Source organism: Pseudomonas sp. Root329, assembly GCF_001424925.1.
GTDB classification, from domain to species: Bacteria; Pseudomonadota; Gammaproteobacteria; order Pseudomonadales; family Pseudomonadaceae; genus Aquipseudomonas; species Aquipseudomonas arabinosi.
On the sequence record NZ_LMCV01000032.1, the window covers coordinates 1 to 49,478 of the forward strand.

General features: G+C 59.6%; 38 protein-coding genes and 2 pseudogenes. 22 read left to right on the forward strand and 18 right to left on the reverse strand.

What is annotated here, in order from left to right:
* Positions 1-190: 190 nt before the first annotated feature.
* Entirely contained in the window at positions 191-1,564 is a 1,374-nt protein-coding gene (locus tag ASC74_RS21400; RefSeq protein WP_056743856.1) for an IS1182 family transposase, read from the forward strand.
* 280 nt (positions 1,565-1,844) lie between these two features.
* On the opposite strand, the gene ASC74_RS21405 is transcribed toward ASC74_RS21400, so the two are convergent.
* Entirely contained in the window at positions 1,845-2,801 is a 957-nt protein-coding gene (locus ASC74_RS21405) for an AraC family transcriptional regulator (RefSeq protein WP_056743859.1), read from the reverse strand.
* Between the two features lie 199 nt (positions 2,802-3,000).
* Between ASC74_RS21405 and ASC74_RS21410 the strand changes: the two are divergent.
* Positions 3,001-3,954, forward strand: a pseudogene (locus ASC74_RS21410) (diiron oxygenase).
* Positions 3,955-4,035: 81 nt separating this feature from the next.
* Entirely contained in the window at positions 4,036-4,458 is a 423-nt protein-coding gene (locus ASC74_RS21415; RefSeq protein WP_056743861.1) for an MAPEG family protein, read from the forward strand.
* A gap of 45 nt (positions 4,459-4,503) precedes the next feature.
* On the opposite strand, the gene ASC74_RS21420 is transcribed toward ASC74_RS21415, so the two are convergent.
* From ASC74_RS21420 to ASC74_RS21430, 3 genes are all read right to left on the reverse strand, one after another.
* Positions 4,504-5,199, reverse strand: a complete 696-nt coding sequence (locus tag ASC74_RS21420) for a tRNA (adenine(22)-N(1))-methyltransferase (protein WP_330219787.1) — start codon at positions 5,197-5,199, stop codon at positions 4,504-4,506.
* A 528-nt stretch (positions 5,200-5,727) separates the two neighbouring features.
* Positions 5,728-7,194 carry an ArnT family glycosyltransferase gene (locus ASC74_RS21425; RefSeq protein ID WP_236713319.1) on the reverse strand — a complete coding sequence of 489 codons (1,467 nt, stop codon included), beginning with the start codon at positions 7,192-7,194 and terminating at the stop codon, positions 5,728-5,730.
* Between the two features lie 373 nt (positions 7,195-7,567).
* Positions 7,568-18,313, reverse strand: a complete 10,746-nt coding sequence (locus tag ASC74_RS21430) for a peroxidase family protein (protein WP_056743864.1) — start codon at positions 18,311-18,313, stop codon at positions 7,568-7,570.
* 683 nt (positions 18,314-18,996) lie between these two features.
* On the opposite strand from ASC74_RS21430, the gene ASC74_RS21435 reads away from it, so the two are divergent.
* The 4 genes from ASC74_RS21435 to ASC74_RS21450 all read left to right on the forward strand — a co-directional run bounded on the left by ASC74_RS21435 (position 18,997) and on the right by ASC74_RS21450 (position 25,222).
* A complete protein-coding gene (locus ASC74_RS21435) occupies positions 18,997-20,733 on the forward strand; it encodes a type I secretion system permease/ATPase (RefSeq protein ID WP_056743866.1) in 1,737 nt (578 codons plus the stop codon).
* Positions 20,734-20,739: 6 nt separating this feature from the next.
* The gene (locus ASC74_RS21440; protein ID WP_056743868.1) at positions 20,740-22,080 is read left to right on the forward strand and encodes an HlyD family type I secretion periplasmic adaptor subunit; all 1,341 of its coding nucleotides are present in this window, start codon (positions 20,740-20,742) and stop codon (positions 22,078-22,080) included.
* 1 nt (position 22,081) lies between these two features.
* Positions 22,082-23,410: a TolC family outer membrane protein gene (locus tag ASC74_RS21445; protein ID WP_056743870.1), complete on the forward strand. Its 1,329-nt coding sequence runs from the start codon at positions 22,082-22,084 to the stop codon at positions 23,408-23,410.
* A gap of 282 nt (positions 23,411-23,692) precedes the next feature.
* Entirely contained in the window at positions 23,693-25,222 is a 1,530-nt protein-coding gene (locus ASC74_RS21450) for a multiheme c-type cytochrome (protein WP_236713321.1), read from the forward strand.
* A gap of 71 nt (positions 25,223-25,293) precedes the next feature.
* On the opposite strand, the gene ASC74_RS21455 is transcribed toward ASC74_RS21450, so the two are convergent.
* Together ASC74_RS21455 and ggt are read right to left on the reverse strand one after the other, a co-directional pair.
* Positions 25,294-25,827 carry a cysteine hydrolase family protein gene (locus ASC74_RS21455; protein WP_056743872.1) on the reverse strand — a complete coding sequence of 178 codons (534 nt, stop codon included), beginning with the start codon at positions 25,825-25,827 and terminating at the stop codon, positions 25,294-25,296.
* Positions 25,828-26,072: 245 nt separating this feature from the next.
* Positions 26,073-27,800 carry a gamma-glutamyltransferase gene (gene ggt, locus ASC74_RS21460; RefSeq protein WP_056743874.1) on the reverse strand — a complete coding sequence of 576 codons (1,728 nt, stop codon included), beginning with the start codon at positions 27,798-27,800 and terminating at the stop codon, positions 26,073-26,075.
* Between the two features lie 150 nt (positions 27,801-27,950).
* On the opposite strand from ggt, the gene ASC74_RS21465 reads away from it, so the two are divergent.
* On the forward strand, positions 27,951-28,466 hold the full coding sequence (locus ASC74_RS21465) for a methylated-DNA--[protein]-cysteine S-methyltransferase (protein WP_056743876.1): 516 nt from the start codon (positions 27,951-27,953) through the stop codon (positions 28,464-28,466).
* 168 nt (positions 28,467-28,634) lie between these two features.
* Here the strand turns inward: ASC74_RS21465 and ASC74_RS21470 are convergent, their stop codons facing one another.
* Both ASC74_RS21470 and ASC74_RS21475 read right to left on the reverse strand, forming a co-directional pair.
* Positions 28,635-29,228: an NUDIX domain-containing protein gene (locus ASC74_RS21470; RefSeq protein WP_056743878.1), complete on the reverse strand. Its 594-nt coding sequence runs from the start codon at positions 29,226-29,228 to the stop codon at positions 28,635-28,637.
* A gap of 61 nt (positions 29,229-29,289) precedes the next feature.
* The gene (locus ASC74_RS21475; protein ID WP_046049422.1) at positions 29,290-29,727 is read right to left on the reverse strand and encodes a hemerythrin domain-containing protein; all 438 of its coding nucleotides are present in this window, start codon (positions 29,725-29,727) and stop codon (positions 29,290-29,292) included.
* 150 nt (positions 29,728-29,877) lie between these two features.
* Here ASC74_RS21475 and ASC74_RS21480 point away from each other — a divergent pair, with 150 nt between their 5' ends.
* Complete coding sequence (locus tag ASC74_RS21480; RefSeq protein ID WP_056743880.1) at positions 29,878-30,306, forward strand: GNAT family N-acetyltransferase; 429 nt, start codon at positions 29,878-29,880, stop codon at positions 30,304-30,306.
* 100 nt (positions 30,307-30,406) lie between these two features.
* On the opposite strand, the gene ASC74_RS21485 is transcribed toward ASC74_RS21480, so the two are convergent.
* A complete protein-coding gene (locus tag ASC74_RS21485) occupies positions 30,407-30,757 on the reverse strand; it encodes a hypothetical protein (RefSeq protein WP_056743882.1) in 351 nt (116 codons plus the stop codon).
* Between the two features lie 161 nt (positions 30,758-30,918).
* Between ASC74_RS21485 and ASC74_RS21490 the strand changes: the two genes are divergently transcribed.
* The 9 genes from ASC74_RS21490 (at position 30,919) to ASC74_RS21530 (ending at position 35,947) form a co-directional block, all read left to right on the forward strand.
* Positions 30,919-31,167 (forward strand): hypothetical protein, encoded by a 249-nt coding sequence (locus tag ASC74_RS21490; protein ID WP_008154823.1) that lies wholly within the window; start codon positions 30,919-30,921, stop codon positions 31,165-31,167.
* A 20-nt stretch (positions 31,168-31,187) separates the two neighbouring features.
* A complete protein-coding gene (locus ASC74_RS21495; protein ID WP_046049419.1) occupies positions 31,188-31,517 on the forward strand; it encodes a DUF6388 family protein in 330 nt (109 codons plus the stop codon).
* A 35-nt stretch (positions 31,518-31,552) separates the two neighbouring features.
* Complete coding sequence (locus ASC74_RS21500) at positions 31,553-32,257, forward strand: YoaK family protein (RefSeq protein ID WP_056743884.1); 705 nt, start codon at positions 31,553-31,555, stop codon at positions 32,255-32,257.
* Between the two features lie 212 nt (positions 32,258-32,469).
* On the forward strand, positions 32,470-32,862 hold the full coding sequence (gene tusD, locus ASC74_RS21505; protein WP_008154829.1) for a sulfurtransferase complex subunit TusD: 393 nt from the start codon (positions 32,470-32,472) through the stop codon (positions 32,860-32,862).
* Between the two features lies 1 nt (position 32,863).
* Positions 32,864-33,226: a sulfurtransferase complex subunit TusC gene (gene tusC / locus ASC74_RS21510; protein WP_056743893.1), complete on the forward strand. Its 363-nt coding sequence runs from the start codon at positions 32,864-32,866 to the stop codon at positions 33,224-33,226.
* Positions 33,226-33,519, forward strand: a complete 294-nt coding sequence (gene tusB, locus ASC74_RS21515; protein ID WP_056743895.1) for a sulfurtransferase complex subunit TusB — start codon at positions 33,226-33,228, stop codon at positions 33,517-33,519. The genes tusC and tusB overlap by 1 nt, the downstream gene beginning before the upstream one ends.
* Entirely contained in the window at positions 33,516-33,851 is a 336-nt protein-coding gene (locus ASC74_RS21520; RefSeq protein WP_056743897.1) for a TusE/DsrC/DsvC family sulfur relay protein, read from the forward strand. Before tusB ends, ASC74_RS21520 begins: the two co-directional genes overlap by 4 nt.
* On the forward strand, positions 33,848-34,849 hold the full coding sequence (locus ASC74_RS21525; RefSeq protein ID WP_056743899.1) for a glycosyl transferase family protein: 1,002 nt from the start codon (positions 33,848-33,850) through the stop codon (positions 34,847-34,849). The genes ASC74_RS21520 and ASC74_RS21525 overlap by 4 nt, the downstream gene beginning before the upstream one ends.
* Positions 34,850-34,939: 90 nt before the next feature.
* The gene (locus ASC74_RS21530) at positions 34,940-35,947 is read left to right on the forward strand and encodes a glutathione S-transferase family protein (RefSeq protein WP_056743901.1); all 1,008 of its coding nucleotides are present in this window, start codon (positions 34,940-34,942) and stop codon (positions 35,945-35,947) included.
* Positions 35,948-36,075: 128 nt separating this feature from the next.
* Here ASC74_RS21530 and cysG read toward each other — a convergent pair whose 3' ends face one another.
* From cysG to ASC74_RS31660, 7 genes are all read right to left on the reverse strand, one after another.
* Positions 36,076-37,470, reverse strand: a complete 1,395-nt coding sequence (gene cysG, locus ASC74_RS21535; RefSeq protein WP_056743903.1) for a siroheme synthase CysG — start codon at positions 37,468-37,470, stop codon at positions 36,076-36,078.
* Positions 37,471-38,751 (reverse strand): serine--tRNA ligase, encoded by a 1,281-nt coding sequence (serS, locus tag ASC74_RS21540; protein ID WP_046049411.1) that lies wholly within the window; start codon positions 38,749-38,751, stop codon positions 37,471-37,473.
* A 15-nt stretch (positions 38,752-38,766) separates the two neighbouring features.
* Positions 38,767-39,141, reverse strand: coding sequence for a fluoride efflux transporter CrcB (crcB, locus tag ASC74_RS21545; RefSeq protein WP_046049410.1), 375 nt, complete (start codon positions 39,139-39,141; stop codon positions 38,767-38,769).
* On the reverse strand, positions 39,141-40,463 hold the full coding sequence (locus ASC74_RS21550; protein WP_056743905.1) for a replication-associated recombination protein A: 1,323 nt from the start codon (positions 40,461-40,463) through the stop codon (positions 39,141-39,143). The genes crcB and ASC74_RS21550 overlap by 1 nt, the downstream gene beginning before the upstream one ends.
* Positions 40,464-40,624: 161 nt before the next feature.
* Positions 40,625-41,248, reverse strand: coding sequence for an outer membrane lipoprotein chaperone LolA (lolA, locus tag ASC74_RS21555; protein WP_046049408.1), 624 nt, complete (start codon positions 41,246-41,248; stop codon positions 40,625-40,627).
* 65 nt (positions 41,249-41,313) lie between these two features.
* On the reverse strand, positions 41,314-43,716 hold the full coding sequence (locus ASC74_RS21560; protein WP_056743907.1) for a DNA translocase FtsK: 2,403 nt from the start codon (positions 43,714-43,716) through the stop codon (positions 41,314-41,316).
* Positions 43,713-43,985 carry a hypothetical protein gene (locus tag ASC74_RS31660; protein WP_156400837.1) on the reverse strand — a complete coding sequence of 91 codons (273 nt, stop codon included), beginning with the start codon at positions 43,983-43,985 and terminating at the stop codon, positions 43,713-43,715. The genes ASC74_RS21560 and ASC74_RS31660 overlap by 4 nt, the downstream gene beginning before the upstream one ends.
* Positions 43,986-44,023: 38 nt before the next feature.
* On the opposite strand from ASC74_RS31660, the gene trxB reads away from it, so the two are divergent.
* From trxB to infA, 4 genes are all read left to right on the forward strand, one after another.
* Complete coding sequence (gene trxB / locus ASC74_RS21565) at positions 44,024-44,983, forward strand: thioredoxin-disulfide reductase (RefSeq protein WP_056743909.1); 960 nt, start codon at positions 44,024-44,026, stop codon at positions 44,981-44,983.
* A gap of 64 nt (positions 44,984-45,047) precedes the next feature.
* Positions 45,048-45,728 (forward strand): leucyl/phenylalanyl-tRNA--protein transferase, encoded by a 681-nt coding sequence (gene aat / locus ASC74_RS21570; RefSeq protein WP_056743911.1) that lies wholly within the window; start codon positions 45,048-45,050, stop codon positions 45,726-45,728.
* Positions 45,729-45,785: 57 nt separating this feature from the next.
* Positions 45,786-46,493: an arginyltransferase gene (locus ASC74_RS21575; RefSeq protein WP_046049404.1), complete on the forward strand. Its 708-nt coding sequence runs from the start codon at positions 45,786-45,788 to the stop codon at positions 46,491-46,493.
* 111 nt (positions 46,494-46,604) lie between these two features.
* Positions 46,605-46,823 (forward strand): translation initiation factor IF-1, encoded by a 219-nt coding sequence (infA, locus tag ASC74_RS21580; protein ID WP_002553999.1) that lies wholly within the window; start codon positions 46,605-46,607, stop codon positions 46,821-46,823.
* Between the two features lie 522 nt (positions 46,824-47,345).
* On the opposite strand, the pseudogene ASC74_RS21585 reads toward infA, so the two are convergent.
* Both ASC74_RS21585 and ASC74_RS32725 read right to left on the reverse strand, forming a co-directional pair.
* Positions 47,346-48,433 (reverse strand): annotated as a pseudogene (locus ASC74_RS21585) (IS110 family transposase).
* Entirely contained in the window at positions 48,363-48,554 is a 192-nt protein-coding gene (locus tag ASC74_RS32725) for a hypothetical protein (RefSeq protein ID WP_442965798.1), read from the reverse strand. The pseudogene ASC74_RS21585 and the gene ASC74_RS32725 overlap by 71 nt, the downstream one beginning before the upstream one ends.
* Positions 48,555-49,478 lie beyond the last annotated feature (924 nt).

Below are 49,478 nucleotides of genomic sequence, written 5' to 3' on the forward strand. Positions count from 1 at the left end.
CGTAGTCTACAGGTGCATGCGTAGTCTACAGGTGCATGTTCCACCCTCGCTGACAGCTACCTGCCAACCGTTACCAGTATCGGTGAAGGCGGGACGGACTATCTATAATGGGTCGATTCTGTTGAAAAAGTAGCTCCCCTATCTGGCCTGCGGCAAAATATCTGCATTGGCCAGCAGGGAAGCACGCAGCATGATGGGACAGTTATCGAGTGGGCAGGAGCGGCTGTTTTACTCGTTCAACCTTGAAGATCACATTCCAGCCAATCACCTTCTGCGCAGCATTGATCGGTGTCTCGATCTGAGCGACCTGCGCCACTACCTCGCCGATTTCTATAGCCCGATTGGGCGTCCGTCGATTGATCCTGAACTGATGATCCGCATGCTGATCGTGGGCTATTGCTACGGCATTCGCTCCGAGCGGCGGTTGTGCGAAGAAGCTCATCTGAACCTGGCCTATCGCTGGTTCTGCCGGTTGAGCCTTGAAGACGAAGTGCCCAATCACTCGACGTTTTCCAAAAATCGACATGGCCGTTTCCGGGACAGTGATCTGTTTCGCTGGCTGTTCAATGAAGTGCTGCGTCGTTGCATGGAGGCAGGCTTGGTCAAAGGTGAAGGCTTTGCCGTGGACGCCAGCATCATCAAAGCGGATGCCAGCCGGCAGCGCGGTGTACCGGGTGATGAACCGGTCAACTGGAGCGATCCGACCCTGAGCACCCGCGCCGTGCGTGAGTATCTTGAGGCACTCGATGAAGAGGCTCTGGCCGAAACGCTACCGAAGCGTCTATCGCTGACTGATCCTCAAGCCCGCTGGACCGCAGCTCCAGGTGGCCCAGCGTTCTACGCTTACTCCACGAATTATCTGATCGATACCGAGCACGGCGTGATCATGGATGTGGAACCCACACCGGCTCATCGAACCGCAGAAGTCGAGAGCACCAAGACGATGATCGATCGCGTTGAGGCGCAGTTCGACATCAAGCCGGAACGCCTCATTGGCGACACCGCTTACGGTACCGCGCCGATGCTGGCCTGGATGGTGGAGGAAAAAGACATCGAGCCGCATGTGCCGGTGTGGGACAAAACCGAGCGCAAGAACGACAGCTTCTCGAGCAACGATTTTCAATGGAATGAAGAGACGGAGGAGTATCGCTGCCCGGCCGGCAACCCATTGCGCAGCGAGTGGCGAGCCTTCAAGAATGAGCGTTCGCACGTCACCAAAGCCAACACCATCATCTTCCGATCCAGGCAGAGCGACTGCGTAGCGTGTCCGATGAAAGCCAAGTGCTGCCCGAACACTGCGTTCCGCAAAATCGCTCGCAGCGTCCATGAAGCCGCTCGTGATGTGGCTCGGCGCATTGCAGCAACGCCAGCGTATCAGCGCTCTCGCCACGAACGTAAAAAGGTCGAAATGTTGTTCGCCCACCTCAAGCGCATCCTGAAACTGGATCGCTTGCGACTACGTGGCATGAGTGGCGCGACCGATGAGTTCACGCTGGCGGCTGCGGTACAGAACCTGCGTCGACTGGCCAAACTGACATCTCAGGGGCCACCTGCCACGGGATAGGTGCGCCTGCACGAAGCAAAAAACCTCAAATTAACCCAATAACTGAGCAGCAAAGGTCAACGAAGGGCCGAGAAACCACTCAATGTGGTGAGTAGGTTCTCCGGTGGTAGCCGTGCCTGAGTTCAGTCGAAATGAAAAACCGACTTTTTCAACAGAATCGGTCGATTACAGCCCTTCGCGACAGGCAGCAATCGACCCAAGCTGCCGTTGACCAAAGGCAGAATTCGGCCATGAGGAGACACTTGCTGCCTGGCTTGATCAGAATCTCCATCGGCCCCTCTCATGCTGATTGCCTGCGCCAGGTGCCGGGTGATGTGCCGAACTGGCGTTTGAATGCGCGACTGAACGCAGCTTCGGATTCGTAGCCAACTGCAAAGCCGATTTGCGCCACATTACCGCGACCTTCGCGCAGGTGTTGAGCCGCCACGTGCATACGCCAGAGCGTCAGGTATTGCATCGGTGGCTGTCCGACCAATGCCGTGAATCGCTCCGCGAATACCGAGCGCGACATGCCCACTTCAAGCGCCAGGGCTTCTGCCGTCCAGCCTTCGGTTGGACGGGCATGGAGCAGCGCCAGTGCGCGCCCGATATGCGGATCCCGCAAACCCGCCAGCCACCCGCGCCGTTCAGCGGGGAGGTTCGCGACATACTGGCTGACGGCTTCGACGAACAGCAATTCGGATAGCTTGGCGATGACCGTTGTCGAGCCGACGCGCCCCGCCGCGATCTCACTGACAGCGAAACGGAATGAGCTTTCAATCCAGGCTCCCGAAGCCGTCGCGCGCACGTCTAACTTCAATAAGGATGGCAGCGACGAAAGCAACGGACTGAACGGTGTTTCAGAGCCGAGGAATCCGCACAATAACTGTGTGGCCTCGCCGTCCCCGCCGTACTTTATTCGTGAAATGCCGCCGACTTCCGGCGGCTGAATAACCTCGCGCGCCGACATGGGCGCAATGCTTAGATCACTGCCAAAAGTGTGAACGTCATTGCGAGGAAGCAGAATGAGTTCGCCTGCCCGTACGTCGAGGGTGGCGCCATCGTCGATTCGCAATTGCATGTGCCCCGCCGCGACAAAATGCGACGCAATGATATGTCGAGGTGCCGCCAGGAACGGTTTGCAATCGTCCGCTGAGATTCTTCCACTGACGCACCAGGGCGCAGTGAACTCCGCCTCGAGGAAGACCCCTCCAGACAGCCGAATCACACGCAAGACATCAGAAAGCGCATCCAACAATTGCCAGCCCTCCTTTCCGGAGTCCGGAGCATGTAATCAGGCGCACTGGTCATTCACTGCCTGAACTGCGAGGCCCAGATTAGCACCAACGCGGACACTGTGATCGAGGCGATCCCCAGATGCTTCACCACTGGTCATTGACTCCCGCGTTAACCGTAATTGACCCACTCCAACTCGACCACGGAAGCCGGAGATCAATATGAACACCGCAGCGACCCTACCCAGCTCAGATTCGGGCAACGCCGCCCGTTATGCTCAACTTGTCAGATCATCGAAGAAAGCGGAATGGCAGATCGATCGCGATTTGCTACAGGACCGCAGCTTCGACTTCTCGCGCAAATTCTTGCCCGATGGACTATCGCGGATCGACCGCCTGACCTTTCTCGCCGCGGACGAGGCGCGCCTGCTCAGCCAGATTCAGGGTCGAACCTATGCGTATATCTTTGGCCTGGTCGAGCGTTTTATCAGTGCCAAAATGCTCGATCAAGGTCGGGCCCACGTATTTGACGATCAGCTCGCACTCGAAGCGCTGGTGCGTTTTTCCAACGACGAGATCAAGCATCAGGAGCTGTTCCGACGCATTGAGACGATGATGGGTACGCAATTGCCAGCGGGATATCGTCAAGTTGCCGATCCAAGCGATGTGGCGCGCGCGGTACTGGCGGCCAGCACCTGGTCGGTGTTGGCGCTGACCTGTCATATCGAGCTGTTTGTTCAGACGCACTACGTGCAAAGCATCGCCCCGCGCGAGGAGTTGTGCCCACTCTTCAAGGATGTCTTCAAATTTCACTGGAAGGATGAAAGCCGGCACGTCGTACTCGATGAACTCGAGTGGGAGGCGGAGCACGCGAAACTCTCGCCGACCGAGCGCGACCAGGCAGTGAACGATCTGATTGCGCTGGTGGCGGCCGTCGACGCAATCCTGCAGGCACAATCGGCATCCGATGCCGACTACTTCATTCGAAATGTTTCACGATCGTTCAGTGTCGATGAGACAGCGTAAATCAAAGCCTCCGTGCTGAGCGCCTACCGCTGGCAATACATTATCTCGGGCGTGCAGCATCCACACTTTGGCCGGCTGCTGACGCGCATGACAACTCCTGCACAGCTGTCCAGGATTCAGACCGCACTGGCACCCATCATGAGCAATTGATCGACAGGGGGCGACCGACCGCGCGTCGGTCGCGCTACGGTGCGATGACGTGCTGAAAATGATTGATTGAGGAAGGCAGCCATGACGATTCCGATGTGGATGCTGCTTGGATTTGCGACCTGGACTTTGCTGCTGTTGATGGCAACCGTCGGGGTGTATCGCTGGGTCAGAATCCTGTTCTCGAATGTTCCGATTGCTTCTTTCCGAAGCGATCAGCTCGAAGGCGAGGATTGGTATCGGCGCGGGACAAGAGCACACGCGAACTGTGTGGAAAACCTGCCTGTCTTTGGCGTCATCGTGTTGGTGATTTCAGCCCTTGGGGTCGGCGGCCCTGCAGTGAACTACTTGTCGATAATCATCCTGATCGCTCGCGTGTGTCAGTCTCTGGTTCACGTATCGCATGTGCAAACCGATACGTTCGTGGCGGTTCGGTTTACCTTCTTTTGCGTGCAGTTGGTCTGTTTTCTCGCGCTCATCGTTATAGCCGCTTGTTACGGCGCATGAATACTCAAATAGAGGCGATTTTTTCGTACAAACCCTGGACCGTGCTCACGCCAGCAGCTCGGTGATCCACCGGGCCTGTCGGGCTATGTCTTGCACCTTCTCCTCGGGCACGGCCTGCCGTGCACGGGCGAAGTGGGTCAGGGTCTTCTGCTTCTCGCGCAGTATGCGCTGCCACTTGATCAGGAACGCCGGGCTGCGTGCCTGCAACTGCAGCGGGCCGAAGTACAGCTCCTCGGCGGTGTACATCACCGGCCCGGCGCGCTCGGCGACGATGATTTCGTAGTCGAAGCGGTTTTCCCGCAGCAGTTCCTCGCAGAGGATGCGGTAGCCATTTTCCATCAGCCATTGGCGCAGTGGCTGCTCGCCGCCGTTGGGCTGCAGAATCAGGCGCTCCTGGCCGCTCAGGCGCGTCTTGCCGCTGTCGAGGATGTCGCGGATCGTCTCGCCGCCCATGCCGCAGATGCTGATCGCCGTGATCCCGTCTCCCGGCTCGATCGCCGCCAGACCATTGGCCAGGCGCACGGTGATCCGCTGGTCCAGGTCGTTCTCGCGCACGGTGCGTTCGGCCGAGCAGAACGGCGTCAATGCCACCTCGCCGGCCACCGCCGCCACGATGGCGCCACGGCGCATCAACGCCACCGGCAGGTAGCCGTGATCCGAGCCGATATCGGCCAGGCGCGCATCTGCTGGCACATGCGCCGCCACGCGCTCCAGGCGCTGGGACAATGTCTGTTCGTTCAACCGCCGTTCCTTTTTCAGTGTCCGCATCAGGTCGATATCAGCAGGTAGCGAAAGGCGCAGGCACCTGTGGTATTGCCATACCCACGTTGAGAGAAATTCCCCATAAATGGGCTGTATTACCCGCATCCAGTTTCAACTTTTTCGATGGAGAACTGACCACAGAATCAGGCTGCCCCGCCGGCGGGGGATTATAGGCTGTTAATTTTTTTGGCACAGAGAATGCTGTGTGTTCACTAGTTGCCTTGAAAAACACCTGCGCCGCAGATCAGGCGAGCAATGCCAGCCCTTCCGAGGAGTCACTTTCATGCGCATCGAGCCGCTAATCCTCACGCTGGTACTCATTCTTTTCATTTTTACGATAGGAACAGCCTGGAGTCTTATCAACTTATTCAGCAGTTAAGAGTCAGTGGGAAGCATTCATGGACAGGCGGGGGACAGAAACGACAAGCCCCGCAATGTGCAGGGCCCGTTGAGCACAAGATCACGCCGGACCAACATCCAGTCATGCAGAGCTTCAATGACGCAGTTTCAAGGCTTGATCTGGCCCTGATTGGCGCACAAAGAGCCCAGCCCGAGCAGCAGGGCCGAACGCTTGGGTTTCAGGTACGACTCGATCCGTGTCAGGGTGCAAGGCGCCAGGGCTTGTAATGCCGCTGGAAGCGGTTCCTGGACAAACAGCAGGCCCGGCGTATCGGCTACGCTGCCGGCCTGCGACTCGGTGATCGAACTGACGGGCCGCCCCATGTAATAGACCAGGCGAATGTCAGCAGCTCCCAAGCTATAGGTCGGGAAGTTTGGGTACGCGTCGGTGGCGGCCTTTATCTGCGCAAATCCGTCGATCCGATGGGCGAACACCCGCCCTTCAAGACCCAAGTAGAACAGCGTGTATCCCGCCAGTACCACGGCCGGAACAATGCGCAGACTCCAGCGCTGCCAAGGGTGCCGGGCCTGGGTCAGCAGTTGGCTCCAGTGCCAGGCCAACAGCAGGGCGATGGCCGGGTAGATAGGCAACAGGTACTTGGCGTGCTTTTCGGTGAACAGCGAGAACAGCAGCAGAGGCACCAGAATGCAGCACAGCAACAGGGTCAGCTGCGGGCTCAGGCGGATGGCGTGCCAGAGTTGCCGCGGCCGTACCAGTAATATCAGCCAGAAGGGAAAGAAATCCCCAGCCAGATACAACAGATAGGCATACCAGGCTTCTGCCCCCTGGCCATTGATTTTCTTGACGATGTCTTCGTTGAGGATGGCCGACCAGACGCCCCAGCCCTCCTGCATCGACACCGCCAGATACCAGGAAATCCCGACCAGCACCGCAAGCATCCAGCCCCAGCCGTCACACAGAAAAGCTCGAGCCAGACGATCGCGGCTGATCAACGCATAGACCAGTATCGGTGCGGTCACCCACAACAGACAGACCGGCCCCTTGGTCAGCAAGGCACAGCCGAGCAGCCCGTAGCTGAGCCAGACCCAGCTGCGACCGCCTTGCGCGAACAGAAAGCGCCCTGCACAAAACAGCGCCAGCAGACACAGGCTGGTCAAAGGCATTTCGATTTCTGCCCGGCGGGCAAACAGGCTGAACCCGGCATTCGCCGCCAGGAACACCACAGCCAGCAGCGCCACTTGTCGCCCGGCGAATGCACTTGCCTGGCGATACAAGGTCAGACAACACAGCGTCGCAAACAGCGCCGAAGGCAGGCGCACGCTCCATTCGGAGAGGCTGCCCAACAGTGACGTGCTGACCAGGGCCAGCCAATAGAACAGCGGCGGTTTGGACAGGTACAGCTCGCCGTTCATGTACGGCAACAGCCATTGGCCAGCCTCGTGCATTTCCCGTGTCGTAACGGCGCGCCGGGCTTCATTGACGCTCATGAACGGCAAACTCCCCAGCCCCCAATAAAACAGCAGCAGGAGCAACACCGCCACACCCAGGGTTGGCCAGTCCAGCGCGCGCCGCGCGGTTTGCATCGGCAGGAATGCCACGCCTTCTCTACTCATACACGCCTTACTCCTTCCCCAAGATGCACGAAAATACGTGAGTCTGCCCAACAGGTCAGCTCATCGTGCTTTCGTGAACTAATAACAACGTATTGCGCCTTCACGTAAGTTCCCGCTGGTTTCCAACGGGACACGAAGTGTAGCCAAGGCTGTAGAAAAGTTAGCGTGCGCTAATCACACTTTGCAAACTTGGGTTTCGCCGACTAATGCCCACTTAAATTTAAGCGCCCCCCCTCTCTTGGCTTTGCGGGGCTGGGTAGGTGACTTGGCCGGACGGATACAAAAACAGCCAGTTTTATTAAAAAGAAAAAGGGAGGGCATCCATGCCCTCCCCTCCGCTTTTCACGCGTCTGCGACAGTACTGATCAGGACCTCAAGTGGCGAGAATGAAGTCTGCGGCAGTGACGGTTGTTGCATCGGCCACACCGACCAGGCGGATGGAGTCAGCTATTCCTGCGGAGCTGATCAAGGTATCCGCACCGAGATCGGTGATGATGACGAGGCCGGCAAAGGTCGCAGCAGTGACGCCGAACGCGGAAATATCGAGCAGGTCCTGGCCGCCCACCGCGTTGGCATCGAAGCCGATGATCTGATCGACCCCGAAGCCCGATGCGAACATGAAGATATCGTTGCCACTGCTGGCATCCATCACGTCGTTGCCGGCACCGCCAGTGACCGTATCGTTGCCGACACCGCCATTGATAGAGTCATTACCGGTACCACCCAACAATGTGTCGTTACCGTCACCACCGAGCAGCGTGTCGTTGCCTGCTCCACCGTTCAATACATCCGCCCCATCACCGCCGTCAAGACTGTCATCGCCAGTGCCGCCGTTCAGGGTATCCGTGCCGAGGCCACCGAACAGTTGGTCGTTACCGGCGTCGCCATTCAGTGTGTCGTTGCCGCCGTTGCCGGTGAGGATGTCGTTGCCGCCACCACCATTGAGGGTGTCATTACCCACCCCGCCGGTGATGACGTTATTCAACCCGTTACCGTTGCCGACGAAGTTGCCGACTCCGGTGTAGGTCAGATTCTCGACATCAGCGCCCAGCGTGTAGCTGGCCAGCGAAGTCTGCACGGTGTCCGTACCGCCACCCGCCACCTCGACCACCACGTCTGCGGCTGCATCGACGACGTAGGTATCGTTGCCGGCTCCCCCCAACATCCGGTCAGCACCTGCACCGCCATTGAGGAAGTCGTTACCCACCCCGCCGGTGATGGTGTTGGCTAGCGCGTTACCGGTACCGGTGAAGTTACCGGCGCCCGTATAGGTCAGGTTCTCGACGTTGGCACCGAGCAGGTAGTTCGTCAGGCTGGTTTGCACCAGATCGGTACCACCACCCAGCGCCTCGGTGACAACGTCACCGACGTTGTCGACCACAAACGTGTCGTTGCCGGCACCGCCGTTCATGGCATCCGCGCCGAGCCCACCGTTGAGGACGTCGTTGCCGTCCTCGCCATTGAGGACGTCGTTGTCGTCTCCGCCGTTGAGGATGTCGTTGCCAGTGCCGCCAAACAACTGGTCGATACCGGCCAGGCCATTCAGCGTATCGTTCCCGCCCAGGCCAAGCAGCACATCGTTACCTGCGGTGCCGGTGAGGGTGTTCGCCAAAGCGTTGCCCTGCAGCACCACGCCCAGTACCGGAACCGCCGCCGTCGCCGCCGAGGTCACCGACTCCAGCGTGCCGAAGCCATCGGTGTAGCGCACGATCACTCGCAGTTGCAGATTGCCCTGCGCCACACCAGGGGTGAAGGTCGCAGCGGTCGCGCCGTTGATGTCGGTGAAGGACGCACCGACACCTTGCTGCCACTGGAAGCTGAAGGTGCCCAGCCCATCCAGATCGGCAATCCCAGCAGTCAGCGCGGTCAGCACCTGCCCTTGATCCGGTGTCGTATCGCTGATCAGCAACGCGCCTGTCGGTGCATCGTTGACGTTGTCCACCGGCCCCAGGATGTTGGACGAAACGCTTTCGGCCACACCGAAGTCATCCACGTAACCCATCACCACGCGCACTTCCTGGCCGACCTGAGTCTGGCCAAGCGCGAACGTGCTACCGGTAGCGCCGGCGATGTTGACGAAGCCAAGCCCGTCGTTCGCCTGCCACTGGTAGGTGAACTGCGGATTGCTCAGGCCATCGAGGTCGATGATGCTCGACGGGTCAGCGGTCAACACCTGGTTCTGCACGGCAAGCCCGATAACGGTCGGCCCTTCGGTCGGAGTACTGTTCCCGGACGAGTCGACGATCTCCAGCGTGCCCTTGGCATCCTGATACACCGCACGGACGCGGATGTTCAGACCCGCCACATCGTCCGCCACCCGGTAGGTGGCGCCGATCGCCCGCGATACCTCGCCGGCGGCGACAAAGGTGATGTCTTCATAAACACCCGTACCGGGAATGTTTTCCACCTGCCAGTAGTAAGCCACCCCACCGGTCACAGCGCCGGTCGGGTTGGCCACGCTTTGGTTGTCCGCGTCGTGTACCCCCCGATCACTGACGCGCAGCAACTGGCCGGCGACAGGCGTTTCATCACGCACACCGGTGGCAGCATCGATGATTGCCAGATGACCCAATGGGTCGCTGTTTTGGGCGGTGCCCACTCCGGACGATTGCGCCACGTCAGCGAACTGCAGACGCTCGATACCCGTCAAGCGATCGACACCATCACGCCCCGCCACCGAGTCGGTCACAATGACAGTGTCGCCATCGATCTCGATACCGTATTCTCCCAAATTACCGGAGAACAACGCAGTGTCGAAGCTGTTATCGCCGGTCAGAATCTCCCGCACGATCACCAACTGACCCGGGTTGTAAGTACCGTTCAGCATCAGCTGCACCATCGGCTCCATGCTGTTGAACGTGGCGATTTCCGGGCCAGTGCCATCAGCGTTTTCCCGTACGCTGATGCGTACGTTCAGCCACTTGTCACCATCGATGATGTCGTCACCACCGCGACCTTCGATCAGGTCGCTACCACTACCGCCGAGGATGATGTTGCCGCCGTCGTAGAACGTCGCTCCGGCTGCCAGCAGATCAGACAGGCCGTTGATCAGGCTGATGTTGGTCAGCACGCTGCCGGTTGCACCCGCGGTAGGCAGCGAAGTGGCATCTTCGTTATCACCGCGCAGGAAGTCACCGTGCGATGAACCCGACAGACCTTCCACGATGTCGAAACGCACCAGCGCCGAAGCACCCGAACCCGGCACCGGCGGAACATCGAAAAAGCGGTCGCTGTAATCGATGGTCACGCCCTGGGCGAGGTCCTTGAACGTTGCCCAGTCATAGCCGGAGCCGCCGATATAGCGGTCACCCATGCCAAGACTGCCGACCATGATGTCGTCGCCGCCTTCGGCATTGAACTTATCGTTCTCGTTACCGCCGATGAACACATCGTTGCCGATCACCGGGTCATTACCAGCCGGGTCGAAGTTGTCGCCAGGTGCACCGTCCGAAGTGCCCTTCTCGATCCAGTCGTCGCCTTCGTTACCCATGTCCTGTTCGTTGGCTTTGCTGCCCAGGATGAAGTCGTTGCCCTGGCCACCAATGGCCTCGGAAGCGTCCTCACCGGTCACGATGAAGTCATTGCCGAACCCGCCAATGATCAGGTTGATGCCGTTGCCTCCGTGCAGCACGTCGTTGCCGTCGCCCCCCTGGATGTTATCGTCGCCACCGAGGTCGGTGATGATGTCGTCGCCGGCGCCACCGCGCAGTTGGTCGTTGCCGTTACCACCTTCGATGCGATCGTTGCCGGCATCACCCCAGACCGTGTCATCGCCACCACCCGAAACGAGGATGTCTGCGCCGTTGGTGCCGCCCAGCACGATGTGCTCGTCACCCGAGTACCGGATGTAGTTGGCGTCCGGCCCCGCCGTCAGCGGGTTGTCGCGGAACACCACCTGCTCGTTGTTGTCGCTAAGCGGATCGGCGTTGCCCAGGCCATCGTTGTACTGCTTGCTCTGGTCCCTTTCCAGATAGAACGCAGGGTCCGAGAACACCAGGCCCGGCAAGTGCGTGACCGAGGTGTTAGCCATGATCAGCTTGGCGAACGAGTTGCTTTCCAGTTCGGCGTTCATCGACAGGCCAGCGGTACGCTCCAGGTAGTAGAAGCGGTCACCGTCCTGCAGTTTTTCCAGCTGGTTCTCGAACACGAAGTTGAAGGTCGTGCCGAGCATGCCGCCGAACGGAGTTTTCTCTTCGGCCAGGCCGCCGATCCAGAGATCGATGGCATCGACCCCCGTGATCGTCACCCCCCTCAGATCGTCGGCAGTCCCCAGCACCCCATCTTTGCCGGCCAGTGTTACGTTGGCCCAGGCACCGCTGCCGTTGAGGAAGGCCAAGCGGTCAGACGGCGCATCAGCACCACCAAATACCAGCGCCATGGCTGCAGCGCGTTTTTCTGCCAGCGTGTCCGCCGCCGTGATCGTCTCATGCGTGCCATAGGCCGCGATGAAGTTGATCAATGACTCCGGATGTTTGAGGTGCTGCACCAGGTCGACCCAGCTGCTGTACGGCTTGAGTTGGGTATCACCGGTTTGGCTGAAGATGTCGCGGCGGATCGCATTGAGCGAGGGAATCCCCACGTCGCGGCCACGGGCGAGGTTGAGCGCCGGCAGGTCGAGCGGCAGACCGAGCAGGTTATTGCGCAGCGCTTCGGTGACGAACTCATCGATTTCGTTACCGGCCTGGCGAGTCACCCCACGAATGATCGCACTGGTCGCATCCTCTGGCGTCACACCACTGGCGGCGTACTCCAACGGGTTGAGGAACGCCGCGATCAAGCCGATTTGCTGATTCGGATCAGCGCTGTTCGGATCACCCACCACGTTGAAATTAACGTCGAAGCGATCGACGGTCTCGGTCAGCATCGAGTGGCCAAACCGGTACACGGTGTGGGCGAACTCGGCGACGATCGAGGCATCGAGGTCAACGTCATAGACCTGGGTCGGTGCAAAGAACAGGTCGACCCTTGGCTGGATGGTCCGCGCAAATTCCTCGAACACCAGATGCTGATACTGCATCTCGGTGCCGAACTTGGCAGCCTGGAACAAGCGCTCGCCATTCCACACCAGCGCATCGATCTCAGCCTGGTTGGCTGGCAACGCGTTCACCGGATTGAGCAGCCACTCATTGAGGAAGGCCACGTCACCCGAATCGAGCACGGTGTCCTTGGTCTGCGCGACCAGCCGATTGTGCTCGGAGTGGAAGATCGCATGCACCGTGGTCAGGCCGATGTTCTCGTTGACCCGGCCGTCGCCAGCGATGTAGTGCGCATCCAACAGTTCGTTGTCGTAGGCCAGGTTGGCCCCGGTCTGCGGATTGAACGGCACTGCGTTGCCAATGTCGGTATCCGCGTCAGGCACGAGCACGCCACCGCTGAACACCGGCGCTGCATTGTTGTTAATGTCGACGAGGAACTGGTGACCGGTGCGCACAGCATTGGTCAGGCTAATGGGGGAAAGCGGATTGCCTTCGACAAGGACGTCATCAGCCGTGCCACCAAGACCGTCAGCACCCTTCATCACGACCATCGGGAAGCCGTTCGGCCCCTTGATGAAATTGCCATAGGCGTCAGTCGCCAACAACGGCGCGTTATCGACGTCGGCATCGGTAAGGTGGATACCCAGAATGTCGTTGGCCTGCGCCTTGACCACTTTCCAGGTCGCCATACCACCGATTTCGGTGTCGTCTGCGGTGCCATACTTGCCATCCAATCCCAGGTCAACATTAGTGATCAGCCTGCCGGTCGCGATGGGGCCGTTGTCGGTCAGCTCATAACCGCGCAGGAAAACCTGGTGCGACGGGTGCGAGCTGTAGGTCTGGTTTTGGTCCACGAACGGCGAGGTGGTGTTGGTGTGCTCATGGATGTCGTCGGCCGTGCCGAGAACGCCATCCGCCCCTGGCAGGTTGGTCGCGCGGGTCAGCACCATGAAGTTAGTGTGGCCACCAGGCACATACAGCGGATCATCCGGTTGCAGAGGGATGTAGACGGTGCCCGAACCGCCTTTGGTCACCAGGTCCAGACCGTGATCGAAGAACTGCCCGAAGAAGGTCATCCAGGCGTTGAACGGCGCGGACAACCCCGCATCCGCCGCGGTGTTCTCGAACAGGTACACATCGTGGTCGTCGGCAGTACCGAACTGACCATCCATGCCAGGGCTGGCGACTATCCGTACGCCATCCTTGAGCACGTCGTCGTTACCCACCGCGCCAAAGTTGAGCTCACCGTCCGCACCCGGGTCGTAAGCCGTGGCATAGGCCGCCGGGTTGTTCGACGTCTGGTCGACGATCAGATTACTGATGGTGCGCGGCTGCGAGTCAAACACATTGCCGCTGTTCTGCTGGTACGACGATCCCGGGATGGCCGGCGAGCCGGGGCCAAAGAACCCGGCAGGTGCACCTTCCGCCGGATTGAAGACCGGATCGGCCAAGCGCGGAAAGGTGTTATCGGCGGCACCAAACTCGGTGTTGTTAATGCCGTTGAGGTTCATCAGGTTGTTGTTCGAACCATCGACCGCACGCAGGCCCAGTGGCGCGCGGATATTCGGGATCAGCGAGAGGATGTCCTGACCGGCCGCGTCGGCCTCGGCAATCTTGATTTGATCAAGAATGAAGTTGAGGTCGGAGCGGACCATGTGAAGGCCCTCGCCACCCGCAGTGGCATCGATGACAGGCGTCGGTGCCGTCGGCACAACCGGCGCGCCGGGAACCACCACGGTCGTCGGCTGCGAGAACACTATTTCAGTCGTGCCATGACCATCCTGGTAGATCGCCTTGACCCGCAGTGACAGCCCGGCAAGGTCCGGGGAGACCTTGAACGAGGTGCCGTCGGCACTTTGGAACGCCAGGTCGCCGGCCGGCAACAGGATGATGTCCTCGAATACGCCGGTGCCTGGATTGGCTTCGAACTGCCAATAGTACGACACCGAGGTGTTGTTGACAGTACCCTGCAGATTACCCACCGCGATGTTGTTGGCATCGCGCACACCGGCCATGCTCACCGTCAGTGTGTCGCCCACTGTTATCGCGCCGCCGTTTCCGTCCGTGACGGTCGGCCTGCCCACCGGTTGTGCGTTCAGCCCCGTCACCAGCACTCGCTGGCTATCGGCGAACTGCAGGCGTTCGACATGCAGCAAGGTATCGGTGCCGTCGCGAGCCACTACGGTATCCGTCACCGTCCAGACATCGTCCGCCAGATCGGCCGTGCCGCGGGTGTTCTGAGTCACCACATACTCGGACTGAAGCCCGGAGAAAATGGCGGTGTCGAAGGCCGCCCCGCCCGTCGAGGTGCCGGGCAGGATTTCCCGCACGGCCTTGAGCTGACCCGGGTTATAGGTGCGGTCCAGCATGAGCGGAATCATATCGACCATGCTGTCGAAGGAGGCGATCTCGGGACCGGTATGGTTGACGTCGTCGGCGGCATACACCGCAATTCTGACGTTGATCCATTTGTCGCCATCGATCAGATCATCGCCCCCGCGGCCCTCGATCAGGTCACTGCCATTGCCACCGAGGATGATGTTGCCCGTGGCAAAGCCGGTGGTCGGCAAACCGGCATCGGCCAGGAACTGCTCCAGTCCGTGGATCAACGCCACATTGGTCAGCGCACCGCCCGTGGCACCACCGTGGTTGATGAGAGTGACCGCATCAACATCATCGCCCTTGAGCACATCGCCGTATTTCGAACCGGACAAGCCTTCGACCTCGGCAAAACGGTCGAGAATCGAGGCCGGCGAGGCGCCGACCGGATTGAACACCCCGGCGTTCTGGTTTGGCGCATTGCCGTGTGGTTGCGCCAGCGCGGCCAAGGACAGGTCAACGGTCACGCCGACCCTGTCATTTTTGTAGGTCACCCAGTCGAAACCGGACATGCCGTCCATCTTGTCCTGGGCATCGCTGCCGACAAAGATGTCATCGCCACCCTCGCCGATCATTTCGTCGAAGCCACCGCCACCGACAAAGATGTCGTTGCCGACCACATCGTCAGTGAGCAACGGCGCGAAGTTATCGCCAGGCGCACCGTCCTGGGTGCCCTTCTCGATCCAGTCATCACCTTCGTTGCCGGTAGGTGGCAGGTTGGTCTTGGCGCCGAGGATGAAGTCGTCACCCTGACCGCCGAAGGTCGTGGTGATGTCTTCGGTGGTAACGATAAAGTCCTGCCCATCGCCACCCAGGATCAGGTTGCCTGCAGCCAGCATGCTACCGGCCACGATCACGTCGTTACCGGCATTACCTTCCAGGCGGTTGTCGCCGAACGAGTCGGTGATGATGTCATCGCCCGCGCCGCCGAGTACCGCATCGTTCCCTGCGCCGCCTTCGAGGCGATCGTTACCGCCGTCGCCGTAAAGGGTGTCATCGCCGTCACCGGAGATGATGATGTCATTGCCGGCCGTGCCGCCCAGGACGACATGGTCTTCACCGGTGTACTGCAAATAATTACTGTCCAGACCAGGGGTGTCGGGGTTGTCGCGGATCACCAGCGGCACGATTTCCACGCCGTTGATCATGATGCCGCCCGTTGGATCGGCGTTGCCGTCCACGCCAAGGTTAGTGAACTGATTGGCCTGATTCACTTCGAGGCTGAACGTCGGCGTCAGGAACACGGTGTTCGACAGGTGTGTGACATCGGTGTTGAGCATGATCAGCTTGGCAAAGGAGTTGTTCTCCAACTCGGTGCCGAAGTGCAGGCCCGCGGTACGCGACAGGTAGTAGAAGCGGTCGCCGTTCTGCAACGCCTCCAGCTGGGTTTCAAACACGAAGTTGAACGTCGAGCCGAGCATGCCGCCGAACGGCATTTTCTGCTCGGCGAGGCCACCGACCCAGAAGTCGATGTCGTCGAGGCCTGTGATCGTCACACCCGTCACGTCGTCGGCAGTCCCCATCAGCCCATCCTTGCCGGCCAGCGTTACGTTGGCATAGTCACCGGTGCTGTTGAGGAAGGCCAGGCGGTCAGCCGGTGAACCCGCACCGCCGAATACCAGCGCCAAGGCTGCAGCGCGTTTGTCTGCCAGTGTGGTCGCCGCCGTAATCGTGTCATGCGTGCCAAAGGCAGCGATGAAGTTGACCAACGACTCGGGGTGCTTGAGGTGGTCCGCAAAGTCAGCCCAACTGATGTACGGCTTGAGTTGGCTGTCGCCGGTTGATGCGTACATCTCACGGCGCGCTTCATTCAACGTGGGGATGCCCGTGTCGCGACCACGCGCCATGTTCAGGGCCGGCAAATCGAGCGGCAGGCCGAGCAGATTGTTGCGCAACGCTTCGGTGACGAACTCGTCGATCTCGTTGCCGAGCTGACGGGTCACACCGCGAATGATCGCCCCTGCCGCTTCGTCCGCAGTCGCCCCGCTGCCGGCAAACGCCAGCGGGTTGAGGAAGGCCGCGATCAGGCCCATTTGCGAGTCCGGGTTGTTCGGGTCAGTGAGGAGCGGATTGAACTCGGGGTCGAAGCGATCGACGGTCTCGGTCAACATCGAGTGACCGAAGCGGTACACCACGTGGGCGAACTCGGCGAGGATTGCCGGGTTGATCGAGGTGTCATACCCGTTGGGTGCAAGGAATCCGTCGATCTGCGGCTGAACGGTCCGCGCGAACTCCTCGAACACCAGGTGCTGGTACTGCATCTCGGTGCCGAACTTGGCGGCCTGGAACAGGCGTTCGCCGTCCCACACCAACGCCGCGATTTCGGCAGGTGTAGTCGGTATCGCGGCCACGTCGTCCACCAGCCACTCATTGAGGAAGGCCAGATCGCCGGCAGCAAGGAGGGTGTCCTTGGTTTGCTGGACCAGGCGGTTGTGCTCGGAGTGGAACACATGGTGCACGGTGGTCAGGCCGATGTTCTCGTTCACCCGGCCGTCGCCGGCAATGTAGTGAGCGTCGAGCAGTTCGTTGTCGTAGGTCAGGTTGTTGCCGCCCGCGCCAACCGGCTGCGCATTACCGATATCAGTGTCAGCATCCGCCTGCAGAACCCCGCCGACGACTACCGGCGCGGCATTGTGGGCGATGTCGTCAAGGAAGCCATGCCCGGCGCTCACGGCGCTGGCCAGGCTGATCGGAGCATCCCGGTTGCCTTCGACCAGTTGAGTGACATCATCAGCTGTCCCGGCGATCCCGTCAGCACCGTTACTGACGCGCATCACCACCTGCGGCATGCCGCTCGGCCCCCGAATGAAGTTGCCATACGCATCGGTTGCCAGCAGCGGCACGCTGTGCACATCGGCGTCGGTCAGGTTGATACCGAGAATGTCACGGGCCTGGGCCTTGACCACTGCCCAGGTCGCCATGCCGCCATTTTCGCCGTCGCCATCATCGGCAGTGCCGAACTTGCCATCGCCGCCGAGATCGCGGTTGGTAATCAAGCGCCCCGTTGCAACAGGGTCACCTGCCGCGTTGAGGACATACTCGCGCAGGAACACCTGATGCGAGGGGTGCGAGCTGTAAGTCTGGCTTTGGTCCACGAACGGCGAGGTGGTATTGGGCTGGCCATCATCGGCAGTGCCGAGTATTCCGTCCGCGCCGGGGGTATGCACTGCACGTGGCAACACCATGAAGTTGGTCGGGCTGTTCGGTACGAACAACGGATCGTCCGGCTGCAGCGGAACAAACACGAAGTCGGTACTGCTCTTGGTGACCAGGTCGAGGCCGTGGTCAAAGAACTGGCCAAAGAAGGTCATCCACGAGTTGAAGCCGGCGGTCAGACCGACGTCCGGCGACACGTTGGGGATGAAGAACACTTCCTTGTCGTCGGCCGTGCCGAACACGCCATCCAGGCCGGGGCTGATCACCGGGTCTGCACCGCCGTTCGCCGCTACTGCGGCCGGGTTGTTGGCGGTCTGGTCGACGATCAGGTTACTGATAATCCGTGGCTGCGGGTCGGTCACATTCCCTGACGCGGCATAGGCCGCTCGATACTGGGCATCAAGCAGGCGCAGGAAGGAATTGTCCGCAGCGCCAAACTCGCTTTGCCCGGCGACCAGGTTGTTGTAGCTGCCATCGACAGTTCGCAGGCCGAATGGCACCTGACTGTTGGGTAGCAAATCTATGAGGCTGGCGCCGTCGGCATGCGCTTCTGCGATGAAGATTTGTTTGAGGATGAATTCCAGGTCCGACTTGTTGAAATTGGCCATTTTGATTGCCCTCGATCTCTTTGGGGAAAGGACACGGGACGATAAGAATCCTCCCACGCCCAGTCCGGTGCTGGCTTGCGGAGTGTGTTGGTTCTTTTTTTTTGGGCGAGCGCTGGCGCGGGATGGCAGAGCCGTTACACGGCCCCCCGGGATGCGCGCCTGGAATTCGCGAAAGAATGGCTCGCTGAGCGATTAGGCAGAGCGAGTTCTAGCCCTGGGTGGGCCATGGAAACTTGAAGTAACGGCGAATTTCTTGAATAGCCCCTTCACTCCGCAGAACGAAATCATCGACATGGTGTGCTCCCTCGGGAAAATCACCACGTCTTGCGTTGCCAAAAAGTTGACAGGCTTCAGGCGGGCGGCTCCCTCAATTGAGTGAGACTAAAGTTGCAGAGTAAAAAATTGTCAATTTTACGACACATAAAACAGACGATTGGTAGCAGAGCTCTCAACTAGCTGTTTTTATAGGACTTATAGAAAGTTCATTGCGACATTAGAGCGAAATGTTATTTCAGATTGTTTCGACGACACCTACGCTGCTAGCCATGAGAGCGACGCAGTGATTTGCAGGTGATGCGCCCCTAGAGCGACCAACCTGCGTATCAACCAGCTGCCTGCGGAACTGCATTTGTTAGTTGTTGCGCCGCAAGGGCAAACGGCTTTTTGAAGAGGGGTCACCCAAAATGCACAAACAATCGAGCACTCGATCAGAACTGGCTGACGCGCTTTTTCGACTTCGCCGTAGTTTTTACTCGCTGGCAGGGTTCAGCGGTGTCATCAACGTCATGATGTTGACGCCAGCTATTTATATGTTGCAGGTCTATGATCGGGCCTTGGTCAGTCGCAACGTCACAACGTTGACGATGTTGACCATTCTGGTGATAGGCCTGTTCTTGCTGATGGCCACGCTGGAAATGTTCCGCACCCGCGTGCTGATCCGGGTCGGCAACAACCTCGACATGGACCTCAATCGACGCATTTTCACCGCAGCATTCGAGCGCAACCTGAGCCGCGCCGGAGGCAATCCGGCCCAGGCCCTGCAGGATCTCGCGCAGGTGCGTCAGTTCCTCACCGGCAATGGCCTGTTCGCTTTCTTTGATGCGCCATGGACGCCGATCTACCTGCTGGTCGCCTATCTGATCCACCCGCTGCTCGGACTGGTCACGCTGATCGGCTCGCTGATTCTGGTGGGCCTGGCTTATCTCACCGAAAAGGCGACGCAAAAGCCGCTGGCCGAAGCCAATCAGGCCGCCCTCTCCTCCGCCAGCTACGCCAACAACAACTTGCGCAACGCCGAGGTCATCGAGGCCATGGGCATGCTGCCGGCGATCGGCAAGCGCTGGTACCAAAGCCATTTGCGCATTCTGGAAATGCAGACCCTGGCCTCCGACCGTGCCGCCCTGATCAGCAGCACCGGGCGCTTCGTGCGGATCACTTTGCAGTCGCTGATCCTCGGCGCCGGCGCGCTGCTGGCGATCGAAGGCAAGATCACCCCCGGGATGATGATTGCTTGCTCGATCCTCACCGGCCGCGCGCTGGGCCCGGTGGAACAAGTCATCGCGTCGTGGAAGCAGCTGCTTGGATGCCGTTCGGCTTGGGGCCGGTTGAACGAGATGCTGAACGACTATCCCCGCCGGCCACCGAGCATGTCGCTGCAGCGGCCGCTGGGCATGCTGGCGGTGGAGAATGTGTTTGCCGGCGCCCCCGGCACCGGCAACACGATTTTGCGCGGGGTGAGCTTCAACCTTTCCCCCGGCGAAAGCCTTGGCATTATCGGTCCATCCGCCTCGGGCAAATCCACCCTCGCCCGCCTGTTGGTCGGCGTGTGGCCGGCACAGGCCGGCAAAGTGCGCCTGGACGGCGCAGACATATTCACCTGGAACAAGGGCGAACTTGGCCCCTGGCTCGGTTACCTGCCACAGGACGTGGAGCTGTTCGAGGGCACCATCGCCGACAACATTGCGCGCTTTGGCGAAGTGGACAGCGACGCGGTCATCCGCGCCGCCAGGACTACTGGAGTGCACGAGATGATCCTGCGTTTGGCGCAGGGTTATGAGACCCGTCTGGGCACCGATGGCAGCCCGCTTTCCGGTGGCCAGAAGCAACGCATCGCCTTGGCCCGAGCGCTGTATGGAGAACCCAATCTGATTGTGCTGGACGAGCCGAACGCCAACCTCGACGACGTCGGGGAAAAGGCCTTGGTCGATGCGCTGGCCCAACTCAAAAATCGCGGCGCCACCGTCATTCTGATTTCCCACCGTCCCAATGTGCTCTGCGCCGTCGATAAGGTGCTGATGCTGCGAGACGGCGGCGTGCAGATGCTCGGCACCCGCGACGAAGTATTCGCAGCGCTGCGCAAGGCCAGTGTGATGCCTGCCGGCGCATCAACTCCGCTGGCCTCCGTCAAAGCACGGGAGTAACCGATCATGCAAATGAGCCAACACACCGACATGATTCTCACCGACCCCAGGAACGTGGTGGATCTGGACGTCGGTAAACCCGTGCGCTGGGGCATGATGCTGATGCTCGCCGGCTTCGGCGGCTTCCTCCTGTGGTCCTGGCTGGCGCCGCTGGATGCCGGTGTGGTAGCGACAGGCACGGTAAAAATCACCAGCAATCGCAAAGCCGTGCAGCATCTGAGCGGCGGTACCGTGGAGGCCATTCTTGTTCACGAAGGCGATGCAGTGAAAAAAGGCCAGGAGGTGGTCCGCCTCGACTCGCTGCGTGCCGCTGCCGAACAAGGTGCAGTCAGCGCCCAGTACATCGTCAGCAAGACGGTGGAAAACCGCCTGGAAGCGGAACGTGACGGCCGCGATGTGGTGAACTACGATCCCGAATTGTTCAAGCGCTTCGGGAATGACCAGCGCCTGTTGGCCGCCATGGATCTGCAACAACGCCTGCTGGACACCCGGCGTGCCGGCCTCGCTGGCGAAATCAGCATCCTGCAGGAAAACCTCGCGGCGTCGGCAGTGCAGCTCAAGGGTCTGCAGCAGGTCTATGGCGCCCGCGCCTCGCAGATCAACTTCCTCAACCAGGAACTGAAAGGCACCCGCGCGCTGGCGGCCGAAGGCTATGTCCCGCGCAACCGCCTGCTTGAGCTGGAACGCAGCAATGCCGACCTCTCCGCCGGCCAGGCCGAGAACCTCAACAATATCGCTCGCGTGCGTAGCCAGACCACCGAAATCAAGCTGCGCATCCTGCAGCGCCAGCACGATTACCTGAAGGAAGTCGAATCGCAGCTCACCGACACCGCCAAGGAAAACACCACCCTGGCCGACCGTTTGCGTGCGCTGGATTATGAAGTGACCCACACGGTGATTCGATCGCCCATCGATGGCATGGTCCAGTCCCTGAGCATCGCCACCATCGGCGGGATCATTCAGCCCGGCTTCAAGATCATGGAAATCGTTCCGGACAACGAACCGCTGCAGGTCGACGCGATGATTCCCGTGCAGGCCATCGACAAGATGGTCCCCGGCCTGCCCGTGGACATCGCCTTCCCGGCCTTCAACCATGCCCGGACGCCCAACATTCCCGGCCGCGTGAAGACCGTCTCCGCCGACCGCCTGCTCGACGAGGAAAGCAAGCAACCGTTCTATCTGGCTCAGGTGGAAGTCACGCCCGATGGCATGAGCCTTCTAGGCAGCAATCACATTCGTCCCGGTATGCCCGCCAGCGTCACCATCAAGACTGGCGAGCGCAACATGATGAGCTATCTTCTCAAACCAATGCTTGAGCGTGTTGACAGCTCCTTCAAGGAACAATGAAATGGACCGTCATTGCCTGTTCTTCAGCCTGCTGGCGCTGTCCCTCCCGACCTGCGCCATGGACCTCAAACAAGCCTGGGATCTGTTGCAATACCAAGGCCCCGTCTATCGCGCCGCCGTGCATGAAAAAGAGGCCGGTGCGCAAAACCGCGACATCGGCTTGGCCGGCCTGCTACCGCAGATCAATGCCTCGGCCTACGACAACAAGGTCAATGGCACCCAACGCCAGAGCGGCGTCGAAAGAGATCTCGACTACACCTCCAAGGGCGCTAACGTGCGCCTGCGCCAGCCGCTGTTCAACAAACAGAAGATGGCCGAGTACCGCCAAGGCAAGCAGCGTGTCGACTACAGCATCGCGGTGTTCGATGCCAAGAGTCAGGACGCCGCAGTACGCCTGGCTGAAAGCTATTTCGACGTGCTCCTGGCCAGCGAAACCATCACCCTTGCCAAGTCCAAGCTGAGCGCCTTCGACGAGCAACTCGCCTCGGCGAAACGGCGCATGGAGTTGGGGGCCGGCACCGTCACCGACATCGACGAGTCGGCCGCTCGCCGCGACCTCGCCGCGGTTGAGCTGATCGAAGCGCAGGACAACCTGGTCAACTCGCGCCGCAAGCTTGAAGAATTTATCGGTGAAACCCCCGAATCGCTGACCACCTTGCGTCCGAGCTTCGATACACCACCGCTGCTACCGAGCAACCTGCAAGACTGGTTGGTCAAAGCCCAGGCCGACAGCCCGCTGATCCATGCGCGCCGTCATAGCAGCGACCTCGCCGAAGAAGAAGTGAAGCGCGCCAAGGCCGGCCACTGGCCAACACTGGATTTCGTTGCCGGCTACACCGCGGGTCAGAGCCAATCAATCTCCGAGTTGAATCAACGCAACCACTACGGCTCAATCGGGCTGGAAGTAAACTTCCCGTTGTACAGCGGTGGCGGCACCAGCGCGTTGACACGCCAGGCCAGTGCCAATAGCTATAAGGCCCTGGACGAGCTCGACGCCACGCGCCAGGAAGTCATCACCGGTACCACCCGTGAGTATCGCGGCGTAGAGAGCGGCGCCCAACGTATTCACGCGCTGGAGAAGGCAGTGGAGTCCAACGAACGCTCACTGAATTCGACACGCAAGGGCTTCAAAGAGGGGGGCACCAGCACCAATGCGGACGTCCTCAATGCCGAAGAGCTGCTCTTCGTTGCGCGCCACGATCTGTTCGAAGCCAAGCTGCGCTACTTGATGTCGCGCCTGCGCCTGGCCTCTTCAGTGGGCAGTCTGGGTGACGACGATATCGACCACATCAACGACTACCTCGGCCCGGAACTGTTGGTCACCAACTGACGTTCACCTGCGCGGCACTCAGCCGCAACGCAAACCTTGTAGCAGCAGGCTTCGCCAGCTGCTACAGATCGTGTTACGGCTTAACTGATCGGCATTGCCCCCCCGATTTCGGAGTGAACTCCCCCACTAATGGGTGTCGTTCCCCCGCAGTATTCGCGTCTCGATTAGCACAAAATTTCAGCCTATGACCAATGTTTGCTGGACCTTCAGGTCATTGCACATGTTTTGTCACAGTCCTTGCAACGTAATAACCGAGTGAGCTTCTCCCTCGGGGAAACGTTTATGAACCACCCCACATGCAAACACGCGCCCAGGCCGGGTGAATTACTGGCAGCCTTTGTCGACAACCTGATCTACCTGGGGATCAAACCTTTCGTTCGCCGTTTTTTATGCTTTGTCGCCTGCCTGCTTACGGTAACGCTGGTGGCGGCCGACGAACCTCAGGGCAATGACAATCAGGATAATGAGAAGTGGCTGGAGCCGGCACGCTCCAGGCTCATGCATGTGATTGGCGGGATGCCGTTCTTTCCGCATCGGGCCAATACCCCCGGCAACCTGGTTTTGAATGTAAAAGACTTCGACAATGCCCAGGTATGTGGCGCTTGCCATACGGAGATCTACAAGCAGTGGCGCTCGTCAATGATGTCCCAAGCCTGGGATGAACCCATCTATCGGGCCTTGCTCAAGCGTGCGAGTTCGGCCACCGAGGGGAAGGTCGATAACTTTTGCACCGGCTGCCATACCCCGATCGGTCTCACGACCGGGCAAATCAATTCGGAAATCAACCGCTCCTCGATTGAAGACAGCACGAAAAATCATCCGATGCCTGGGGTCGATTGCGAGACCTGTCACAACATTAGTGCCCGCACGGGCCTCGATAACGGCGCCTATGTCCTGAGCCCTCGAGCGCACGGTAAACCGACCAAGTTCGGCCCGCGTAAAGATGCCGTTTCGCCCTATCACGACACCGTATATTCCGCTCTGCACACGCGCTCGGACTTTTGCGGCACCTGCCACAATGTCACGCACCCGTTCAGCAGTGTGGCGGTCGAGCGCACCTATGACGAATGGCAGGAGAGCGCCTACAGCCTTAACGATGTAACTTGCCAGAGCTGCCATATGCCGGGTTTTGCGGGTAAGGCCGCGATCATGGGACCAGACCGCGAGCAGGTCGCCTCGCATTGGTTCAGCGGAGCCAACTCTATGATGCTCAAGTATCTCGGTCAGGAAGAGGGCGCGCAACGCGCGCGCGACATGCTCGCGCGCGCGGGGGAAATAACGTTCCAGCAACTGCCGGCAGCCATCATTCCCGGGCAATACTCCTCGGTAGCCGTGAAAGTTGCCAATGTCGGCGCCGGGCACAAGCTGCCGACCGGCTTTCCGGAGGGACGGGAGATGTGGATCGATTTCCGGGTGCTGGATGCCAGTGGTCGCGAGCTCTATCGGCTGGGTTCGATCAAGGACGGCAAGACCGAGGACAACACGCGAAATTTCAAAGTGCACATAGGCGACAAGGACGGCAATCCGTTGGACGTCGAGGTCTGGAATGCCACGCAAATTCTCTCGGACAACCGCATTCTGCCCAAGGGCTACGATATTGGAGTGTTCACTTTCCTGGTGCCGGCCGACGCCGTCGGGCCGCTCTCCTTGACTGCCGAACTGAACTACTGGCCATTTTCGCAGAAGCTGGCCGACTACCTGCTTGGCAAGGATAAGTTGCAGGTGGAAATCACCCAGATGGCCAAAGTCACACAGAGCGTACCCCTGTCGACAAGTCTGCCAGTCGTCGGTGCAAACACTGCGCACTTTTAGCTGCGCAGTGTCGACGTCGAGGTGAAGACGTCAAAACGGGCGCGGCCCCCCGCTACATGTTCGGGGTAGTTTCAGATATGGATTTCGCTGGTCGGGATAACGTCGATCCGCGCCACGGGCCCCGTCAAGTGCGCCAGGTCTGCGTTGTGCTCGGCGATGATGTCTTCGGCGGCGAGGTTGCCGTTGTCGACGGTGGAATGTGCATCGGCGGCGAGCACCACGTCATAGCTCAGCTTAAGGGCCTGGCGGACGGTGGCATTGACGCAGTAGTCGGTTTGCAGGCCGCAGATGATCAGGCGGTCAGTGCCAAAATCTTGCAATTGGGCTTGCAAGTGGGTCTGGTAGAACGAGTCTCGAGTGGTTTTTCGCACGCGAAGGTCTTGCGGCGAAGTCTTCAGGCTTTCGGCCAGTTGCCAGCCTTCAGAACCGTGTTGCAGCAGGTCGCCCTTTTCTTCGTGCTGGATGAGGATGACCGGGATGCCTGCTTCGCGAGCCTTGGCACTGAGGCCATTGATGTTCTCGATAACTCGCTTGATCTCAAAGCAGGCGTACTCGCCAGTGCACAGGGCGCGCTGGACGTCGATGATCAGCAGTGCGGTAGCCATGAGCTTCCTTCCTGGATGGGTCGGTGAATCGGCAACGGATTTCGAATCCGTTCCCCTTTTAACTTGTAGCAGCTGCCGAGCCTGCGAGGCTGCGTTCGAGCGCGAAGCGGTCGTAATCCAGCAAATGCGGTCTACCTGAATGAACGCGGTCAACCGATTTACGACGGCTACGCAGCCTCGCAGGCTCGACAGCTGCTACGGGATCGGGGGCCACCCTCAAGAGTTGGAATGGCCTCGGATCTGCCTCAATAACCGAGCGATAACCCGGTGTTACGACGTGGATCGTTCGCCCCATAGAAGCGGTTTTTGCCCACCGGTTTGCCTTCCAGGGAAGGCGCGCCGACCAGAATCGCCGCCACATGGTTGGCGTCCTGTGGCCCGGCAAACTTGTGCCCCCAACTTTCGAGCATCTTCACCGTATCAGGACTGGTAGTGAAGGTCTCAAGGTTGGTTTCTTCCGGCAACCACTGCTGGTGGAAACGCGGTGCATCGACCGCTTCCTGGATATTCATGCCGTAGTCGATCACGTTGAGCATGGTCAGCAAGGTGGCGGTGATGATGCGACTGCCGCCGGGGGTGCCGACAACCATCACCACTTTGCCGTCCTTGGTGACGATGGTCGGGCTCATGGACGATAGCGGTGCCTTGCCGGGAGCGATGGCGTTGGCCTCCCCTTGAACCAGACCGTACATGTTTGGCACGCCGATTTTCGAGGTGAAGTCATCCATTTCGTCGTTGAGGATGACCCCGGTTTTGCTGGCCATGACGCCGGCGCCGAACCAGTCGTTCAAGGTGTAGGTCACCGAGACCGCGTTGCCCCATTTATCGACGATGGAGTAATGGGTGGTGTTGCTGCCTTCATGTGGCGCTACGCCGGGCTTCAGCTCGCGGGACACGCCGGCCTTTTTCGGGTCAATGGCAGTGCGGATTTTGGTGGCGTAATTTTTATCCAGCAGATGGGCGATCGGGTTCTTCACGAAATCCGGGTCGCCCAGGTAGCTGTTGCGGTCAACATAGGCGTGACGCATCGCTTCGATCTGGTAGTGCATGCTCTGGGCCGAGTGATAGCCCAGGTCTTTCATCGGATAGCCTTCGAGAATGTTCATGATCTCGCAAATCACCACGCCGCCAGAGCTTGGCGGTGGCGCTGAAACCACGTGGTAGCCGCGGTAATCGCATTCAATCGGGGCCAGTTCGCGGGTCTTGTATTTGTCGAGATCGGCCTGGGTGATGATGCCCTTGTTGGCCTGGCTGGAGGTGACGATGGCATCGGCCACCCAGCCTTTATAGAAGCCGTCGGCGCCGTTCTCGGAGATTTCCCGCAGGGTCTTGCCGAGGTCCTTTTGCACCAGTTTCTGACCGACTTTCATCGGCTCGCCGTTGCTCAGGAATATCGAGCCGGAATCCTTGATGTCCTTCTTGAACACGTCGGTGGCGTATTCCAGTAATTCGACATCGCCCTGCTCCAGCATAAAACCGTCTTCGGCGAGCTTGATGGCCGGGGCGATCACTTCCTTACGCGGTTTGGTGCCGTATTTCTTCAGCGCCAGTTCCATGCCGGACACGGTGCCCGGCACGCCAACGGCCAGATGGCCACGGGTGCTCAGGTCAGGGACGACGTTGCCCTCCTTGTCGAGGTACATGTCGGCGGTGGCGGCCAGCGGTGCTTTTTCACGGAAGTCGAGGAAGGTCTTGCGCCCGTCCGCCAACTGAATGGTCATGAAACCGCCGCCACCCAGGTTGCCCGCTGCGGGATAAACCACCGCCAGCGCGTAACCGACCGCTACCGCGGCATCGACGGCATTGCCGCCGTTCTTGAGTACATCGACGCCCACGTGACTGGCCAGATGCTGGGCGGTGACGACCATGCCGTTTTCGGCCGCAACCGGCGCCACGGAGGCCGCGTAAGCACTGAGGCAGCTGAGCGCCAATGAGGTCGCAATCAGCGATTTGGCAAAAGGTTCGAACTTCATGAGTCGGTCTCTTTTTGTTTTTAGGCTCTGTACACAAACAGAGGGAAGGCTTCAAGAGCAGAGGCAAGTATGGCTGGGATTGCGTATTGCGCCTCCCCGTCGAGGCAGTATGCTTGCCCTCTGCTCAGCACTTTTACGGAGTCCACCGGCATGAGTTACACCTTCATCACCCTCGCCACGCCGGTGGGCGAGCTGAAGCTGGTCGCGAACGGCTCACGACTGGCAGCCATCCTCTGGGAAAACGACAAACCGGGACGGGTGCGACTTGGGCCGATGCGCGAGGCGCCGGATAATCCGATCCTGATGCGCACCGCTCAGCAGCTGCGAGAATACTTTGCGGGCACGCGCGATCGTTTCGACCTGGAACTGGATTTTGTCGGGACGGAATTTCAGAAGAAGGTCTGGGCAGCGCTGCTGACCATTCCGTTTGGCGAGACCCGCAGCTATAGCGAGATTGCCCGGCAGATCGGCAATCCCAGTGCAGTGAGGGCGGTGGGTGCGGCCAACGGCAAAAACCCGATATCGATTGTTGCGCCGTGTCATCGGGTGATTGGCGCTTCGGGGAAGTTGACCGGGTTTGCCGGTGGGCTTGAGGCGAAGGAGCAACTGCTGACGCTGGAAGGATGCGAATGGTCAGGGGCCGTCAGGACAGGCCAATTGTTCTGATCAGCCGCAACACGATCTGTAGCAGCTGCCGAGCCTGCGAGGCTGCGTCCGACTGCGCAGCAGTCGCAAACCCAGGCGCCATGGTTTATCCGGAACAGCGCAGTGAATGGTTTTACGACTGCTGCGCAGCCGGACGCAGCCTCGCAGGCTCGACAGCTGCTACATCGATTAGCCCGCGGTGAAGATGTTTTTCATCGCCGCATACTGCAGCAACATAATGGTCTTCGCATCGCAGATCTCCCCGCGATAAAACGCCTCAAGCGCGTCGTCGAACTTCCACTCCAGCACTTCCAGTTCCTCGGTCTCCTCCTCCAGCCCGCCACCATCACTGACCTTGGAAGCAGCGTCGTACTCAGCGATGAAGAAGTGCAGTTTTTCGGTCACCGAACCGGGGCTCATGTAAGCCTCGAACACCTTGTGCACGTGGTGCACGCGATAACCGGTTTCTTCCTCGGCTTCTTCGCGGATGCGCTCTTCAGGCGCCGCACCTTCGAGCAGCCCCGCCGCCACTTCGATCAGCAACCCATCGTGGCCATTGACGAACACCGGCAGCCGGAATTGCCGGGTCAGCACCACGGTTTTCTTTTCACGGTTGAACAGCAGAATCGCCGCGCCGTTGCCACGGTCATAGACCTCGCGGGTCTGGCGTTGCCATTCGCCATTGTTGCGCAGGTAATCGAAGGTAATTTTCTTGAGCAGGTACCAGTCGTGGGACAACACCTGGGACTCGATGAGGTTGACCCGCTCGGCTGTGTTCGACATGACAACGCATCCCTTTTTTCGTCAGAAAGTGCACATGTTAGGCGAAAACGAAAGCCTGGCGCTAAGAAAGCTGAGCCTTGTATTCCTTCACATATTGCCCCGCCAGCGCCTCTTTCTGTTTGTCGTCGAGCAACTTGCCGGCCATCTGGAAGAACTTCTGCTCTTCCTCTTCCAGGTGGTGATTGACCTTCTCGGCGAGCTTCTTCGCGACCGCCAGCCAGGCCGGGCTGGACATCTCGGTCTCGTCCAGTTCTTCCATCATTTCGTCCATCTCGTGATGTTCTGAAATGGCATGGCGGCTGAGGTCGACGCCGTTATCGAACTCCATCAGCGGGATGTAGAAATGCCGCTCTTCAGCGGTTTCGTGGGCCTGAAGTTCGGATTTGAGCTGCTTGTAAGCCTCGACCCGCTCGGGGGTGTCGCCGCTGGTCTGGATCAGCGCATCGGCGTAGGTGCGTTGGCGGTCGTGGCTTTCGCGCAAGGCTTCGAAAATATTCACGGAGTGTCCTCATAGGCCGTGTTCTGGAATGACGCTGTTTAGGCTAGACATCTGCGCGCGAACGACGGTTCCACCTGAAGACTGGAACAACGACCAGGTGCCGCGATAGGCTTGGAAATGTTTTCCACCCTGGCCTTAAGGAAATAGCTGATGACCCTGCGAATAGAACGGTCGCAAAACCCCACGGATGAAGAGCGCCAGGCAATCCTGCTGCCATTGCGCGCCTATAACGCCGCAAAAGCCGGCGTCTCGACTCAGGAGCCCGTTGCCCTGCTGGTGCGTGACGAAAGCGGCGAGATTCTCGGTGGGCTTCACGGTCGAGTGTTTTACCAATGGTTGTACATCGACCTGCTGTCGGTACCGGAGCAAGCCCGGGGACAGGGCATGGGCACGAAGCTGATGCAGATAGCCGAAGACCTGGCACGGGAGAAGGAATGCGTGGGGATCTGGCTCGACACCTTCGACTTCCAGGCGCCGGAGTTCTACAGGAAGCTCGGCTACAGCGAGTTAGGCCAGATCGCTGACTACCCGCCTGGCCACCAGCGCTTCTTTTTCCAGAAGCGCCTGATAAATATTTGATCCCTGGCGCCGCCAAAAGATCGCAGCCTGCGGCAGCTCCTACAGGGAGTACACCTGCCCAGTGTAGGAGCTGCCGCAGGCTGCGATCTTTTGATCTTGCTTACAAACAGGTGGCCAACGCCGCCAATCGGCGCTTGGCGACAAAATCGTCATGCTGCGCGTAATAATTCAGCACGGTGGCGGAAGCGTCAGTTTTCACGTCCACAAAGGACTCCGCCGAGCGCGTGTAAACGGTGGTGCCACCCTTCTCGCCAGGCTGCAAATACGCGCCAGCATCAACACCGAACACTGCCTCATCCTGCCAGGAAAACTGCACACACTGGGCGATGACTTTTTCCGGCTTGTCCGACGTCAGGGTTTTGTACGGGGTTCCAGTGCGGGCGTCGTTCATCGCCGAGCCCGCGCATCCCGCCAGCAACGTTACGGCCAGCGCCACCATCAGAATTCGCATTGCGTTCGCTCATCAAGAAAAAGCGGACTGTATCACCGCGGCACGACGTATCGTTCTGCTTTACTTCATTTATACCGCGACACCGAGTGACGATTCGCGCACCCTGTCGCGCCATTAACACCGCATCGCCCGTTTTTCCGGGCTCATTTTCTGGAAAGGTCATGACACCCAACGCCGAATATTACAAACCGACCGCTGAATATGCCGACAAGCTGATCAGCCAGATCGGTCAGACGCCGTCCTGGATTGCCAAGCGAATTGGCGTCACCGACAAGCGGATTCGTTACATCCTCGACGGCGAAAGAACCGTCAAAGGTGAAACCACGCCGATTCAAATGACCTACCCCGAGCAGTTTGCCCTCGAATGCCTGGCAGCAGCGGCCAAGGCCAGCAAGAAGCAGTCTTCGTAACCCAGCCTCAAGGAGCGACCATGGCGGCAACCGAACAGCAACACGAGCAAGCGTTGAAGAGGTTTCTCGATGAGCGCCCTGAACTGCGCGTCGAACTCGACAACCTCAACCCGCTGTTGGCTCAGGCCAAGGGCGAGACCGCGGCGCAGTACCGCGAGGAGCGCTTGCATGAAGCCTTCGAAGCCGAGGCCGAGCATCTGGGATTGTTTGCCTGGGAGCTGACGCTGCAACTGACCGCCGCGACGTCCGAGGACTATCAGGCCCAGCGCCTGGAAGTGCACAAGGAAGTCGCCGAGATGGCCGGCATGGACTGGCTGGAGTATTGCGAGTTATATGGATTGAGTAAGTGACCCTAACGGTCGCTGCCTGAGGACGACCTTCGCTGATGTTGCCATCCCTCTCAACTGACCGCGCCAGTCCAGGCCATCTGCATGCCCGCAAATGGCGCGGACGCATTGGCATGTCGCTGGTGGCCAGCCTCTCGGTGCTCGCGGGCATGACCGACGCCATCGGCTTCATGGCCAGCGGCGATTTCGTCTCGTTCATGAGCGGCAACACCACCCGCCTCGCCGTCGCCATCAGCGACGGCGACCTGGGCCTGACCTTGCGCCTGGTGATCCTCGTCGGCACCTTCATCGTCGGCAACGCCTTGGGGATTGTCGTCAGCCGCCTCGGCGGCCGTCGGGCGCTGCCCTTGCTGCTGTGCATCGCCACGCTGCTCTGCGGCGCTGCTGCCTGGCCCTACGACGAACAATTACCAGCGCTGCTGGCGGCGATCATCGCCATGGGCATGCTCAATGCCGCCGTGGAAGAAGTGAACGGCCTGCCGGTCGGCCTGACCTACGTCACCGGCGCCCTGTCGCGCTTCGGCCGTGGGCTGGGACGCTGGATGCTCGGCGAACGGCGCAACGGTTGGCGCGTACAACTGATCCCCTGGACCGGAATGTTTGCCGGCGCGGTACTTGGCGCCGTGCTGGAACATCATTTGGGGCTCAGGGCGTTGTTTGTCAGCGGTCTGCTGGCCGGCGCGGTCGGGCTGCTGTCGCTGAAAATCCCGCGGCGGTGGCAGTTGGGTTATATGCCGCGCTGAATTGGGTGGTGTCTGTCAGGCCGCCTTCGCGAGCAAGTCGGATCGCCGCACCGCCGCTCCCACATTGAATCGCATTCCATTTGGTAGAACTCGGTCAAATGTGGGAGCGGGCTTGCTCGCGAAGGGGGCGACTCGGTCCCAAGGGAAAACCCATTTAGCCGCCCCAGCGATAAAGCTTTATCATGGCCGCAGTTTTACTGATCGAGTCCGTCATGAAGTTCGCCATCGCGCTATTTTCCGCCGCCCATGCGCCCTCCTCGCGCCGCGCCCTGCTGTTCGCCCAGGCCGCGCTGGCCGGTGGGCATGAGATTGTCCGGCTGTTTTTCTATCAGGACGGCGTCTACAACGCCTCCGGCAGCGTGGTCACGCCGCAGGATGAGCAGGATTTGCCCAAGCAATGGCGCAATTTCGTCACCGAGCATCAACTGGACGGCGTCGTGTGCATCGCAGCCGCCCTGCGTCGTGGCGTGTTGAACGAAGAAGAAGCCGGGCGCTATCAGCGCGAAGCCGTTGCGGTGGGCGCGCCGTGGGAATTGTCTGGTCTGGGCCAATTGCATGACGCGGTGCAGGATGCTGACCGCCTGATCTGTTTCGGAGGCGCGTGAGATGGCTAAATCCTTGCTGATTATCAGCCGTCAGGCGCCCTGGTCCGGGCCGAGTGCGCGCGAAGCGCTGGACATCGTGCTGGCCGGCGGTGCCTTCGACCTACCGATCGGCCTGCTGTTTCTAGATGACGGGGTGTTCCAGCTCGCCGCGAAACAGGACGCCAAGGCCCTCCAGCAGAAGGACCTGAGCGCCAACCTGCAAGCCTTGCCGATGTTCGGTGTCGAAGACCTTTTTGTCTGTGGCGACAGCGCTGCAGAACGCGGTCTGAACCCGGCCGGCTTGTCGCTGGAAGAAGCTCAAGTGCTGGCCGCCCACGAAATCACCGCACTTATTGACCGTTACGACCAGGTGATCACCCTCTGATGTCGACTTTGCATGTGTTGTCTCATTCCCCGTTCGGCGACGATCGCCTGACCAGTTGCCTGCGCTTGATGGGCGCTGACGATGCGTTGTTGCTGACTGGTGACGCGGTTTATGCGTTGCAACCAGGCACCGCGCCGTTCAATGCGCTGAACGCCCGCCATCTGAAACTGTTCGTACTGGCCGAAGACGCCCAGGCTCGTGCACTGGAGATTCCTGACACGGCCAAGGCCATCGATTACCCGGCCTTCGTCGAGCTGTCGATTCACTACGACAAGGTCAACAGTTGGCTATGAACTCCCTGACGGTCGGCGCACGCGCCATCGAGTTGGACAAGGACGGTTTCCTGGTAGAACTGAGCGACTGGTCCTGCGACGTGGCCAGCGCCCTGGCCGCCGCCGAAGACATCGAGTTGAGCCCTGAACACTGGGAAATCCTCGAACTGCTACGCAGTTTCTATGCCGAATTCCAGTTGTCGCCGGCCACGCGTCCGCTGATCAAGTACACCGCGCTGAAGCTGGGCCCGGACAAGGGCAACAGCCTGCACCTGAACCGACTGTTCAAAGGCACCCCTGCCAAACTCGCCGCGAAACTGGCGGGCCTGCCCAAACCGACGAATTGCTTATGACCGACTACCCAGCGCTGACCCTCGAAACACCCGCCGAACACCCGTTCGCCCAGTTCGTGCGCATCCTTGGCAAAGGCAAGCGCGGCGCCCGCGACCTGACCCGCGAGGAAGCCCGCGAAGCCATGGGCATGGTGCTCGACCACAAGGTCGAAGACACCCAGCTCGGCGCGTTCCTGATGCTGTTGCGGCACAAGGAAGAAAGCGCTGAGGAGATGGCCGGTTTTACCGAAGCGTTGCGCGAACGTTTACAGGCACCGACGTTGAATGTGGATCTGGACTGGCCAACCTACGCCGGCAAGAAGCGCCATCTGCCATGGTATCTGCTGGCGGCCAAGTGCCTGGCGCAGAACGGCGTGCGGATCTTCATGCACGGCGGCGGCGCGCACACGGCGGGTCGGCTCTATAGCGAGCAATTGCTGGATGAGTTGAAGATTCCATTGTGCCGCGACTGGCAGCAGGTCGGCGAGGCACTCGATAACGGCGGCCTGGCCTTCATGCCGCTGGTCGATTGGGCACCGCAGCTGCAACGAATGATCGACCTGCGCAATACATTGGGCCTGCGTTCGCCGATCCATTCCCTGACGCGGATTCTCAATCCGTTGGGCGCTCGCTGTGGCCTGCAAAGCATTTTCCACCCCGGTTACCAGGCGGTGCATCGCGATGCCAGCGGTTTGCTCGGCGATACCGCGATCGTAGTGAAAGGCGACGGCGGCGAAATCGAGATCAACCCGGACGCCGACAGTCACTTGTACGGCACCACTGGCGGCGAAAGCTGGGACGAGGAATGGCCGCAGCTGTCGGCTCAACGGCACGTCAAACCGGCCACCCTCGATCCCGAGCATTTAAAAGCCGTGTGGCGTGGCGATGTGGTCGACAGCTACCCGCAAATGGCGCTGATCTCGACCATGGCCCTGGCCTTGCGCGGCCTCGGCCAAACCCGCGAACACGCCTTCGAAACCGCCCAGCAGTATTGGGACGCTCGGGACAAATCGATTTAACCGATCATAAGCGCCCAACCTTTGCGCTTTTTTATCGAACCTATGCGAATAGACTCCTCTCCAACGCTTATTGGTTGAGGAGTCTTGAACATGGGTTTGTTAGTTGAAGGTCGCTGGCATGACCAGTGGTACGAAAGCGCCAAGGACGGTACGTTCCAGCGTGAACAAGCGCAGCGTCGTAACTGGCTGACCGCCGACGGCAAGCCTGGCCCGACCGGTGTCGGTGGCTTTGCGGCCGAGGCCGGTCGTTATCACCTCTACGTGTCCCTCGCCTGTCCATGGGCTCACCGCACACTGATCCTGCGCAAACTCAAAGGCCTCGAAAGCCTCATCGACGTCTCGGTGGTCAGTTGGCTGATGCTGGAAAACGGCTGGACCTTCGACCAGAACCTCGGATCGACCGGGGACAAACTCGATCACTTCAATTTCATGCACCAGCGCTACACCGCCGATACCGCCGACTACACCGGCCGCGTCACCGTGCCGGTGCTCTGGGACAAACAGCAAAATCGCATCGTCAACAATGAATCGGCGGAGATCATCCGCATGTTCAATGGCGCCTTCGATGACTTGACCGGTAATGACCTGGATTTCTACCCGGCGCCGCTGCGGGGCGAGATCGACGCGCTGAACGAACGGATTTATCCGGCGGTGAACAATGGCGTGTACCGCGCAGGGTTTGCCACGTCGCAGAAGGCGTATGAAGAGGCGTTCGACGGGTTGTTCGAGGAGCTTGATCGGCTGGAACAGCTGTTGGGCGCCAATCGCTACCTGACGGGTGAATACCTGACCGAAGCTGATGTTCGGCTGTTCACCACGTTGATTCGCTTTGACGCGGTGTATTACGGGCACTTCAAGTGCAACCTGCGGCGGATCGCCGATTATCCGAACCTGTCGAACTGGCTGCGGGAGATTTATCAGTGGCCGGGGATTGCCGAGACGGTGGATTTCGAGCACATCAAGAATCACTACTATGGCAGCCACAAGACCATTAACCCGACCGGGATCGTGCCTAAAGGGCCGGCGCAGGAGTTCATGGCGCCGCATGATCGCGAGCGGTTGAGCGGGAAAGGAGTTTGGCGCAAGAACCAGGCCTGATCTGAAATACTGGGTGATTTTGAGGGCCCCTTCGCGAGCAAGCCCGCTCCCACATTTGACCGTGTTCTATCTGAGGAATACGGTCAAATGTGGGAGCGGGCTTGCTCGCGAAGGAGGCGACGCGGTATTCAGACTTGCGCCTGAGCGCCCTCGAACCACGCCAGTTTCTCGCGCAATTGCACCACTTCCCCAACGATCACCAGCGTCGGCGCATGCACTTCATGCTCCGCCACCAGACTTGGCAAATCCGCCAACGTGCCGGTAAACACCCGCTGATTGACGGTGGTGCCCTGCTGGATCAACGCCGCTGGCGTATCCGCCGCGCGACCATGCTTGATCAACTGCTCGCAGATGATCGGCAAGCCCACCAGCCCCATGTAGAACACCAGGGTTTGCGCCGGCGCGACCAGGTCGGCCCACGGCAAATCGGTGGAGCCGTCCTTCAAGTGCCCGGTGACAAAACGCACAGACTGCGCGTAATCGCGATGCGTCAGCGGAATCCCGGCATACGCCGCGCAACCGCTGGCCGCGGTGATACCCGGCACCACCTGGAACGGGATGCCATGGGCCGCCAGTTCTTCGATCTCTTCACCGCCGCGACCGAAGATGAATGGATCACCGCCCTTCAACCGCACGACCCGCTTGCCTTGCTTGGCCAAATCCACCAATTGCTGGTTGATCTGATCCTGCGGCACAGCGTGATCGGAGCGACGCTTGCCGACGTAAACCCGCTCGGCATCGCGACGGCACAAATCCAGAATCGCCGGCGCCACCAAGCGGTCATACAGCACCACATCGGCTTGCTGCATCAGACGTAAGGCACGGAAGGTCAGCAGGTCGGGATCACCCGGGCCGGCGCCCACCAAATAGACTTCGCCCGTTGCATTCGGTGCTTCACCGGCAATTTTCGCCAGCATCAAACGCTCGGCTTCGGCACCCTGCCCGGCCAGTTGCCGGTCGGCAATCGGGCCTTGGAACACATCTTCCCAGAACGCCCGACGCTGCTGCACATCCGGGAACAGGTGTTTGACCTGGCTGCGAAAACGCGCCGCCAGGCCGGCCAGTTGACCGTAGGTGGAAGGAATCCAGGTTTCCAGTTTGGCGCGGATCAACCGCGCCAGCACCGGCGCGTCGCCGCCACTGGAGACCGCTACGATCAAAGGAGAACGGTCGACGATCGCCGGGAAGATCACGCTGCACAAGGCTGGCGCGTCCACCACATTGACCGGCACACAACGCCGATGGGCATCGGCGGAGACTTGTGCGTTCAGCGGTTCGTCGTCGGTGGCGGCGATGATCAGCCCGCAAGCGTCCAGGTCTGCTTCAACGTAGCCTCGCACCAGACACTCGCCACCGCTGCCGGCAACCAGTTCGCGCAGTTGCGGTTCGATTTCAGGTGCGACCACCCGCAGCAGCGCACCGGCTTCGGCCAGCAGGCGGGATTTGCGCAAGGCAATCTCCCCCCCGCCGACGACCAAGACACGACTGCCGCGAAGGTTATGGAACAGCGGCAGATAGTCCATTTAGCCGATGACCTCAAGGCCACCCATGTACGGTTTCAGCACGTCCGGCACACGGATCGAACCGTCGGCTTGCTGGTAGTTTTCCAGCACCGCCACCAAGGTACGACCGACCGCCAGGCCGGAACCGTTCAGGGTGTGAACCAGTTCAGGCTTGCCGGTTTCCGGGTTGCGGAAACGCGCTTGCATGCGACGGGCCTGGAAATCACCGCAGTTGGAGCAGGACGAAATCTCGCGGTATTTGTCCTGGCTCGGGATCCACACTTCCAGGTCGTAGGTCTTGACCGCGCTGAAGCCCATGTCGCCGGTGCACAGCGCAATGGTGCGATAAGGCAGCTCGAGCAATTGCAGGACTTTTTCGGCGTTGGCCGTCAGGCCTTCCAGCGCTTCCATCGAAGTCGACGGTTCAACGATCTGGACCATTTCAACCTTGTCGAACTGGTGCTGACGGATCATGCCGCGCGTATCGCGACCCGACGCACCGGCTTCACTGCGGAAGCACGGGGTGTGGGCGACGAACTTGATCGGCAGCAGTTTCGAATCGACGATTTCGCCCGCGACGATGTTGGTCAGCGACACTTCGGCGGTCGGAATCAGGTACAGATCGGCTTCGCCTTCGCGAGTGATCTTGAACAGGTCTTCTTCGAACTTCGGCAGCTGCCCCGTGCCTTGCAGCGCCGGCGCTTGAACCAGATAAGGCGTGTAGGCCTCTTCGTAGCCGTGTTCGCTGGTGTGCAGGTTGATCATGAACTGCGCCAGGGCGCGATGCATACGAGCGATCGGGCCGCGCAACAGGGCGAAACGGGCACCGGACAGCTTGGCGGCAGTTTCGAAGTCCAGCCAGCCGAATTTCTCGCCCAGGGCGACGTGATCCTGAACCGGGAAATCGAACGCGGTCGGGGTGCCCCAGCGGCGCACTTCGACGTTGCCGTCTTCGTCATCACCGATCGGCACGGACTCGTGCGGCAGGTTAGGGATGCCGAGCAGGATCGAATCCAGATCGGTCTGTATCCCGTCCAGCTCGACTTTACCGGCGCTCAATTCATTCGCCATGCGCTCGACGTCAGCCATCAGCGGTGCGATGTCTTCGCCGCGCTGCTTGGCCTGGCCGATGGATTTGGAGCGCGCATTACGGTCTGCCTGCAGTGCTTCGGTGCGGGTCTGGACGGTCTTGCGCTGTTCTTCCAGCGCTTCGATGCGCGCAACATCCAGCGTGTAGCCACGGGATGCCAGGCGGTCCGCTACGTCCTGAAGGTTGCTACGTAACAGTTTGGAATCGAGCATGTCGGTCTCTCGTTATCAAAGTTTGGTCAAGGACAGGCCAGCCCAGGTAGCGAGCAGCCCACCGAATACGCTGATGGCAGCATAGACAAAAGCCAGCGGCATTTGCCCGGTTTCCAGCAAACGCACCGTATCCAGTGAAAAAGATGAAAAAGTCGTCAGCCCCCCGAGGAAGCCGACCATCAACCCGGCGCGCACCTCAATCGGCACCTCCGGGCGTACTAAAAACAGACCGTATAGAACGCCGATCAGCAAACAGCCGACGATATTAACGGCCAGCGTCGCGGTATAGAAGTGCCGCGGCCAATTAGCGTTGATCCAGTTACCCGTAGCAAAGCGCAAAAGCGTTCCGGCGATACCGCCCACAGAAACGGCAACGATCAAAGGAATCACTATTTTCTCCGCTGCCGGGGACTGAGACGGTCAAGTTGCGCGAGGTGATTGAGCTTCTCGCCGATCTTCAGCTCCAGGCCTCGCGGCACCGGCTGATAGAACGGTTGTGGCTCGAGTTCCTCCGGGAAATAGTCTTCGCCAGCGGCGTAAGCGTCCGGTTCATCGTGGGCATAGCGGTATTCGTCGCCGTAACCCAGTTGTTTCATCAATTTGGTCGGCGCGTTGCGCAGGTGCAGCGGCACTTCCAGCGAACCGTGTTCGGCGGCACTGCGCATCGCCGCTTTGAAGCCCATGTACACCGCATTGCTTTTCGGCGCGCAGGCCAGATAGGTGATGGCCTGAGCCACCGCCAATTCGCCTTCGGGGCTGCCGAGGCGCTCCTGCACCTCCCACGCCGCCAGGCACAGGCTCAAGGCGCGGGGATCGGCGTTGCCGATGTCTTCGCTGGCCATGCGCACCACGCGCCGGGCCAGGTACAACGGATCGCAACCGCCGTCGATCATCCGCGCGAACCAATACAACGCGCCATCAGGATTGGAGCCGCGCACGGATTTATGCAACGCAGAGATCTGGTCGTAAAACGCTTCGCCGCCCTTGTCGAAACGCCGGCGGGTATCACCGAGCAGGCTTTGCAGCAGGTCGACGCCGATCTCGCTGTTGTCTTCAGCCAGGTCCGAGGCGTTTTCCAGCAGGTTGAGCAGACGCCGGCCATCGCCATCGGCGGCCGACAGCAGCATCTGGAAACCTTCATCGCTAAGGGTCAGTTGCCGCTTGCCCAAGCCACGCTCTTCGGTCAGTGCGCGACGCACCAATTTACGCAGGGCCGCTTCGTCGAGGCTTTTGAGCACGTAGACGCGCGCCCGGGAGAGCAACGCGTTGTTGAGTTCGAAGGAGGGATTTTCAGTGGTTGCGCCGATGAAAATCAGCGTGCCGTCTTCGACGTACGGCAGGAACGCATCCTGCTGAGACTTGTTGAAGCGATGCACTTCATCAACGAAGAGGATGGTCCGCTTGCCGTACTGCCCGGCCTGCTGCTTGGCGATTTCCACCGCCTGACGGATTTCCTTCACGCCGGCCAGTACCGCCGAAACCGTTTCGAAGTGCGCATCCGAGACTTCCGCCAGCAGCCGCGCCAGGGTGGTCTTGCCCACACCCGGCGGGCCCCAGAAAATCATCGAGTGCAGGGCACCCTGCTCCAGCGCTTCGCGCAAAGGCTTGCCGCGAGCGAGCACGTGTTCCTGACCGACGTACTCGTCCAGATTGGCGGCACGCAAGCGTGCTGCCAAGGGCTGAGCAATCGGGGCACTGCGAAACAGGTCCATCACTACTTATGAAACCTCACTGGGTCCTGATACAAATCAGCCAAGGCCATCGCAGATCCTGTGGGAGCGGGCTTGCTCGCGAAGAGGCCGTGTCAGTCGACATCATTGCTGTCTGATACTCCGCCTTCGCGAGCAAGCCCGCTCCCACAATGTCCCGCGTTTTACTCTTGGATCACGTCGGCACCCTTAGGGATGACGAACTTGAACTTGGACGCCGGGATCGGTTCGTTGGCTTTCACGCCGGTGAACAGGATGTTGGTGCGCTGACCGACGCTGTCGATCATCTGCATGTCATTGACCAGGCCATTGCGGAACGACAGACGCAGGCTGTCGAACAGGGTGTCCTTGGTTTTCGGCTTCAAGGTGAAGTCGATCACGCCACCGGCTTCCTTGGCGCTGATGTCGAAGCTCTGGCTGATCTTGGACACGTCACCGGACAGCAGCAACGCCGGGGTCTGGGTCAGGCGCTGATCGAGGTTCTTGATGGTGGCCTGCTCCAGGTCCGGATCCCACAACGTCACCTTCTTGCCGTCGGAAACCATCGTTTGTTCGGCCGGCGCGTTGGTGTGCCAGTAAAACAATCCAGGACGCTGCAAGGACATTTCACCCGCGGTTTCCTGCAATTGGGTGCCGCTGCCGTCGAGGGTCAGCTGGGAGAAACGCGCGGTCAGGGTCTGGGATTTTTCCAGCAGTTGGGTCAGACGTGCCACGTCCTTGTCATCGGCGTGGGCCGAGAGCGTGGTCAAAGCCAAAACCGGCAGCAACAGCATGCGGATAAGACGCATGGGAGTCCTCATAACATTCGTGGGGGTGCGATGGCGCGTCATTACGCCACCGCGTTTCAATCAATTCAGTCGCGTACCGGGCCCGGAGCCAGGACCTCACGCGAACCGTTGGTGTTCATGGACGTCACGACCCCCGCCATCTCCATGGCTTCGATCATGCGCGCGGCGCGGTTGTAGCCGATTTTCAGCTTGCGCTGAACCGCAGAGATGGACGCTCGACGGCTTTCCAGTACGAACTGCACCGCTTCGTCGTAGAGCGCGTCGGATTCACTGTCGTCGTCGCCACCGCTGCCGCCTTCAAAGCCGCTACCCGGCTCTTCGACACCGGCGAGAATCTCGTCGTTGTATTCCGGTGCGCCGCGCAGTTTCCAGGCTTCGACCACCCGGTGAACTTCGTCATCGGACACAAAGGCGCCGTGGACACGAATCGGCAGACTGGTGCCCGGCGGCATGTAAAGCATGTCACCGTGGCCCAGCAGTTGTTCGGCACCGCCCTGGTCGATGATGGTCCGGGAGTCGATCTTGCTCGACACCTGGAACGCCATACGGGTCGGAATGTTGGCCTTGATCAGACCGGTGATTACATCAACCGACGGACGCTGGGTCGCGAGGATCAAGTGGATACCGGCCGCACGCGCCTTCTGAGCGATACGGGCGATCAGTTCTTCAACCTTCTTGCCGACGATCATCATCATGTCGGCGAATTCGTCCACCACCACGACAATCGTCGGCAGCTTGGTCAGCAGCGGCGCTTCGTCGTGAATGCTTTCGCGCTTGTACAACGGATCGGTCAACGGCGTACCGGCGTCCTGGGCTTCCTTGACCTTGGCATTGAAGCCCGACAGGTTACGCACGCCCATTTTCGCCATCAGTTTGTAGCGACGCTCCATCTCCGCCACGCTCCAGCGCAGGGCGTTGGCGGCGTCCTTCATGTCGGTCACGACCGGGCACAACAGATGCGGAATGCCTTCGTAGATCGACAGCTCAAGCATTTTCGGGTCGATCATGATCAGCTTGGCGTCTTCCGGGCCGGACTTGAACAGGATCGACAGGATCATCGCGTTCACGCCCACCGATTTACCGGAACCGGTCGTACCGGCTACCAGCAAGTGAGGCATTTTCGCCAGGTCGGTGATGACCGGCTTGCCACCAATGTCGTGACCCAGGGCCAAGGTAACCGGCGACTTGAAGTTGTCGTACTCGGGGGTCGACAGCACTTCGGAGAAACGCACGATCTGGCGGTCTTCGTTAGGAATCTCGATACCGACGGTGGTCTTGCCCGGAATCACTTCCACCACACGCACGCTGGTCACGGCCAGGGAACGCGCGAGGTCTTTCGCCAGGTTGGAGATGCGGCTGACCTTGACGCCGGCCGCTGGCTGGATTTCGTAACGGGTAATCACCGGGCCCGGGTGAATCGAATCCACCGAGACTTCGACGCCGAATTCCTTGAGCTTGATTTCCAGCAAGTGGCCAACCGCCGCCAGGGATTCAGGCGAGTAGTTGAGTTGTTTCTTTTCTGCCGGGTCGAGAATCGAGATCGGCGGCAAGGTGCCTTCGACGGCGCTGTCGACGAACAACGGCACCTGCTTCTCTTTTTCCACGCGCTTGCTGGGCGCTGCTGGTTTGGGCGGCGCTGGGGCAATCACCGGCGGCACCTGCTTCTCGCGGTCCGACATGTGTTTGCTCAGGGCCTGCTCACGTTCGATCAGGCGTTCCTTGACCTTGGCTTGCTCGCGCTTGTCGGTGACGGTCGGCGCGACCACGTCATGCACGCGATCATCGACTTCACGCAACTGCGCAACCAATTGTTTGCGCTCGACACGGGCCGCCCACCAGCGGTTGGCCGCGCCCTGGAACAATTCGAACAGGTCGAGGGTGATCTTGCCGGTGAGGTCCATCACTTTGAACCACGACAGGTCGGTGAACACCGTCAGGCCGAACAGGAACAACGCGATGAACACCAGCGTACTGCCCTGGATATTCAGGGCGTTCCTGGCCAGATCGCCGAGGCTTTCGCCCAAAGCGCCGCCAGCGCCGGCCGGCAGACCGGTCGCAGCGTGGAAATGGATATGGGCCAGGGCCGCGCCCGACAGCACCAGAAACACCAGGCCGATCAGGCGCCAGGAGAACAGCCAGCCGCTCCACTCCCACTGCTCGTGACGTTGACGGAAAATTTGATAGGCCTTGATCGCCAGCAACAACGGGAAGATGTAGGCGAAGTAACCCAACACCATGAACAGGATATCGGCGCTGTAGGAGCCGACCGGACCGCCGAAGTTCTGCACATCGTCGATCTTGCTGTTATGGCTCCAGCCTGGATCGTCCTTGCCGTAGGTCAACAAGGCCATCATCAGGAACAGGCACAAGCCGCCGATGGCGATCAATGCACCTTCCTTGAGCCGGTAGTGCAATTGCTGGCGCCAGAGCGGAACGACTGTTTTTGGTGCTGCGGTGGATTTCTTCAAAACGCTTCTTTTCCTGCGCCTGTGGCGCGTCCATCTGTTGATTGACTATAAAAAACTGCCCAATCCAGGCAGGTAAAAAAGATAACAGGTGTAACTGGGACTACTTTTAACACTACGCTCCGGTTTTTATAAACACGGCGCGCAGCGCTTATTTTATTACAAGCACTGTAACAGGCAGGCATTGTACGGGTTTGTTCGTCCGATGCCATGCTTGAAACCCAAGGTGTAGCATAGCCAACAGCACATGACTCGCGGTTCAATTTGAGCATGCATTCTCTTTTGTGACAAAGGCTTATGAGGTGTTTTTATGAGCGAAGCGAAGCATTCCCGCCTGATCATTCTGGGTTCCGGCCCTGCCGGTTACAGCGCAGCCGTTTATGCCGCTCGCGCCAACCTCAATCCCGTTGTCATTACCGGCATACAGGCAGGTGGCCAGCTCACCACCACCGTCGAAGTCGACAACTGGCCCGGTGATGTCGAAGGCCTCACCGGCCCGGTGCTGATGGAACGCATGCAAAAACACGCCGAGCGTTTTCACACAGAGATCGTCTACGACCACATCCACACTGCCAAGTTGCAACAGCGCCCGTTCGAACTCATCGGCGACAGCGGCACTTACACCTGTGATGCGCTGATCATCGCCACCGGCGCCTCGGCGCAATACCTGGGGCTGCCATCGGAAGAGACATTTGCCGGCAAAGGAGTGTCGGCCTGCGCGACGTGCGACGGTTTCTTCTACCGCAATCAGGTAGTCGCGGTCGTGGGTGGCGGCAACACAGCAGTTGAAGAAGCGTTGTACCTGTCGAACATCGCCAAGGAAGTTCACCTGATTCACCGCCGCGACAAGTTGCGCTCGGAGAAAATTCTTCAGGACAAGCTCTTCGAAAAAGCCGCCAAAGGCAATATCCGCCTGCACTGGAACCAGAATCTGGATGAAGTACTGGGTGATGCCAGCGGTGTGACCGGCGCCCGCCTGCGGGACAGCCACACTGACGAAACCAGTGAATTGCCGCTGACCGGCGTGTTCATCGCTATTGGCCACAAACCCAACACCGATCTGTTCGAGGGTCAGCTGAAAATGCGTGACGGCTACCTGCTGATCAAGGGCGGCAGCGAAGGCGACGCTACCAGCACCGAAATCCCGGGCGTGTTTGCCGCCGGTGACGTGGCCGATCACGTTTACCGCCAGGCGGTAACCTCTGCCGGGGCCGGCTGCATGGCCGCGCTGGACGCCGAGAAGTATCTCGACGACATTCCAGTCGTTTGACGGCACACTTCACGGTGGGCCCACCCGCCCACCACTGCCCTCCCCTTCTGCAAGCCCGGATGCCATGCTGACTTGGTTACAACGCAATACCCTGACCTTCCCGCCCCTGGAAAAAGCCATGCGCGATCCCAACGGGCTGCTGGCCGCGGGCGGAGATCTGTCCGCCGATCGTCTGATTCAGGCCTATCGCCACGGCTGTTTTCCGTGGTTCTCGGAAGGCCAGCCGATTCTCTGGTGGTCGCCGGATCCACGCACCGTATTGTTTCCCGACGAACTGCATGTCTCGCGCAGCCTGAACAAACTGCTGCGCCAGCAACGCTATCAGGTGACCTTTGATCAGGATTTTGCCGCGGTCATCCGCGCCTGCGCCGCGCCTCGGGATTACGCCGACGGCACCTGGATCACAGAAGCCATGCAGAACGCCTACCTCGAGCTGCACAGGCGTGGCTACGCCCATTCGGTGGAAGTCTGGGACCAGGGCGAGCTGGTCGGCGGGCTCTATGGCCTGGCGATGGGTCAGCTGTTTTTCGGCGAATCCATGTTCAGCCGCGCCGACAACGCCTCGAAATATGGCTTTGCCACGCTGGTCCGACATCTGAAAGACTCAGGCTTTGTGCTGATCGACTGCCAGATGCCGACCGACCATCTGCACAGCCTCGGCGCCCGAGCGATTCCTCGCAGCGAGTTTGCCGACTACCTTGCGCAGCATCTGGACCAACCCAGCCGCGCAACCTGGGTTTGCTGAGCGACTTTTGCGCGCGTGGCTTACACTTAATTCAAAGCTTATTCCCGAGGGTTGATCATGACCGAGTTGGCGCGTTTGAAGTTTTATGCCACTCAGCCCCACTCTTGCAGTTATCTGCCCGAGGAGCAGGCCACGACCTTGTTCCTCGACCCTAGTCAGCCCATGGATGTGCATGTCTATGCAGACCTGTCTGAAATGGGTTTCCGTCGTAGCGGCGATCATCTTTACCGGCCTCATTGCCAGAATTGCAATGCCTGCGTACCGGCGCGCATCCCTGTGGCGCAATTTTCGCCCAACCGCCAGCAGAAACGCATATTCAAACGCAACGTCGACCTGCAGGTGCGCCCTTCCAGGCCGCAATTCAGCGAAGAGTATTTCGACCTTTATCAGCGCTATATCGAACAGCGTCACGCCGATGGCGATATGTACCCGCCAAGTCGCGATCAGTTTGCGACGTTCCTGGTACGTGACCTGCCGTTTTCCCGATTCTACGAATTCCGTCTCGAAGGACGACTGGTGGCGGTGGCCGTCACCGACTTGCTGCCGAACGGTCTGTCGGCCGTTTACACCTTCTACGAGCCCGCTGAAGAACGCCGTAGCCTGGGGCGTTATGCGATTCTCTGGCAAATCGCCGAGGCTCAGCGCCTGGGGCTGGAGGCCGTCTATCTGGGCTATTGGATCAAAAACTGCAAAAAGATGAGCTACAAGACTCAATATCGCCCTATCGAACTGCTGATTAATCAGCGCTGGGTCATCCTGAACTAGAGCAAGCCGTAAACCCCTTGGCTTAAACCCCATTTTTCGGGCACAATGCACGCCGCTTTTGCCTGGCGCAGTTGCACCGGGCCATTCATTGGACACCGAGGGCTTTACTGCATGTCGAAAGAAGACAGCTTCGAAATGGAAGGCACTGTCGTCGACACCCTGCCCAACACCATGTTTCGTGTGGAGTTGGAAAATGGGCACGTCGTAACCGCGCATATCTCCGGCAAGATGCGCAAGAACTACATCCGTATTCTTACCGGTGACAAAGTGCGCGTCGAGCTGACGCCCTATGACTTGAGCAAAGGGCGCATCACTTACCGCGCTCGCTAATCAAGTCAATACAAAACGCCCGGTTTATGCCGGGCGTTTTTGTTTGTCTGCGATTTGGTGGGGTTTTGGGTTCTTGGGTTCTTGGGTTTTGGGTGTATATCCGTTGCTGCGGTGATGGCTGATTATGGTTTCGCTTTTACAGCGAGTCCCTTTTTCAAACGCCAAAAAGGAACCAAATGTATGGTCAGCCCATCTTCTGCCACCCAGCATTGATGAACGGTAAATCGAGCTTGCGCTAATGTATTCGGGCTCAGTGTGAGCACGGATAGCGCTCGGCCCTTGATGAAGCCCATCTTCTGCCACCCAGCATTGATGAACGGTAAATCGAGCTTGCGCTAATGTATTCGGGCTCAGTGTGAGCACGGATAGCGCTCGGCCCTTGATGAGTAGTCGCTCCTGCCTATCCTTTAAAAAGTCTTCAGCCTCCAAAGCTCTTTTGGTTCTCAGGTTTTCAGCCAGGATGTCTGCCGTTTATCGTCATCAGCTACTGACGTCGCAAAAGCCGGTGGTGAAGCGTAAGGATCAAGCCAAAAGCTGTGAGTTGTCGGTGCCGCCTTTGGTTAATAACACCCAGATGATTCTGGCCATTTTGTTCGCCAGGGCACAGGCCACTTTGTTCAGAGGCTTGCGGGCGAGCAGGTTTTTGGCCCACCTACCGAGGGCGTCGGTGCGGTGATCGACTCGGTACAAAACGGTGTGAGCGCCCTGTACCAGCAGGCTTCTTAGGTATTTATCGCCCCGTTTGCTGATGCCGAGGAGGACCGTTTCGCCACCTGTTGAATGCTGTCGCGGCACCAACCCCAACGAGGCGGCGAAGTCGCGGGACGATTTGAAAACCGAAGCGTCGCCGACATCGGCCACCAGAGCGCTAGCGATGAGGGGGCCGATGCCGGGGATGCTTTGCAAGCGTTGGCCGGCGTCGCTTTGGACGAGGTTTTGCTTGATCGGGCCACCAGAGCGCTAGCGATGAGGGGGCCGATGCCGGGGATGCTTTGCAAGCGTTGGCCGGCGTCGCTTTGGACGAGGTTTTGCTTGATCTCGACATCAAGTTTTTTGATCTCGCCAGTCAGCTGCCGAATATCTTCAAGCATGCGCTCAATGGCGTTTATCAAACGAATGGGAAGCTCACGGCTTTGCATCAGGCCCGAGACCCGATCAAGGGCGGCGCATCCGGCGGGAAAGATGACGCCGAACTCCAGGAGAAATCCATGCACTTGATTGATGACGGCGGTGCGTCGACTGACCAATGACTTGCGCAGCCGGTGCTCAGTGCACAGCACCTGCTGTTCTACGGTTTTGACTTGGACCGAACGGGTTCTAGGGCGCGAGGCCGCTTCACAAATRGCCTCGGCATCAATGAAGTCGTTTTTGTTGCCGGTGACATAGGCCTTCACATGTTGCGGTGCAATCAACTGCACTTGATGGCCTTGCTCCTTGATTTTCCGGGCAAGCCACTGAGATCCGCCGCAGGACTCCATGGCAATTTTGCAGGTCGAAAGCTGTGCGAGATAAGGGAGCAATTGGTTGCGGTTGAGCTTTTTACGCAGCACCTGATGGCCCCTGGCGTCCTGTCCATGCAGGTGGAAAGTGTTCTTGCCGATGTCGTTGATAAGGGAGCAATTGGTTGCGGTTGAGCTTTTTACGCAGCACCTGATGGCCCCTGGCGTCCTGTCCATGCAGGTGGAAAGTGTTCTTGCCGATGTCGATACCCAGAAGCGTCACGGTATTCATGAGAGATCCTCCTTCGGTAAAGAGAGCGCCCCGGCAAGTTTAGACTCGCCGAGGTTCTCGCCGGGCTGACCATCTCATTAAGGCTTTGCAGGAAGATCGAGCAGAAGCGTCACGGTATTCCAGAAGCGTCACGGTATTCATGAGAGATCCTCCTTCGGTAAAGAGAGCGCCCCGGCAAGTTTAGACTCGCCGAGGTTCTCGCCGGGCTGACCATCTCATTAAGGCTTTGCCCCGGCGTACGGCACTTCGCTAAAGCTCAGTGTTCCCTCGCTACGGTGTCCATCAGGGGACATCGCCTACGGTCTGCTTCGCTACGACCTCCTCTCGATGTGTTCGGCTTCGCCGAACGGCGCTACGCGCCTAATCCCCTGATGAACACCTACGCTCGGCCTGCCGAAGGGGCAAAAGGTCAAAAGCAGGATCAACGTCAAAAGCCAAAGCAAGATCAAAAGATCGCAGCCTTCGTCAGCTCCTACATGGAGTTCGCGCACACCCGAAAGAACAGGTCGGCTATCAGGCCGCCTCGGCTGATTTTGATCTGCCCGCCCCTTCGGGAGGCTGAGTGGAGGTGTTCATCTGGGGATTGGTGCGCAGCACCGTTCGACGCAGTCGAACACATCGAGAGGAGGTCGAAGCGAAGCCGACCGGAGGCGATGCCCCCAGATGAATGCCGGAACGAAGGAACGCCGAGCCCAAGCGAGGGGCCGGACGCTTGGGGCGAGCGTTTTTTTGCTTACTTTTTTTAGGGCTTCGGTACGTGTCAAGGTACCTGTCGCCTTGCTCCTACAGTTGTTAGCCCGTTGCGCCCCTAATTTCAGGGCGTTCCGGGTTTAAATACACCGCATCTGCGAGCTTCCAGTTCCGTGTCCGAGTACTCCAGCGGCTCGGATTAGCTTCCCTCGCATCTTCATACAGCGCTGCTCT

Coding starts and splice junctions, on each gene's coding strand:
- ASC74_RS21400 (WP_056743856.1), top strand. CDS start 191: ATGATGGGACAGTTATCGAGTGGGCAGGAGCGGCTGTTTTACTCGTTC.
- ASC74_RS21415 (WP_056743861.1), top strand. CDS start 4,036: ATGACGATTCCGATGTGGATGCTGCTTGGATTTGCGACCTGGACTTTG.
- ASC74_RS21425 (WP_236713319.1), bottom strand. CDS start 7,194: ATGAGTAGAGAAGGCGTGGCATTCCTGCCGATGCAAACCGCGCGGCGC.
- ASC74_RS21430 (WP_056743864.1), bottom strand. CDS start 18,313: ATGGCCAATTTCAACAAGTCGGACCTGGAATTCATCCTCAAACAAATC.
- ASC74_RS21435 (WP_056743866.1), top strand. CDS start 18,997: ATGCACAAACAATCGAGCACTCGATCAGAACTGGCTGACGCGCTTTTT.
- ASC74_RS21440 (WP_056743868.1), top strand. CDS start 20,740: ATGCAAATGAGCCAACACACCGACATGATTCTCACCGACCCCAGGAAC.
- ASC74_RS21445 (WP_056743870.1), top strand. CDS start 22,082: ATGGACCGTCATTGCCTGTTCTTCAGCCTGCTGGCGCTGTCCCTCCCG.
- ASC74_RS21450 (WP_236713321.1), top strand. CDS start 23,693: ATGAACCACCCCACATGCAAACACGCGCCCAGGCCGGGTGAATTACTG.
- ASC74_RS21455 (WP_056743872.1), bottom strand. CDS start 25,827: ATGGCTACCGCACTGCTGATCATCGACGTCCAGCGCGCCCTGTGCACT.
- ggt (WP_056743874.1), bottom strand. CDS start 27,800: ATGAAGTTCGAACCTTTTGCCAAATCGCTGATTGCGACCTCATTGGCG.
- ASC74_RS21465 (WP_056743876.1), top strand. CDS start 27,951: ATGAGTTACACCTTCATCACCCTCGCCACGCCGGTGGGCGAGCTGAAG.
- ASC74_RS21470 (WP_056743878.1), bottom strand. CDS start 29,228: ATGTCGAACACAGCCGAGCGGGTCAACCTCATCGAGTCCCAGGTGTTG.
- ASC74_RS21480 (WP_056743880.1), top strand. CDS start 29,878: ATGACCCTGCGAATAGAACGGTCGCAAAACCCCACGGATGAAGAGCGC.
- ASC74_RS21485 (WP_056743882.1), bottom strand. CDS start 30,757: ATGCGAATTCTGATGGTGGCGCTGGCCGTAACGTTGCTGGCGGGATGC.
- ASC74_RS21490 (WP_008154823.1), top strand. CDS start 30,919: ATGACACCCAACGCCGAATATTACAAACCGACCGCTGAATATGCCGAC.
- ASC74_RS21495 (WP_046049419.1), top strand. CDS start 31,188: ATGGCGGCAACCGAACAGCAACACGAGCAAGCGTTGAAGAGGTTTCTC.
- ASC74_RS21500 (WP_056743884.1), top strand. CDS start 31,553: ATGTTGCCATCCCTCTCAACTGACCGCGCCAGTCCAGGCCATCTGCAT.
- tusD (WP_008154829.1), top strand. CDS start 32,470: ATGAAGTTCGCCATCGCGCTATTTTCCGCCGCCCATGCGCCCTCCTCG.
- tusC (WP_056743893.1), top strand. CDS start 32,864: ATGGCTAAATCCTTGCTGATTATCAGCCGTCAGGCGCCCTGGTCCGGG.
- tusB (WP_056743895.1), top strand. CDS start 33,226: ATGTCGACTTTGCATGTGTTGTCTCATTCCCCGTTCGGCGACGATCGC.
- ASC74_RS21520 (WP_056743897.1), top strand. CDS start 33,516: ATGAACTCCCTGACGGTCGGCGCACGCGCCATCGAGTTGGACAAGGAC.
- ASC74_RS21525 (WP_056743899.1), top strand. CDS start 33,848: ATGACCGACTACCCAGCGCTGACCCTCGAAACACCCGCCGAACACCCG.
- ASC74_RS21530 (WP_056743901.1), top strand. CDS start 34,940: ATGGGTTTGTTAGTTGAAGGTCGCTGGCATGACCAGTGGTACGAAAGC.
- cysG (WP_056743903.1), bottom strand. CDS start 37,470: ATGGACTATCTGCCGCTGTTCCATAACCTTCGCGGCAGTCGTGTCTTG.
- serS (WP_046049411.1), bottom strand. CDS start 38,751: ATGCTCGATTCCAAACTGTTACGTAGCAACCTTCAGGACGTAGCGGAC.
- ASC74_RS21550 (WP_056743905.1), bottom strand. CDS start 40,463: ATGGACCTGTTTCGCAGTGCCCCGATTGCTCAGCCCTTGGCAGCACGC.
- lolA (WP_046049408.1), bottom strand. CDS start 41,248: ATGCGTCTTATCCGCATGCTGTTGCTGCCGGTTTTGGCTTTGACCACG.
- ASC74_RS31660 (WP_156400837.1), bottom strand. CDS start 43,985: ATGCTCAAATTGAACCGCGAGTCATGTGCTGTTGGCTATGCTACACCT.
- trxB (WP_056743909.1), top strand. CDS start 44,024: ATGAGCGAAGCGAAGCATTCCCGCCTGATCATTCTGGGTTCCGGCCCT.
- aat (WP_056743911.1), top strand. CDS start 45,048: ATGCTGACTTGGTTACAACGCAATACCCTGACCTTCCCGCCCCTGGAA.
- ASC74_RS21575 (WP_046049404.1), top strand. CDS start 45,786: ATGACCGAGTTGGCGCGTTTGAAGTTTTATGCCACTCAGCCCCACTCT.
- infA (WP_002553999.1), top strand. CDS start 46,605: ATGTCGAAAGAAGACAGCTTCGAAATGGAAGGCACTGTCGTCGACACC.
- ASC74_RS32725 (WP_442965798.1), bottom strand. CDS start 48,554: ATGAATACCGTGACGCTTCTGGGTATCGACATCGGCAAGAACACTTTC.